Genomic DNA, 57671 nt, shown 5'->3' on the forward strand with positions numbered 1-57671 from the left:
CAAAATTATTTTTGCAAAGTGAAACTTTATAACTTGATTTTTTTATAAAGTAATTTCCAAATGTTAATAATGCTCTCTGCATAATACTATTAGGATGAGAAAGTATATCAAAATAGAATAATGGTGCCATTTTTTGATATAAAATTTCAAAATCTAAAATATTATTTTTTGCCAATTCAATTAAAAATCGAATTTGCCCATAAAAATAGGGGTGATGTTCAGCTAGAATAAATTTTTCTTCCCAATCCTTATTATCATTGATTAGCTGGCATTTTAAAATTTCTTCATTTTTTTGATAAATGACAAAATTTGTTTTAGAAATCAATTCGTATTGAGTATATATCGAATCTTCAGTTCTTAAAGTGACAACAAGCTGTGAAATTGAATTTAAGTAATTCTTGAAATCATCTGGAGAATCTACACTAGCGTTAAAAATTAAATTAGAGATTACACGATTATAATTTTTAAGATTTATTTTGTCATTTTCAGCAAAGTCGGTGATTTTTTTATTTACTTTTAAGACATAACGTTGTATTGCAAAGAAATATAGCTTCTGCCACCACGTTGATTTAAATTGCCTGTCGGAAAAATAAAATGTACTGAAACTTAGTTTTTCATTTTCTGAAAAATAGTATTCAAAAGTTTGATTCAAAATTTCATCTAAAACTTCAATATTAGAATCTCCGTTAGACTCCACTTGACATAGTTTTAAAAAACTAAAATAGACTCCTAAATTGTTTTTGAAATCATCATTGGTAAAGAATTTTTCAAAATCAAAATCAGTTGTATCTGATATTAGAATTTCTATAATTTCAGTGTTTTTGAAATTTTCATTTATGTTCTTTAATAATCTTGAATCTTCTTTGATCTCAATATTAACAATAAAATCACCAAGAAAGCTTAGCTTGAAATAATTTAAATAAACATCATCAATCTCAAAAGTGGTAGTATTTTTAGCATTCCAAAAAATATCGTTCCATTCAATATCAAACTTTAAGACATCTTGTTCCCAAAGATCTTTATCATACCAATTTTTATTTTCAATTTTGCTGAATAACCATGCTTTAAAGTTTTCAAAATCTGTTAATTGTTTTCCTCTAGCATTCATTTTAACATATAAATCATCAGATAAATTGAAATCTTTCAAATTAAGAAAGTCAAAATAAATGATTTCTTCTTCTGTCAGTCTTTCGTTAATTAAAACAAAATCACTTTCAGTATAATGTTTGCAGAATGAATGAATTTCTTGTAGGACATTTAGCATTGACACAACTGTTGCATCATCTAGCCAGGTATTAGAGAAATTTTCTAGATTTATGATTTCTTCTTTTAAGTCATCCTTAAATTGAATTTTATTTGTATTACATAAAATTTGAATAAAATTCTCTGAACTCTTTCTAGTTTTGTATCTAAAACGTAAAAGTTTTTTAAGTTCATCTCTCATTTTTAATTGTGAGAATATGTACCAATGTATTAAAAACAAAGTGGTAAGTCTTTGTTGACCATCAAGAGGAATAAGATAAGTAATGGCTCCCTGATCATTATTCTTAGCTTCAATTTTAAAGTCACTTATAGATAGGTCTATACTTCCAGCATAGCTTTTAATACTTCCTAATAATCCTTCAATGGCACTTTTATTGCGAGCAAATTCTTCTTCATTTCTTAGTCCGAAAATTTTACCATAAATAAAATCCAGACCTAAAGGTTCCCTAGTTGTTAGTGCAGTAAAAATTGAAGAAATAAATTTAGTTCGTATAGAAGGTATTTTTCCAGTCGTTCTTCCCTGAGCATAATCGCGTTGAATAGGCGGAATTTCGATACCTTGATTTTCGATAAGATTCCAAAAAGTATTATTATCCTTCATTGATTACAGCTGTTTTAGTGTTGTTTTTTGGTAAAAAATCTATTAGTCTTTCATATATAGCATTTTTGTAATCTTCACCATCTTGTGCAGTCCAATGTTTATATTGTACTTCAGTGCTAAATGTTTTATTAAAAGCATTTAAGGTTTCTACAGGAATAAAAACAGCTTTATTTGTATCAGATTGACCATTTCTGTCAAAGAGTAATATTTTTTCTCTTTTTTTTGTAAAACTTTCATTCTGTAAGGAACTGTTCGTGTTGCTATCCAACAGTAATAAATTATTAATTGAATGCGTTGTATCGTCAAAAGAGTCAATTAATTCATTTATTTTTTCTTTTAAGTCTTTATCTAACTCTAAATCAACAAAGGAGTTTAATTTTTTTAAACTCTTAATTATATTTGTATGGTTTTCGTTGATTGATTTTTTAGCATCATTTCGATATTCCGCTTGTTCTGTAAACCATTCTTTATAAAGTTCAAAATCAGTTATTGCTTTAGGATTTTGAGGTATAATATGTTCAATACTCCATTTTTCTTTGTTATAAAGTTCAAAGGGAAATTTGTGATTAGACATTGTTTTTACATAATACATTATATTATGAAGCAATAATACCTTTTTTGTTTCTTGATAATATTTGGTAAAACTCAAATTATCAAGATCATAAATATTAATAACGTCACCATCTTCAACTTTAGTTTTACTGAAATGATCAATAATCTTCTCGTTTAATTCAGCATTGATTTCCGGTTTGCTTTTTCCTTTTGCTAATTCAATAATAGATAGAATATTTAGAATATTTCCGTTAACAAGAAACCCAATGTAATGATACAATTCAGAATCATTGTACCAATCTATTAGTTTGTTAAACAACTGAATAACCTTATTCCATTCAGTATCAAAGTTATTGTCTGATTCATTAAATCTCGATTCATAATATCGATAAGCAAACAGTTCGTCCTGTTTTTTATCTTTCTGTAAAATTAAGTCAAACAAATAATCTATTCTCGTACCATCTTTGTAAAGACTGTCATTTGGCTGGATAAAATACCATAGGGAATCATCTTGTAGCTTTTTTTCAATTGTATCCCATTCTAAGGCAAAACGGTTGGTATGTAATTCTGCCAGTTCTTTTATTTCAGTATTTTTTATTTTTAGAATAAACAACGCCTTTATTAACTCCGAAGTTGTCAGTTTAATTTTTCCTTTATTGTTATTCAGAAACACATCGATAACTTTATCGTTTTGCAAAGCGTTGTCTAGCGAATACCAAATTATTTTTACATGATTTAACAGTTTAAGAATAAAAGCCTCCGCTTTGCTCGGATCTGTTAAAGAGTATGAAACCCATTTTTTAATATAGCAGTTTACTTGAAAAAAATGATACACATCTACATTGTCAAATTCTTTATGTTCTTTTATAAAATCTGCCCATAAAGTATTAACGGCTTCAATTTGATTATAGTCTTTGTTTACAAGTTCTTCGTTTGAAATACTATTAACATCAACTTCGAATAAAAAACTTAATTTATCATTTAAAAATTGGCCACTTCTTATCCTTGTAGTAAACGAAATAGTATAAATATCAAGATCTGTAATTTTAAAATGATATTGTAAATACGATAAAAGCAAGAATAGGGTAGTAGTACGTTGCTGTCCATCGATTACTTCATTATGAATAAAAATAGAATATTTATTTTCCTCAATTTTGATGTTTTCTTTTTCAGAACCTTCAAGTGGTTTTAGAATAATAGGCTGTAAACAATAAAGGCCAGTGTTACTATCATATTCATTAATGTCATTGAGAAGTTCCAGGATTTCTTTTTTACCCCATTTGTAACCTCTTTGATAATTGCCAATTACAAATAGTTTGTTTCTTAATTGGATTATTGATAGTAATAAAATACTGTTTTTAGTTGCAATAGTGGTTTTGTCCATGATTTAACGTTCTATAAAATTATGTCCACAGCATCATCCTTCAATTTTATTTTCTTTAGTTCAATTCTCCTTTAAATGCCTTTTGCAGTAAACTTTGAAATAAAGCCTCACTTTTTTCTAAAGCTTCTTGTGCTTGTTTCTTTTGAGTTTCTATAAGTTGTACTCGTTCTGCAAATTTGTTTTGAAAATTAACAGGCGGAGTAGGAATATTAAGATTTTTAATACTTCCTATATTAAAATGTTTTTGAATCCCTCCAACTTCATGACCAGATACTATATTTTTACCCCTTTCTGAGTTAAAGAAATAGACTAAGTATAAAGGATTAATTATAGACTTGTTTGGTCTTGTTATTATCAAATCAATACAATTGCAATTGTCTAGTTCTTTTGGAATTATTGCAGCTGTTCCAGTCGAACCAGTTCTAACTATAACAACATCATCTGTTTTTAATTGAGATTTTGCTAAAGTTGTTTCACTGTTTATTTTTGAAAAATAAACTAAATCTTTTAGATCTATTCTATTAGGTTTTATGTTAAGAGATCTTAGAGCAATTACACCTTTGTCTACATAATATGAAGCTGGTCTAATAACAACGCCAACAGAGATTTTCTCACAGTATTCATTACCATTTTTTACTTCCCATCCTTTTTCATTATTAACAGGATCCCCAAACATATCAAAAAACAAACTTTGTGTCAAGGCATCATATTTTTCTACAAGTTGTTTGTTGTATTGTCTTAATTCATCAGCTTTGTCTAGAATGTTTGCAATTTTTTGTTGGGTTGGAAGATTAGGAAATGGTATTAAAAGATCATCTAAATGTTCATTTTTGATATTATTAATGTTTGCACCATTTATTACATTTTGAATTGTCTTTCTATAATAATTTGATTGAAAAAAATGTTTTAAATATCCCGGATTAATCGATTCTAAAGGTCTAACAACTTTGCAAAATGCTCCAAATGAACCTATGTAATCTTCTTGTACAGCACCATTTTTCCCAATAACTTTAATGCTACCTGTAGATGCGGTGATTACTAAATCCCCTTTTTTTAATAATTGGTAAGTTTTAACTAGATTAATCGGAACATATACTAGGTTTTCAAAATTTAAACTTCCTTCATTTATATTGTTTGATCTTAATATGGGCAGATAACCTTCTTGAGGATTATTTATGCTATCATTACCGCCATAAGAAATACCTCTTATTTGCTTTATATGCTTTTTTATTTTTACGATTTCTATCATTTAGTATTCTTATAAATCTAAATTTAATTATTTTATATTTGTTTGTAATTTATAATTGTTTTAGAAACAATGAAAAAACTAAATTGTTGTTTTGAGGCTCGAAACGTTCTGTGATTACAATCTATTTTTTTAAAAGGTTCCAGGTTTGAATCCAGTCGAGGTCATAATTTTTTAAGCCTTGAGTTTGTTAAGCTTAAACATTTTTATGGGTTTGCGGTTCAAACCCCTTCGGGGTCACAAAAATTTTTTAAAGAGCACAGGATTCATAACCCTGAGATTTTATTCTCGAATCCCTTCCTCTCTGTAAATGTCATAATATTCTTTGGGGTTCGAATCCGGTATTCTCCACTAACTTAACATTTTTTCCAGATCCTTCATTGCTTCCAGACGTTTTTTATCTATTTCTTTAATTGCTTCTATAATAGTTTGTGGCTTTTCGTAGACAACCTCATCATAAACAATTTCTTTGTATCGGTTAATACTCAAGTCATAATCATTTGTTACAATGTCTGCTTTTGATACTAAGAATGATTTTTGAGTTCTGTCTTGCCCATCGGTTGTGTTTGGTTTTAGATTTTGGTATTTTTTCCAATCTAAAAGAATATTTGGAATATCACATTTACCATTCATTTCATCTAGAATACTTTCAGGATTAGTAAAACATTTTTCAAATAATTCTTCAGTAAGTTGAGGATTACGTTTGTCATCTAAGCTAAAACCATCAGCTTGCATATCATAAAACCAAACATTATCTGTTCCTCCAGAATTTGTTTTGGTAAAAAATAAAATTGCTGTGCTAACTCCAGCATATGGTTTGAAAACACCGCTGGGCATAGAAATGACAGCTTGTAGTTGCTGCTTTTCGATCAATTCTTTTCGAATGTTTTTATGCGCACCAGAGCTGCCAAATAATACACCATCAGGAATAATTACTGCAGCACGACCACCTAATTTTAACATACGTAAAATCAATGCTAAAAAGAGTAATTCGGTTTTTTTGGTTTTGGTAACATTTAATAAACTGCTTTCTACCTCGTCATAATCTAAAGCTCCTTTAAATGGAGGATTTGCCAGAATTAAAGAATATTCACTGCTAATATCATTACTTTCACTCAACGCAGAATTCCCAATAAGAGTTGGGTTTTCTATGCCATGCAATTGCAAGTTCATTGCAGAGATTCTCATCATGGAAGGATCGATCTCAATTCCGTTAAACATTTCTTTATTGTAATGATTTCTGAATTCCTGATCCATGAACCATGCTTCGTGTTTTTCATGTATAAATTGAGACGCACCAACTAAAAAGCCCGCTGTTCCACAAGAAGGATCGCAAATAGTATCTTCTTTTTGAGGCTTTGTCATTTCAACCATCATGCGTATAATATGGCGAGGTGTACGAAATTGTCCATTAGTTCCTGCCTCAGCAATTTTGCCTAGCATGTACTCGTACAAATCACCTTTTGTATCTCTATTGTCCAGAGGTAATTTGTCAATTTGCTGCACTACGCGATCCAATAACTTAGCTGTTGGAATCATAAATGTAGCACCTTTGATATATTCTGTAAAGACACCGCCATCTTTACCAAGAGTTTTCATGAAATCAAAAACTGTAACATCATTTAAATGATGTTGTGGTCTTGTAAATAATTCGAACATCACTTCAGCGTCTTTGTCTCTGAAACTGCTCCAGCGTAATTCTCTTTGCTCTGGAGTGTAAATTGGTTTATCTGTAGTTACGCCCAACATATTGGCACGTTTCTCAATCAGGATTTGTTTGTCGTCTAATTGTTTTAAGAAAATAAGATAGGTAAACTGTTCAATTACCGTTAAGGGATTCGAAATTCCACCTGTCCAGAAGTCGTTCCAGATTTTATCGATTTGTGATTTTAATTCTCCGGTGATCATATTGGGATATTATGCAATGATTTGATTTAATTTTAATTTGGTTTCTGATGCTCTATTTTCGATTTTAATTTCAACTTCAATCGGTTTGTTGCTGACTAACGAATAATTGGTTACTAAATGAGGTGAAATAAAATATTTTCCCTGCATTTGGTTTAAGAAATCCAGCCTCTAAAAGATCATCGATACTGTATTTTCTTTCCAAAGTTTTGAAAGTATTTATCTAATATATTATATCTTATTCTCAACTAGAGTTGTGAGTTCAATCAGCTTGTAAAACTAAATATTTTACCCATTAAAACCTACAGTAATATAGCTAACATTGCATATTGGATTGCTATGATGTATTTAGTTTGGTTAATTCTTCAGTTATTACGTGGATGTGTAAACAAATATTTGTGGACAAAGTTGAAGGGGAGTTGACATGCTTATCTTTTTCAAGTTTAAATACAAGTATTTTAAAACAGAAAAAGTAAGTAAAGTTTATAGGATTTTAAAGAAAGTAAAAGCACATAATAAAAGGAATTGTTCCTTGTTATTTCATCCTTTTTATCTACAGTCAATGTCTCTACAACAGTATCGATAAAATGAAGCTGATTATCCAGTTAAATGGTTTCTTACAGAGACGAAAAAACACGTTTGATGGCAGGAATCTCTGTGATATGCAGTATCATTAAGTAAAACTTTTCTGCCTTTTGTATAATTGTTTTGCTATATTTGAAATGCATAAAATGGGCTTTTCTCATAGACTAACGTTGGGTGGCATTATACTAAATAGACCATAAATAAACACACAATATGAAATTTTCAGAATTTTACTCTAACAAAACAATTGAAATATTAAATAATCAATGTAAAGGAAAGGCAAACCAAATATTTGTACTTCTTGGACAAACAGAGCTAATTGACAAATCTAAACTTATAGATCAAATAACAGACATTGAGACTTTTCATTTGAATGGTAATGAGGAACTTTTTGACAAAAATTGGTTTACAAGTGTTTTTACAAAACTCAATTCTGAAAAACAAATTCATTTACTTTCTTATGCTCAATTTAGTTATTTAATAAACTATATTGATAGTTTATTCTTTAAAGACAGAATAACAATAATTCGAGATAATTTAAGGCAGCTATTTCCAATAAATAAAAATGAGTATTTGGAAGAAAGTAGTGATGAAAATATAGAAACAAGACCTGAAAAGATCCCTATTTATCAAGCAGAACAATTACAAATAAGCGATTACTATTTTTATTCTGTAAAGACACTGAATGATGATTTTTCTTCAATTGATCTTTTTGGTGAAAAAACAGAACTCATTGAATCCGACAATTCCGATTTTGAAAATATTGATATTAGTTCGGATCAAACTGCTTTAGATTTCTTTTTAAACTCTTGTATCTTAGAAGACAATCTTGAAAAAAATGCAATTGTAAAAATTTATCCTAAACAGCCTATTAATAGTTCAATAATCAAAAATGTTGAAAAGGTAAATTATCTTTTAAATCTTTTTGGAGGTTCGCTATTTCTTTTAAAAGAAGAAATAATAAAAGAAGACTATCAAGTAAATCAATCTACAACTGATTTACTTTTAAAATATTGGGGAGAAAAAGCAGAATTCAGAGGTTTAAAAGTTTATCGAAATCCCGATATAGGTAATCAAGTATCTGAAATTTCACAGGGCTTAATTGTTGAAACAATAATTAAAGAATACGAAAATTCAAAAAGAAATGAAAAAACTAGAGATTTGTTTTTAACCGCACCTACTGGTGCAGGAAAATCTCTCCTTTTTCAATTGCCTGCATTTTACGTTTCACAAAGTGGCGACATTACAATTGTCATATCTCCATTAATTGCTTTAATGAAAGATCAGGTTAATGCAATTATTACAGATCGTAATTTTGATAAAGTTGCTTATTTGAATAGTGAATTAAGTTTAATTGATCGTGAAAGAGTTACAGAACATTGCCAAAGTGGAGAAATTGACATTTTATATATGTCGCCTGAACTTTTTATGTCTTATGACATTAAACATTTTATTGGAGAAAGAAAACTTGGTTTGCTCGTAATTGACGAAGCTCACTTAATTACAACTTGGGGAAGAGATTTTCGTGTTGATTATTGGTTTTTAGGTAATCACGTTAGAAAAGTAAGGAAATTTCATAATTTGAGTTTTCCAATGGTTGCTGTAACTGCAACTGCAATTTATGGAGGTGCAAACGATATGGTATTTGATAGTATTGATAGTTTAGTAATGCACAATCCACATGTTTTTATTGGAGAAGTAAAAAGAAACGACATTACATTTGCGGTAAATAACCACGATCGTTTTTCAGCAAATTACGAAAGTAACAAACTTGCTCAAACGGTTGAATTTATAAAGCAAATAAATGAAATTGGTTTAAAAACTTTAGTTTATACACCTTACACAAAACATATCCGTCAAATAATTGACAAGTTAAATAATGACAACCTTGAAATTGCTACAGGATATTATGGAGGAATGCAAGCTGAACAAAAGGAATTTTCATTTAGACAATTTAAAAGTAGTCAGAAAAAAATAATGATTTCTACCAAAGCATTCGGCATGGGTGTTGATATTTCTGATATTGAATTAGTTTATCATCATGCACCTTCGGGATTATTACCTGATTATGTCCAAGAAATTGGTAGAGTTGCACGAAAGCCTGAAATAAAAGGTTTTGCAACTTTGAATTATTCTTCACAGGATCAAAGATTTACAAAAGCACTCCACGGAATGTCTGCTTTGAGGCAGTACCAAATAAAAGAAGTTCTCAAAAAAATATACAAATCCTACATTAAAAACAATAAAAGTAGAAATCTACTTTTATCAGTAGATGACTTTGGACACATCTTTGAAAACGCAATTGATCTTGACCAAAAAGTCTTAACAGCTTTAATGATGATCGAAAAAGATTATTTGGCAAAAACTCGCTTTAACGTAATTATTGCAAGACCAAAAAAATTATTTGTTCGTGTCTTTGCAAGGATTTCCGACCAACATTTGTCCATATATAAAACAAAGTACTTCGATACATTTACACATATCAGCTCATTGGATAATGGAAACAATATTATAGAAATTGATTTAGATAAATTGTGGTATAAGAATTTTAACGATAAAAGTTTTCCAATAGTAAAACGTGATTTCTACACAGGTTATTTATTCCGAAATGATGGGATTGAAGTAATTCCACAACTAAAAATATCTTTGGAAAGGATTGACACATTCAATAATTTGTATCAAAATCTACAGTCCTTATTTGTAAATATTCAAACAGTTTTTTCAAATTTTGGAGGCTCTTTTTTCAATCAAAAAGACTTAGAAATTGAATTGAATAAATTTTTAAATGACGAAGTAAAAGCAGAAAAAATCAGCAAATTCATTCTTTCTTCATATTCAGGTAGATTAATTCAACCAGGTGTAATAGAAGCAAATGCTTTTTTACAACAACGTAAAGAAATTGATGGTTACAAATACAGAATATTCAATAATCAATATTTAGCAAGTTTTACTTCACTTACAAATAGATTAAGCAATTTGTTTGGAAATACAGACGAGTATATAATAAATAGATATGTAACAAATAAAGAATCCAATTCAGTAAACTATATAAGACTTGGATACTTTTTAGAAATGCTTGAACTTGGAACTTTTGAAATTAAAGGTGGAGAAAACCCAATGGTTTTCATACGTTTAAATGATCCATTGAGAATTGAAAGAGATTCAAACAACAATAGTTACAATAATACTCTATTGTCAAAAACTTTAGAAAAACATCATTTGAGCAATCAGATTTTTGATCATTTCTTTTTACGAAGTTTTTCTAACGATGAACGTTGGGATTTTATAGAAGATTTTTTTCTTGGATCGGATGTTGATATTTTATTGGACAAACATAAAGGCGGTGAAGCAAATAATTTAAATATCATTGAATTTTTAAACAGTAATTTTACGCCAATTAAAGCGGATGCAACAGAATTAGATGCAAAGAGCAACATTCATATTTTTCATCCAAATTCAGAATTGTTTTATGGTAGTACAACTTTATTGACGATCGAAAATGAGAAAGGCATAAAAACAATGAAAATTTCCGAATGGTTAATTGAAGATCCTGTTTCCTTTCATACAATCTTTCACAAGCACAAATTGAAAATCGACAGAAAAATATTTGAAATATTGGTTTCGAAATTGAAAGCAAACCATTTTGAACATTTTCGAGATAGTCTTGAACTAAATATGAAAATTGATTTTAAAGGTTATGACAGACCAGTAAAAGCACGTGTTCCTTATACAGACAATCCTGTGGAGTTTTATAAATGGTGGTGCGACAACAAAGATCAAGTAACGATGAAATTTCAGGAAAAACTAATTCTATTTGACAAAGTATTTGTGCAAAAACCAAACATATTAAAGGCCGAACATCGAAAAATAATAAATAAGTAAAATAATAATCGCCCAAAAGCAGTTTGAGAAAGTTGTGGTTTAAGTGTGAAAACTAACGTCAGTTTTTCAAATAAACTTCAGTGCTAAACCAAAAGTTAGTTCCTTAAAAACCTCCACTTAGCCAAACGGCAAAACCTTAGAGGATATTTTAAAACACATGTCACGGAATGTAGAACAACAATAAAAAACATAAATTCGATTGGACTGGATGTGTTTACCAAAATTGGAAACATAGTTTTAAATTCCTTTGTAAAGCCTTTTTTTCTTCTTCTGTTTAAATTGTTTTGAAACATATTCATTTACTTTTTCACCACGAAGTAAAATATCTGCCAGATTTTCTTTCACATACTCTTTTAATTCAAGATCTTTCACGTTCTCTGAATTTGTTGAAATTGAGTTTTGATGCTTTCTTTCAAGTGCAAGAATGTTCATGGCGCAGCTTTCTTGAATTCCTTTTGCACTGAATTCTTTTCCCAGACTGCTTCCATTGATAACCGACTGTGTTTTAAAGTCGATAAAAGTAATTCCATAAAGTTTTCCCTCACTGCTTTTTCTTAAAATAGTATGAATGGCATCATCTTTGAGCCTTTGGGATAATCTCTCGATAGAAGTCATTCTTTCATCAAAAAAAGCCTGTCTCAAAGCATTTCTAACGTGGCTTTTACAGTAATGCTTCTTTGCTTCATTTACCCTGAATTTTTCCTCCAGAAATTTTAAGGTAGGTCTGCTGTAGAATTCGCTCGCTTTTATTGGCACTCCGACTGGTTTTAAATCTTTATCAAGTATTTTATAAAGCAGTCCGTTGTTTTTAAAAACTCTCGATTCCTCGCTTCCTCTGTCAGCATGAACATTATAGAGGTTTAAAACTGCGTTTAGTTCAGGCAGACTTGAATATTTGTAATCAAATAAAACCTTGTTTAAAACTGAATTGATCGACTTTCTGGACTCTGCTTTTCCGTATTGGACTCTGCCGACATCTATCGGATTTAACGAGAATTGTTCTTTCTGTTTTCTTCCTTCGGCTTTGACAAGTCCGAACATTTCTTCGATTTCTCTTCGGGCAGGTTCTGATTTTCTGATCCCTAATAAGTGCAGATCGATTCTTTTACCGTCTCTCTGAATGTTGTTTGTCACTATATGGCAGTGTGGATGCCCCGCATCATAATGCTGATATACCAGATAAGGCTGTCTGCCGAATCCCAGTTTTTCCATATAAGTGTCTGCAATTTCTGCCAGTTTTTCTTTCGAATGATTCTCCGAAGGATCAAAGTTGAGAGAGATATGCACCGCATTTCGCTTCGTATTGGTATTGAGCTCTGCCAGTTTTAGAAAGCGGTTTAATTTTGAAGTGAAACTCAGTTTTTCCAGTTCCAGCGGATAATTTACAGCACTGATGCATTCAGCCACTCCTTCCTTAACTTTATTTTCGTTATAGTTTAGAATGCTGTTTATTGAACGACTGGTTTTTATCACTGCAACCATTTTTCTGCTATTTTCTGGGTGTGGCCTGAGACCTCTTCCATTTTATCAAAAAGTCTTTTTCTCTGGATTTCGAACAAATAAAGATGCCCTTTGAAATCGGGAACCGTTTTGAGCGTATTTATCTTTCTGGCAATCTGATTTATATTATTCCCGATTACTCTAAGCTCAGAAGACAATACAACAGTCTCTTCCATTAATTCGTCTAAAGACTGGTTTCTGTAAGTAGCTACAATAGGTTTGTTGAATAAGTGGCTTCTGATGTGGTCGCTTAATTTTCGGCAGGTGCTTGCTCTGAATCTTTTTTCCAGTTCGGCATACTCCAAAGGAGTGAATCGCAGTCCCACGATTCGTGTTCTGTTTGAATTTTCTCTTTTCATCATCTTTCATTTTCATTATTATCAAACTCTTATCTTTTAAGTTTCTCCACCGCCGAGTTCCGAGGCAATGGGTGGCAAGATAGGCGGTTGTTAAACAACCGTTCATCTTGCTGATGTCAGGAACGTGGACATCTTTGGAGATTTTTTAAAAGCCAGGAACTAATTTAATGAGAATCTTCGAAATCATGATAAGTAAAATTTACCTATGATGACTTTAGGCAGTTAGAATGAATAAATACTTAAAAAAGAAAAAGGAAAAAAAGAAAGCAGTCTGTAATTGGACAATCAGACAGTTTAAGTGCTATAAGTCCCGAAGGGTGGCTTTTTGGAGGAACGAGAAAAAGGCATTATGCGCACTTCTCTGACTGTGTCCAATATTTTGCTTTGATTTTTTTCTGATTTAGATTTTATTGGTTAAAAAATGATTAGAGATTCATTTTATTAAATGATTGGTTATCATTTCAAAACTTTAACTCAAAAAGCCTGTTTTGGAAAAATTTTGGCCTGTTTTGGATAACAAGCAGGTCAAAAGGGTAGTGTAATTTTGCTTATTAAAATAAACAACTTTAAAAAATTAAAAATTAGGCGTTCAATATCAGTGTTTTACGCGAAATAAATAATTAATAAGAAAAATATTTCTTTATCTATGAAAAAAGCCTGTTTTTCAAAGATTTTGGCTTGATTTTCATAACAAGCGTTCAAATCAACAGCGGTAAATTTGTATCAACAGAAATCTTAGATACATAATCTTACCAAATTTGGATCACTTTTTTAATAGTCTATAGCATTTAATATAATATAATAATGTTTAAAATGAAATTGGTATGTTTTTGATGTTTTTTGGTTTGTTTTTGATATTTCTTTCCTAATTAGGCTATTGTAATTTTGGCCTATGCTTTTAATCTGGAAATCAATGCAGTTAAAAAAATAATCAAATTTTTGATAAACGATTCCAATTTGTGCTCCAAGCGGGGAAATTATAAATATTTCGAAAATCCAGATAAACAGAAAATTATTAAATCATTAACTAAAAATGAGAAATCATGAAATTTAGTGCAGCAATAAAAAGCATCATTCTTGACATGATTTGTTTATCATATGCAGTTCTATTTACATATGCTGCAGTAAGCAAATTATTGGATTTTGAGAATTTTCGCGTGCAATTGGGGCAATCCCCTTTATTAAGTGCTTTTGCTGGATCAATTGTTTGGATGGTACCGATGATTGAATTACTAATAGCATTATTTATTGTCTTAAAAAGATGGAGATTAATCAGTCTTTTTGCATCTTTTAGCTTGATGGTCATGTTTACATCGTACATCTATATTATATTAAATTACAGCTCTTTTATTCCTTGTTCTTGTGGAGGTATCTTAGAAAAAATGGGATGGAAGGAACATTTCTTTTTTAATTTGGTTTTCATAATGCTGGCGGCAGCGGGTATCCTGATATCGGCCGGTAGGATGTCTAAGGCATCTTTTATTTCAAAACCCGCTGTTCTTGCCAGTTCTTTCGCATTTTCAATTTTTTTTAGTGTTGGCCTGGTGACTGTTTTATTTATTTCATCTGAAAATATAATACATCATCGGAATAATTTTATACGCCGTTTTCCCCATCATCAGGCCGTAAAAAGGAGTGAAGCTGATCTGCTTTATAATTCCTATTATTTTGCCGGAGCAGCAAATGGAAATTTATATTTAGGAAATAATACTGCGCCGTTACATCTCGTGTCGTTCGATAGTATTTTGCAAAAAAAAACATCATTAAAAATAGAGATGGACAAGAGTGATTTTAAATTTAAAGCTGTCAAAATTAATATTTCAGCACCTTACTTTTTTGTCACGGATGGAAATGTCCCTTGTCTGTTTAGAGGAAAAATATCAGATTGGAAAGCGTCATTATTTATGAAGCAAAAAGCATTTTTTTCTTTAATTACACCAATCGATTCTCTGAATGTTGCCTTTCGAGGGCAGGCGGTAAAGAATAATGAAAATATAATTGGATCCATTTTTCTGGGAAAGAATCAAAAAGTAAAATTAAATCCAAAACTGCTGCAAAAACAAATCGATGGAATTTTTGATACAGACGGCATGCTGCATTACAGTCCAAAGATAAAACGTATCGTTTATGTTTATTTATATAGGAATGAATTTGTAGTAGCTAATGATTCTCTTGACTTAAAATATATAGGAAAAACTATAGATACTACAAGCCAGGCAAAAATTAAAATTTCCAATATCTCAAGTAGGAATCAAAAGAAAATGTCGGCGCCGCCGATTATCGTCAACAAAGCCAGTGCAGTCTATAAAAACCTTCTTTTTATTTACTCGCCAGTTCATGGATTATATGAGTCGAAAGATTTATGGAGCCAGGCAAGTACTGTTGATGTTTATGATTTGAATGATGCTTCTTATGTTTCGAGCTTTTATGTTTACAATATTGGGAACGAAAAAATAAGAAATATCATTGTTCATGAGAATTACCTCTATGCCCTTATTGGCAATTACATAGTTTGTTATCAACTTAGTAATTCACTTTTACAGTATTACAAAAGTGAATTATGATTATCATATACTTAGCGCTCAGTATCAGGAATGTAATCGAACACCTGTAAAAAAAGTAGATATTTTTTTAATTTAATTTTTATTATCATGGAAACATTAAATGTTAAAAAGCTTTTGCCTGTGGCAGCCTTTGCTCTTGCAATTGCAGGTGCTTTTGCCTCAAATCCAAATGGCAAAGCAGCTAATGTAAGTGCGCCTGAACAAGGATATATCAATAATCCGAATCCTTGTTCTGAATCAATTGATTGTAACAATCAAGGGAGTGAAATCTGTACTATTGAGGACACAAATCAACAAGTTTTTGGTTTAAATGCCAGTGGTACTACTTGTAACAAAGTCTTATACAAATTAAACTAATCTTTAAAGGGCTTGACTAGAATGTTAGGTTCATTTACAATGCAGTTCTATTTTTATAAAGAACTGCATTGTTTTTATTTATAGCTAACCCAAGAGGGAAGGCTTTTATTCTGCAGATAATAATCAAACCACTGTTTAATATGACTGCTGAGATCTTCCTGATCCTTTGGATTCATTATAACATGCTTTTCCTGAGGATATACTAATAAAATATGCTCTTTTTGCAGCCTTCGCAATGCTAAGTAAAATTCTATGCTTTGATACCAATGCACTTGCCGATCCTGCTTACCAGTCCAAGAGAGTAGTGGAGTTTGAATGTTTTGTACAAACTCCAATGGAGAGTTACGGCTGTATGCCTGCTTATCTTCAAAAAGTGATTTTCCCATACGCCATTGCTGATTTTCAAAACGCCATATCTCTGGTGTACCGGTATTCCATCCCATTGTTAAATACCAGCTTGTTAAATCTGCTACACCGGCTCCAGATACAGCAGCTGCAAATAAATTGGTTTGAGTTATTATAAAATTGGTTTCATAACCTCCAAAAGAGTGGCCTATCAAACCTATCTTATCTTTTTGGATAATACCTTTGTCGATTACACACTGAGTTGCTGAAAGAACACAATCTACGGCAGAAATGCCGGGATTCCCGATTTCATATTTAATATCAGGATATAAAACGAAATAGCCTTGAGCGGTATAATTCGTTACATTAAATCCCGTATCAGAATACACAGTGGGATTAACATATTGATACAATTCATGAGATTTTAATTCATAGATGCTGACTATTAAGGGATATTTCTTAGAGGGATTATAATTAGCAGGATAAAAAAGTGCGCCTGTTAAAGATGTTCCATTTTTGTTAGAATAATGAATTTTTTCAGCCTTACCCCAATAAAAATCTTTCTGCTGTCTGTTGCTTTGAACAATTAGCTCGGCTTTGCTTTTTTTATTTTTTTTAAACCAGATTGATGGAGCATTTTCATAGTTCTGCTGCTGAAAAATATATCTTTCTCCTTTTGAAGATTTCATCAGATAGCTATTTTTCATTTCATTAAAAACCAGAGGCTTTTCTGCATCAATTTTATTCCAAATAAAGTAACCGCTTTTTTCATTGTTTTTTGCCAGAAGAATTAATTCATGGTCTAGATCAATTTCTAAAGCATAGAAACCATTGTAGTTTTCCGTTTTAAAGTTTTCATACTGCTGTTTTGCTATCCTGAATTGTATGTTTTTTTCTCTGCCGTGTGTTAATCTTTTAGCTGTTGTGCCATCAGGAGTAACTTCCCAGATGTCAAATTGATCATGCAGCAATAGTGAAGAGTCATTTTTTGTCCAGCCTAAAATCCCGTATGCAGGAACTTCACCTGCTGAATTATAATTCTGATCAAAGAGAGGCGGGCTGATATTGCCTGAGCAGTTGCGGTGAATCTTTTTCAATATATCATATACCCACCACTTCTGATCTTTAAAATATGTTATGAAATTACCTGTTGGAGATATAATGGTGTGATTTTTATTTCCAGAGTGTTTGGTTAATATTCTGCTTGAATCCCCTGATATTAGATTTATTAAGCTGAGGTCGATATCTCCCTGCTGTTTGTATTGCGGTTCATACTGCCACGGATTAAATGTGATGGCAAACTTTTGGTTTCCAGCCAGGATTACTTTAGGAAGTTGATTGCTCGTTATTTGTTTAAATTTATTTTCATAAGGAAACCAAACGCTTAGCTTGGCTACTTTATTCCATTGTCCAATTTCTTCTCGCTGCGAATACAATAACTTATCGGAGGCATTCCATATTTGTACTTGTGTTGAATCAATTGCGGAATAATTATATTCCCGTTTTTTTATTCCAAAGAAAACACGCTGTCCATCATTAGATATTGTCAATTTAGTCGTCACTGTAGGACTAATTATGAAATCATCTTTAAAGTTTAAAAGCTTTTCGGAATCGAATTCAAAAAGCTTATTGTTTTTAAGGTTAAAGAAAAATAAGTTGTTTTCACTGAGATCATCTTTTTTTTGTAAAAAGGCAACAGCATTTCCGTTGTTTTGCCACGTTAAATTAAAAAATGGATTTTCGGATTTTTCAATAATTGTAGTCTTTTGCACTTTGTCAGTTAAAGCTATAAATCCGATGCGATGGCCATCAGAAAATATAACAGCATTTTCTTGTGGAGCGATTTTATATTCGCGAACATTATCAATTTTCATTATCGTTAATCCGGAGGATTTTTTTATTTCCAGAGAATTATTTCCTGTTTTGCTGTATGCAATAATGTATTTTTTATTTTTTGTGTATTTGTATTGGGTTATTCCGGCATAAGTATGCGATTTGCCGGTTTTTAAATTAAGTATTTGCAGTCCTGCTATTGGAGTAATGCAAGCGAAGCTTTCTTCCATATTGAAACTTCCATTAAATGCATTTGGAAAAATATACTGTATGTTGAGTTTTGTATTCCTAACAAAAAGAGTGTCTTTGCCATTTGGATAAACAAGTCTGTAGCTTATCCAGTTTCCATTTTCAGAAATATTTTCAGATTGCAGTGTGTTCCACAGATGATAGTCGGATTCCTGAAGCATCTTTTTTTGTTTTACCTGCCCCGATAAAGGGCAGGCTACTAAAACAAAAAATAAAAATGTAATACGGGATAAAAATGACTCAACCTGTACTAGTCTTTTGTTATTGATTTTCATTGGAATGTTTTTAATATCCGTCATTTTGAGGAAGCAGATTTGGATTTACCCTCAACTCAGAGTCAGGGATTGGAAAGAGTCTGTCAGTAGTATTCCATCCAGGTTTTGTTCCAGAGAGAAAATTATCCAGATTTGCTGTTCTTTTAAGATCGAAAAATCGATGTCCGAGCTCAGTAAATAACTCAAGCTTTCTTTCGTTGAGAATAGCCTGCAGAAGATTTTCAGTTGTCGCTGCAGTTGTATTTTGAAGACCTGCGCGATTTCTAATCTTATTTAAATCTCCTTTTGCTTCTTCCAATTCATTGAGATGTACTCTTGCTTCCGCACGAATAAAGTATTGTTCTTCTAAACGCATTACAATTGAATATTCAACGGAGGTTCCAGTTGGACTTTTTTGTTTGTATTTATTAGAGTGGTACCAGGTTGATGTTCCGTTTGTGACTGCTTTTATCCAATGGGTTTTTCTTAAATCATCAGAACTAAAGGCTGTAAATAGTTCATTATTTAAGGCAACAAGTGTCGGCGGTCCACTGGTAAATACAAAAAGATTTCCTTCATCTGTATTTTTGCCAGCTGTTGAGGGCATCAGCTGCCAAATAGTTGAAGTGCTTTCTTTTAAAAATACTTTATCAATATTGCTTTCCCATGGGTACAGATTTGTGTTATTAATTAGCAGAGAAGCGGTTTGTTCAGCCAATTTCCATTTGCTATCGTACAAATAAACTCTTGCTATTAAAGCTTGTGCTGCTGATTTATTTGGACGAACACGACCTGAAGAAATATAATTAGAGGGTAATAACAAAATTGCTTTTTGTAAATCATTTATAACCTCAGGATATATCTCAGAGACAGGTTTCTTAGAAACGACAGCATTTGTTTGGTAAGAAGTGGTTGTAATGTATGGTATGCTGCCATAAATATTAGTCAGATAAAAATGAAGCAGTGCTCTGATAAAAAGAGCCTCGCCTAATAATTGATTTTTGTCGGATTCTGCAAGTTTTATATTATTAGATACTCCTTCAATTACAGCATTTGCAGCATATATTTGTTTGTATGTATTATTCCACCATCCTGCGACAGTAGTATTTGATGCTATGATAGTATTATTATAGAAATCTTTAGCAGCATTGCTGTCTGTTCCATAAAACGTTAATTCATCCGAGTAGTTTCCTAAAAGATTAGAAATTCCTGTCGGTTTTCCCGTAATTAATCCGTTGTCTCTTATCTGAGCGTAAACATTTACCAAAGCAGCATTGGCAGTATTTTTATTTTCAAATACTGTATTTCCTGTTAATTGAGAAGTCGGAAGATCCACATCTACAAAACTGTCACAGGAATAAAGTAAAGAGCAAAGTATCGGTATCCAGGCGAAATAAAATGATAATTTTATTTTATTACCAGTAAAGAAAATTAGCTGTTTCTGTTGTATATAATTTTTCATAGTCGTTCGTGTTAGAAAATAAGCTGTAATCCCAATGCATATATTTTAAGAGGAGGTAAAAATCCAGATACTATAAACTCAGGATCGGCTCCTTTATATGAGGTGAAGGTTAGTATATTCTGGCCTTGAAGAGAAATACGGCATTTTAAATTTTTCAGGCTGTTTTCAGGTAGATTATAGGATATTGAAATGTTTTTAAGCCTTAAATATGACGCATCGGTTATAGCTGCATTACTGTTGGCGTACAGGTTGTTTGCAGCTGTTGCCAGTGAATTTGTTCCTGAACTGTACATCTGGTAGGGACCAGTATCTCCAGGATTCTGCCAGCGGTTTAATACTTCTGTAGTTTTATTAGACATACCCCCAGGCAGGCCTAACATGCTTATTGAATTCCAGTTTTCTTGTTTAACGTATTGAAACAGAAAATCAAGCTGCCATCTTTTTAAGTTGAACTGATTTTGCAGACCGCCATAAAACTTTGGACTGAAATCTTTAACCGTTTGTCTATCATCTGGGGATGAAATTTTTCCGTCCTTATTGACATCTTCAAATTGATAAATTCCCGTTTGGGTATTCAGGCCTATGTAATTGTAAACCTTTTGAATGTTGATGGATTTTCCAATTACATACTGGTTAGCATAGGTAGAGTTTTCCAATTGAGGGAAGGCTATTAAATTATTTTTTGGAACAGTCAAATTCAGATTTGTTATCCATTTGAAATTTTGCTTCTCAATATTAACTGTTCGAATACTCTGTTCTAGTCCTGTATTTTCAACCGTCGCATTTAGGTTTGCTAATATTGAATTGAATCCTGTAGTTCCGGGAAGTGGAATTCCAACTAATTGATTTGATGAGCGATTGCGGTAATAGGCAGTCGTTAAAAAAATGCGATCTTGAATAAAACCTAGATCTAAGGCTATTTCCATTTTTTTGTTGGTTTCCCATCCAAAATTTGGATTATATAAACGATTGGGCTGCAGGCCGACTGTTCCTTGATAATTATTGCCTGCAGAACTATAGGTGTCTAAGAAGTTATAATCTCCGATTTGGTCATTGCCAGTAGTTCCGTAACTGGCTCTCAATTTTCCAAAGCTTAAGATTTTATTTTCTAGCAATGGTTCTTTTGAAAATAACCAAGCTGCTCCAATCGCGCCAAAATTGGCAAATTGATTGCCCGGACCAAAGCGGCTTGAACCATCTCTTCTTCCTGTAAGATTAACAATATAACGATCTTTCCAATTAAAATTTGCCCTACCAAAGAATGCTTGATATTTATATTGTGTCTGCTGATTTGTAAATACATAGAGATATGTGGCTGACGCTAAGTCATAAATTAAGCTGTTGCTTGCAAATCCGTCTGCTTCTTGTACAAGCTGTGCGGTTTTTTGCTGTTGAAAAGTAGCACCAGCCAAAAGTTCTATTTTACCATGCCCAATTTTTTTATTCCAATTCAATTGAGGTTCAATAATCCACGATTCTCTAGTGCTGTTATTGACAAATAATGATGAAGATTCGCTTCCCAGGCCAAGTGAGGGATTGTATATCGTTGATGGTGAAGTTCTGGTTTCATCATAACGGAGATCACTAAATCCTACGCTTGTTTTAATTTCCAGCTCTGGGATTATCTGGTATGATAAAATTGCATTTGCAATAAGATTAGCTGTATTGGCTTTGTATACCGCTTCGAGATTACGTAAGGGATTATTAAACGTTCCGTTCTCCCAGTTTAGATTTCCAAAAGCATCATATAGAGCGGGAGAATTTGGAGACAGCGATCTTGCCTCTCTTGTAAAATCAGTCGCAGGTAAATTGTTATTTTGTGAAGAATATGAGGAAGACAAATTTATCTTAAACTTATTATCTGCTGATTGATGATTTAGATTAAAGTTCGCTCCGCCTCTTTTATACTTATAATCACCAGGAAAAACGGTAGTTTCATTATGGTAATTACCACTTAGAAGAAATTGCGTCTGAGCAGATCCGCTATTTATTGATATCTGGCCATCATTTATTTGAGCCGTGCCTCCAATAAGTTCTTTCTGCCAGTCAGTATAGCGACTTTGATCCCAAGTGCCGTTTACATCATAGGCAGCTGCTGGATATTTTACAATTCCATCATTTGCAAATGCTTCTTTTCGCATTTCCAAGTATTGATCCGTATGCATTAAATTCATGTAGCGAGTCACATTTCCTACGGCTGTGTTTGTATTGATTGTGAATCTGGTTTTTCCTTCCTTGCCCTTTTTTGTATTTATTAATATAACTCCATTAGCACCACGGGATCCGTAAATTGCAGTGGCATCTGCATCTTTTAGAACTTCAATGCTTTCTATGTCTGAAGGATTAATTGAACTTAGGGGACTCACATTAGAACTTGGAATAATAATCGACGAGATATTATTATTTGATATATAATTTGACGCATAAGGAACTCCGTCGATTATGTAAAGAGGCTGATTTCCATCAGCACGTAAACTACTAGTTCCCCTTATCTGCACATCAAATCCACCTCCCGGTGTTCCTGTGGTTTGGGTAATTGTAACTCCTGCCATGCGGCCTTGCATTGCAGAAAGTATGTTGGTAACCGGCTGTTTATCGATGTCCTTTGCGGTGATTTTTGCTATACTGCCAGTACGTTCGCTTTCTCTCACAGAATAATAGCCAGCATTAATTTTTATTTCCTGAAGAGCTGTTGTATTTTCTTGCATCTGCACATTTAGCTCTGAGTGCTTAGCTACAGGGATTTCGACTGTTTTATAGCCGATATATGTAAAAATAAGAATGTCATTTGTGGACACTGTTATTACAAATTTGCCGTCAAAGTCTGTTATTACAGTATTTTTCTGGTTTTTCACCGAGATACTGACTCCTGAAAGAGGAAGAGTACCATCGGTAACAATACCAGAGATCTGCTTTTGTTGTTGTGTAAGGGGAGAGTGCAAGATATTCCTTGCTAAGGCTGGCGTGCAAAAGAGATAGAATCCGAAAATAAACGGATACCAAAGCGTTGCCAACCCTTTTTTCAATGAATAAGTTTTCATAATTTTGGGTTAGTTAATTTGAAACGAAAGTTTTTATTAATTCAGCTCTCTATACTTGTTTGATCGCGGGTTAGAGGGCTTTTTTTATAGTATTAGAAATGAGAAGGTAGATCTATACTATATTTAGTTCTGCTTTTTTTATTTCATAAGCATGTAGGTTTATTTGTTAGACAATAAATCTAAAAGCGAGACAATAAAAATAAAAGCAATGCTAAGAATTTAGGTTAAGTAGAATGAATCTCTAAAAAATAAAAGAGGCGCGGAACTCAACATATTCGCTTCCGAGGTACTGCTAAGAACCTTTTCACACGAATAAGAGAGCCCACGCCAATTATTAGAGGCGTGAGCATTTACACTTAGTCATCTCGTGTGATTAAAAATTAGCAGTTTTCGGAAACGAGACTCCAAGCGAATGCTTCATATTTTTTTAATGAAGAATCGCAAATATATTAATTCAGTGACAAATATAACAAAATAATCTATAATTCGGATTTTAATCCGAATTATTTTGAGTTTTAAAAAGTTACTTTGTTAATTATGAAGGACAAGAATCGTATAATAGTTGACTACATAGCACTTGAGTGGGTATCAAAAGCCAAATCTCAAAGCTCATTTGCTAGGGAACATAATATCGATGAAAAAACTGTTCGAGAAATAAAATATAATAAAGATTACGCCATAAGTCTAAATACTTTAATTAGAATTTGTGAAGCAAAAGAAATGAAGTTGTGTGATTTTTTTAAATTATTAGACATTTAAATTTATCCGAAATACGATCTACTTTTAATCTTCGATATCAGCAACTATTCAAATTTCTTTAAATTACGATTTAAACTCTGCGTGCTTGGATGTTTTTAAATCCCTTTGATTTTCTTTTTGTCATATTTATATTAAACTCCTTTTTTTTGTCTTTTCTTCAATGTTTTCAATCTTAGTTTTATTGTAATCTATCTTTAAATGAAGGGGTACAACTTGGGTACAACAAAAGTTGTACTTGTGGATAAATTTGATTAATTGTTACTTTGATTTTCGTTGAAATTAAAGAGAAGTAATATGGATTATTCAAAACCTTTATCAGATTTTTTTCTGGCTATTGAAAGAGATTTTCGAATCAATACTACTCATATTGCAATATTTGCAACACTTATTCAATTTCGAAAAAATAGTGGTTCAATAAACCCTATACAAGCATACAGCTTTGAAATTCAGAAAATAGCTAAAATTACTTCACCCAAGACTTATTATAAATGTATGGGAGAATTGCATGCATACGGTTACTTAACTTATGTTCCAACTAAAAATAAGCAAAAACGTAGTATAATATATTTTCATTTATAATAGACGAGTAAAAATGAAAAAAGTTAAAACATATGATATTATAGATAATTTTTTTAAACTCGATACGAGATTAAAAAATATAGAAACTCTAGTACAAACAAATGGATTTGGGAATGTTCAGAGTCAAGCCTTCTCCTCTTGTAATAAATGCAGAAGTTCTTATAATAAAATCGAGCTTGCAAATCTTTTTTATATTTTAATGGATGAGGGAATTTTATATTTTGATTCAAATGATACGAAAAAAAACCGAGCCAATTTTCAGAAATTTATGAGTGAAAATTTCACTTATAATGACAATGAGGATAACCAGAAAATAATAAGTACAATAAGTAGGCAATTTTCCGAATGCAAAGGCTACACCTATAAAGGGAAGCAGATTAGATTTTTAGATGAATTTATTTCAGTAATGCAGGAACGTAAGAAAAGGCTAGAGAGCTGGTAAAATGGATTAGAGAGAAGATTAATAATATGTAAAAGACTCAATGATGATGAAGAAGGAAAAATGGTTGTCCTATATGATGGAAATGAAGGAGTTGATAGGGCCTGTAGTGGCAAAACTGGAAAGGATTGATTCAAAAATCAGCCAGGGAAAAGTCTTGAGACCTGAATATTACCGTAATGAAGATTTAAAAAAGATATTCGGGCTGTCCAATAATACTATAATAAAATACAGGCAAACCGGAATTCTTCCGTATACTAGGCTGGGAGATATTTTTCTGTATGACAGTGGCAAAATCGATAAGATACTGAGAAGCAACGAATCATAATATTTCAACTATTTGGTTACCATAGCTTTAAAAAAACAGTCCCTATTTAGGACAAAGTTCGATACCGTTCTAAATGAAAAAGCCTTTAAACGTCAGTGTTTAAAGGCTTTTTATTTTTAAAAGTCGCTTTTGGGACTTTGTCTGGCGGAGGAAGAGGGATTCGAACCCCCGGACCTGTTACAGTCAACAGTTTTCAAGACTGCCGCATTCGACCGCTCTGCCATTCCTCCATTATAACGCAATAATCTTCCCATTGCGGGTGCAAAGATAAAATGTTTTTTTGATTGCAAAAATTTTTTTGATACTATTTATGCAGAAAATAATATCAAGTCATATATTAAACTCAAGCATAAGAAAAGTTTAAGAGTATTAGATAAGGTAAATAGTAGAAAAATGAAATATCATAATTCAATTTAATGGAACCTAAACAATTTATTAATATGAAATAGATTATTTCTTTTAATAATTCTGGTTGTTGATGCTAATTAAAATTGGTGTAAGTGGATGCGGGTTGTAATTTACTGATCGTTCAGATTTAGTTTCAGGTGTTGTAAAATTAAATTAAATGCAGTTATAACCACTAGTCCACTAAGAACAAAAATCTAATCATTGGAACTCTTATCTATGTGGTGACAGGCATGAAAAAAAAGTTTCTTGATATCGATTTTCCAGATTCTTTGATAATGAGAGTCAGATAGTAACAAAAAAAAGAGCGCAGCTGGACTTGCATGAAAATAGAGGGTAAATGGATGATTAAGTAGTAAGCTTTAACCTGTTTCCGCATCTTACGGCATTAAACCAGAGAATTTCAGTTTGAAGTGCGCTTACTTCCACTGCTGAAAAATCTTCATAATCGATATAGCTGTCAATTTTTAAATCGGAAACGAACAAGGGATAATGCGTCGTTTTATTTTTAAATTTATAAGAGATGTAGAGCGCCAGCACACCGTTACTATATAGATAGTCTTGGGCACTAAGATCAGCATCGTTTCCCTTGCGGGATTCACTTTTAAGATAGGTGCATAGATATACCCGGGCTACATTCTTATCATAAAATTCGAAGGAAGCATCATGAAGCAGAGCCATTAGGCAGAGTAGAATTTCAGGGAGTTTATCTTCGATTATATTTAGATAATTTAGATCTAAATCGAACTTTTTCAGAACGTTTGAAAAGTTGGTGTGAAAGTCATCCGATATCATTTCTGAACTAAAAACTGACTCAAAGCGAATTGCTCCCCTTAGCACACTGCAGAGACGGTTCATATTTTCGCGTGTTTTCCTGATTGCTTCCCGTCCTTTTCGGACAGTTTCTTCTATCTCGACGTAACCTTCTCCGTCTGTTTTTGGAAAGGAATCGTAAAACGTCATTAATTTTTCGGATTTCAATACATTGAGAAGGTAGTGCCCCTGCTCTTTTGTGTAGCTCTGCCTTAAGAACTGTTCAGCGAGCTTCTTGTTAAATCCCGTATACTGCAACAGATGCTCTTCCGACAGGTCATCAAGACCGTCTTTGTAAAGGACCTCAAAGAGACGAGTCTCGATTTTATCTATGTTTACTCCACCCAGCAAAAAATCAGAAAGATCCTCTTCAGTTTTTAAATCTGAAAGCTGTACCGATTCGCCTAGTTTTAGCATCTGTTCCTCTGCTAATTTTAGCTTGGCATACCTTGTGTTTACTTTTCTGTGAAAAATACCCTGATTCCTCTGCGGATGCGCAATAAAATGGGCCAGTTCCTTTATCAGACCGTTATAATTCAGATATTCCCTTGCCGTAATGAGTAAAGTTCTTATTGTATCTTCGTCAAACTGGTCATTTTTAATCTTATCCAATGAGGTAAGCAGAGTGTTCTTTATTTTTATGGACATTTTCGCCTTGTTTTTTTGTTCGAAATAATTTTCTGGCCCTTAAGAGCAGCAGTGTCCCGTTTGTAAATCCGGATATAAAGCTCCTGTCGTAGCGATATAAACTTAAAAATAACTTAAATTATTTCGAACTAAAAATAATTTTCATTTAATCTTTTCTTCAAGAGATACTGTCAATATTGATTGGTAATTTTTAGGCATCTTATATAGAATCCTTCAATTCTGTACTCGCTGCTTACCCGTATGCTCGGATCGTTAATTTTTAGCTGGACTGCTTCTGATGTTTTGCCAGGAGCAGGAAGTTCAGGCTGGCCAGGAATGGTGTCGGAGGTCCAATAAAATACAGAGTTGCCGAAACCTTCAAAACCTCCAGCTCTGAAGCCATACAATTGTGCATTGAAACCAGTGCGATGCTGAAGCATTTCGGAGGCAGCAGCCAGCCCGCCAAAATTTTGCGAGAGCAGATTCCAGTCTTCAACCGACGGAATTTTCCATCCTGCAGGACAGATGTTTTCCATTGCATTAACTGCAAACCAATTATAAAGTCTGCCATAAGCTATATTCTGATTTTGGTTTTCAAATAATGTCTGGCAAGGAAAATGGGAGTTCTGCCACTGAAGACTGTCCTGAACCAGAGTAATGGGACTTCCATCAGAAAATGTTTTAACTCTTAAATTTTCCGCCATCCAAGTCTGGCTGCCTATTTTGATGGTCCTGTATTCGTTGCCCTCTATATCTTTGATTATTTCGTCCATTAAAAAGTATGTTTCTAGTATATGTTTTACTGTTTTATCTAATAAGTTTTAATAATTGCTTCGTTTGCTGAAGGGGTTAGTTCGATGGTGGTAAACTTCAGAATCTCCGCAATGACATCTTCCTTGCTGTCAAAGATTGATAAGATTAGATTTTTGTATTTTCCTTTTTCGGACATTTCTTTTAGTAGCGGATAAATCGGACGGTCTTCTGTCCAATACTCCTGGTTGAGAAATACCATCGGACTCGCATAGCCAAAACTTAAATAATGGTTCTGTACCGCATCCTGGAAGATTTCCTGAATTGTTCCTGCACTTCCTGGAGCAAAAATGACTCCTCCTTTTGCAATGGCAAGAAGACCTTCCTCACGTACGCTGTTGTCAAAATATTTTGCAATTCTCGAAGCGAAAGGGGTGGGTGGTTCATGCCCATACAGCCAGGTTGGAATGCCGAGACTGTCAAATGAGCTTTCTGAATACTTATCCAGGACTTGGAATGCTTTATCCAGCCATAAGCTATCTTTGAAGCTTGGAGCCAGGGATAATGTCTCTAAAGCGGCGCTCAGGTCTTTGTCATCACGTCCTGCAAACCATGCTCCGAGATGCGAAGCTTCCATGGCTCCTGGGCCTCCTCCCGATATGATCAGGTATCCCAATTCAGTCAGTTTCTTACTGATTTTTGCCACATCGAAATAACTTGGATTATTACGAGGAAGATCATGTCCGCCCATAACGGCAACGATTTTTTTTTCATCATATTTGGCCAGAAAGTCATACAGGGCGTCGGTTATGGAGTGGTCGTGAAGTCGGCGGGAAAGCGTTTCCTTGATGTCCTGGGCTTCTTTTCCTGTCGCTATATAGTGGTTGTAAACAATTTTATCTAAAGTACTTTCGTAGCTCTCCGGGCTTCCCAGCACATAGTTCCCTAACAGGGAAGACTTGGTGTAAAGTGAGTTTACATAGCTGTTGTATGGCGCATTAATCTGCGGGAAGATAAGATTGTCGGCAAGCAGATGCTGGCCGAAAGTTTCTGGCAGCCTGCAGCCTAAGAACAGACAGTCTGAAAATTGCTTGTTTTCAAGTGTAGCGTCTGTAAAATTAAAATTAAGATTTTGAAAAGCCATCTGGCTGATTTGATTTGAACCTGTAAGAAGGATTCTTAAATCTTGCTCATTTTCTATTTCCCTGTATTTCATAAAGCAAAGTTTAGTTTTATTTGAATTGGTAAAGGATGCTGAAAAAGTAATTCTATTTCTGTTGCAAAGCATTGCGTATCAAAAATATGCTTTTTAAGCCTATAAACGAATGCGTATTTATACGGTTTTTTTAATTTTAAATATGCTGGAAATCAGTTTAATAAAACTTTCGATAGTACGCTTTTGATTCTGTGCTTTTGACTTGAGTCTTCAAAATCTTATTTTAGCTGTTCATTATCTATCAAGTAAAATATGGAAGAGGATCAATTTGGTGCAGACCAGGGAAAACCAGAAATAACGGATGCTGTGCAGCTCTGGCGATTACTGAAAACAAAGGCAGGACTGGATCTGCAATATTATGATAAGCAGATGTTGGATTCTGAAGATCCTGATCTTAATCTTTATTCCTTGCTGGGAATAAAATGCGATAAACCGTCAGTGGAAGAGAATATGCAGGTAGCAGGTGTTACACTGGAGCATCTTCTTCAAGTGCTGCTTAATGCTTTTCATCCCTACAGCATGATGATCAATGAGATCTGTCGGTTTTTTACCAAGTATGAAATCAAATATGCCGATCAAAATATTAGAATGGAATTTGATTTTGAATCCCTTACGGAAGATATGCAGTTTGATCTTGAAAATTTTCGTGAGATTGCGCGCAATTATCACAGTATTGAGGTCCAGAGTTCCGCTTATGAGATCAGGCTTCTTCAGATTAACCAGCTTAATGACATATTTCCCGTAAAAGCTACTGGTGTAATTGGCAATGAATCTGCAAACCGCTGGATTGAATCGTATGAGGGGGCAGGTAATGACGCTGTTTTTACGTCCCCGAATGTTGAAACGCCGGAGACGGGCCATCCAGACCTTGACCGTAATCTTGCCATTATCCTGAATATATGGCGATCTTTTGTAAGGAGGTGCATGGCATACGGTGGCACCCTTACGGATTTAGAAGAAGCTGCCAACTGGCCTAAGGACAGAGTATCTATAGAAAGCGATGTGAATGTTCTTGACGATGTAAAGTTTTTATGCCATGCTTCGTTGAACCATTGGGCAAAGTTTTTTTTAATCAGATTTTTTGGCACCATTGAAGAAATAGATGAGCTTGGCGAACAGGAGCGAAACTTTCGTTTCAATGAATTGTCCGACCAATTGGGGCATTTTGTTTCGAGCTTGAACCGGGTCGCCGTCACTGTATCGGAAGAGGTGTTGGCCGAACAGCTTCAGGATATTCTGAATCTGCCCGTGTGGAAATTCCGATATGAACTTTATGCAGCCTGGGTGCTGGCTAAAATTGATCAGGCTTTTGATGGTCACAATGTGATGCTGCATCATGCAAATGGCAAGCTTTCCCTTCCCTTTAAAGGTACCAAGATTGCTACGATGGAAAGCAAACAGGGAGATTTTGAGCTCTGGTCGGAACTCAAAAGCCCGCTAGAAAATCCAAGCAGCAAAAAGAGAAAAGCCGCCATTCAGCCTGATTACCGGATCTTTTTCAGTGAAGATGAAGATGTTCCTGCTAACCATTTCGCAGCCGTGGAGGTAAAGCAGTATAGGAAGTCCAACAAAAGGAATTTCACCGAAGCGATGGATGATTATGCGAGAGGGCTTCCCAAGGCAGATATTTTTTTAGTCAATTACGGCCCAGTAAAGGATAATATTGTTTTGCAGTTTCCAAAGAGATGCACCTATATGGGACAGATCAGACCGGATAATGAAGGAGGGGGCAAATTTGTCAAGAATCTGCAAAAAGTCCTGCCGTCACCGAAAGATCCGCCTCCTAGGCTCGAAGAGTATCTTAAACCTGCCCTGCATTACCTTTTCTTAGACTGTCCTTTTGACGAAATATATGTAGATGTATCAGGGTCTCTCAATAAGGAGCATTATAAAAGATTTTTGAGAGCGGCAGTTAGCCCACTGCTTGCTGGCGGAAGAATCAAAAAATTAGTAGCAGTGGACCATAGCCTGAAATATGGGTGGGAATATCCAGTTGAAACTGCGCTTGATGAACTTACTGCAATGCAATTTACGGGTGGCACAGGTTTCTGGGATTCTATTAAAGGTTTAGGCTGCATCAAACTGGTTATTACCGATAAATACGGTTACAATGACTGTGTAAGGGGAAACAATCTGATAGGAGGATGTCTGGTCTACGATAAGCATAAGGTTGATTTCATTCCCATAATACAGGATGTGTGGCATTATTATAATACGACAGAAAGCCGTACCGATTAATTGGTGAACGTTAGCTACATAAAGCCTCTAATGGTTCGCCACCAGTCATAATTTTGCGAATCTGGCGCGATGTCGAAAAAATGGTCCAGCTTTCTGTCAAATAATCTAAGCACTTAATTTGGGTTAAACTAAACCTCAGGTATGCCGAGATCAATGAGAATTTCAAGATGGCTAATTATTAATCAGAATTATTGTTGTTATGGAAGATGCGCTGGAGAAAAATTGTATTACGGGACTTCAGACTCCGCAACATAAGGATGGTCTGATGAATTCCAATTTATTTATTCTATTTTTCCAACAGATTGTTTCTATTGTTGAAGATTTTTTATTTCGGTTTTGGCCGGTGATAATCATATTGGCGGGATTGGGAAGGGATCTTCATTTTTATTTTGACCGGTGATGGTAAGGCTGTTTGAAAAGTTGTAGTTTATTTTGTAGGGAAAATCATTTAGCTTTCTTAAAGTATAGTGTATTAATATTTATTAGGTTATAATTTTGAGCAGTCTATTTTAAATTTATAGTATTTCTGCACCCAGGATAATTTGTGCATCCTAAAAAGTCTCCATATATTCCTGTTCTCTTAATCATAAAGCCACTTTCGCAGCTGGAGCATAAGAATTTATCATCTAAAATTTCTAAGTTCTTATAGGTCTGATTGCAGTTGGGATAATGGGAACATCCCAAAAATTGGGTGGCATTATTTGGATTTTGCCTTATGACCAGTCTGCCTGTTCTGCAGTATGGACAGTTAGTAGCGTGCAGATTTCCGTCTTTTTTCACCAATAAATAATTATGGTCTGTCAGCAGTTCTTCTGTAAAGAGAGAAGCATCCGTTGGAATTAGTAGTACCACTTCATTTTTGGTTCTCGTTAAGGCTACATAAAACAGTCTGCGTTCTTCCGCAAATCTGTATTCTTCTTCATCACTAAGCAAAAGAGATAAAATAGGATCATCAGTCATTTTGTTGGGGAATCCAAGCAGATGGTTTCGAAGATTCAAAATAATAACATTATCAGCCTCTGTTCCTTTAGACTTGTGCACCGTGAGGTATTTGATTTTTATTTCTTCAAATCCTTTGACATGCAAAGCATCATTTCTTTCAATGTATTTTATCCTGCTGTCCGGTTTTAATCTGATCAGATCATTGATGTCAAAACTATGCCTTCCCAAGACCAGGATGGATTTGTTACCATATCTGATGACTAAGTTTTGGATCTGATTTATGAAAACATCTTCTATTTCATCTGGTTTGTAATACACGAAATTTAAAGGTTCTTGCAGAGGTTCTTTATTGGAGATGGGTCTTTTTGAAATCTGTTTTGGATTTTTTTGGATGTATTTTGAACTGATGTCGATTAGAGACTGGGAATTTCTATAAGTACGCTCTATCAATAACTGTTCGTATTTGCCTACATGCTTCTCAAAGTTGCTGAACAGTGAAACATCGCTGCCTGCAAAACGGTAGATGGACTGCCAGTCATCTCCCACGCAGATCAGTCTTGCGCCTGAAAGATCGCGAATTTCTTTAATCAGATTAAATCGGGAAAAAGAAATGTCCTGGTATTCATCAATGATTATATATTTGTATGGATACTCTGGGCTGCTGCTTTTTACAGCGTCGGCTGCCTTATTGATCATATCATTGAAATCAATTTCAATTCTGTCTGTTAATTTCTGTTCATACTTTTCAAGAATCGGAAAGGTAAACTGCAGAAACATTCCCTGACGTTCAATCATGAAGGAATTCTGTGATTTTTTTTTCTCCAACAACAGCTCCATTAATGAATTATGGTTTAACTGTCTGGATTTGATAAGATTGATAAAGGTTTCAATAAGGCTGTTGATTTCTTTTCCGAAGTTTTTTTCATCATCGGACACTTTTTTATAGATATCCTTAGTGTTTTTAGGTTTAAAAGATACATGTTCTGCTTTCAGCATCTCTTTAAGTTTTTCCAGCAGGATATTGTCTCTGTTGTAATACGAATACGTTTCCAGCAGTTTGGTTTTATGCTCTATATGCGTATTTCTTTTCAGTTCCATTTCCTCCACATATTTCAGCTCATTGAAAGGAGTGAGCCATTTTGCCTGATTGTGCTCATCAACGCCGAAATGTTCCAGATAGAGGTTGTAATCTGTTAGGAAGAAGTCGGGACGGTACATGCCATCTCCATAAGGATAAGGCTTTTCATATTCGTATTCAATGCCATTGAGATACAGGAAATTAGCGATCATTAACTCCTCGACGCTTTTTACTTTTTCTCCTTTCAGTGTATCGAGATTCGCTTTTGCTTCAATATTTAAGGGTTCGCATTTTGATTTCAGTGTTTGAAAGTCAATTCCTTTTTCGGTGTCCAGTTTTTCTCCCAATGAACCATAGCTGTCGTTCTCTTCCGGAATATTCATGTAGCAGGCCACATATTGGATATACGACTGCAGGGCCATATCATCATCCAGAATGCCGGTTTCGAGATATTCCCTGATAACGCCGCTTAAAGTATTTTCATTGGTTACTGCGGGAATATCATTATGAAATTTTTTAATGGTGTCATAGCCGAGCTTGTGAAAGGTGGTTGCCTGCACGCCGAGATTGAGCTTTTGGAGCCTCTCATTCAATTCGGCGACAGTTTTTTGCGTAAAGGATAGGAGAAGGATTTCATCGGGCTTGATGTTTTTCTGCTCTATCAGGTATTGGACTTTTCCAAGAATGGTAAGCGTTTTTCCTGAACCGGCACCAGCAATGATGAGGTTTGAATACTCGTCTGTAATTACGGCAGTGCGCTGCTGGTCATCCAATTTTTTTTCTTCAATGTTGTCAAAAAACAATTTCAGCTTTTCTTTTTGGGCGCTGACATAATTTTTATTATACTGGACAATGTAATTGTCAAAATCTTGGAAAATTTCATTGAACTTTTTTACGGTTTCCTCTTTTTTATAAAAATTGGTTCTGTTTTTAAAGAACTGTCCTACTGATGCATACTTAGATTTTATGCGGTCGCGTTCCACCCAAGTAATGTAGTCATTAAATTGCCGGATATGTGCAATAAAATTTTTAGCCTGTTCTAGATTGATTAAGTACTTTTCTTGGAGATACTTTTTTCTTTGTAAATAATGCCGGTAGGTAGTAACAAGAAATACGATCGTAATAAAAACAAGAATAATTGTTGGAACCATGTTTATTATCTGTTTTTGGGGTTAACTCACTGTTTTTAAACAGTTTTCAGGTGCGTTTTCAAAAATACGAATTATAGACATTTTGTTACACGTATAAATACCTGTTATAAGCTATATCTATAATTTTAGTTAGTTAGTTAGTTAGTTAGTTAGTTAGTTAGTTAGTTAGTTAGTTAGTTAGTTAGTTAGTTAGTTAGTTAGTTAGTTAGTTAGTTAGTTAGTTAGTTAGTTAGTTAGTTAGTTAGTTAGTTTTGATTTTTGACGACAGAGGGGCTGGATAAAAAGGTTTTTCATTAAGAAGGGAAGATATTTAATTCAGTCATAATTGTTTTTTAACTGCGCAAAATTACTGCGTACTTCTTAAGTATCTTTGATCTTGTTAAGTAAACATATCTAAATTTGATACCGTAATTATTAATGCTTCTTGTGAGGCTTTAAAATAATAACATAATGAAAGAAATAAATTATTTAGAACCTGATGAAATCTGGGAAATATTTAATGTAAAATCTGAACATGATTTTAGAGAAAAGTATTTATTAAAAGGGAAATTCCATTCTTTAGTTCCTGAGGCGATAATTAATGATTACAAAGTAGTTGAAAGACTTATGTATTACAGCTATTTTAATTATCCATTAATAGATGAAGCATTTTCAAAATCGACACGAATTTTTGAAGCAAGTGTTACTTTAAAACTCGAAATTTTAGGTTTAAAAAGAGATGGCTTTGAATCATTATATTCAAAACTTACACGATTAAAAATATTAGCTTCGAATGATTTATTTGAAGAATGGAAAATAGCAAAAAAGTTCAGAAATGATTTTGCGCATCGTGAAGCGGGCGCTCTAATGGGGATTATTCTGATGAATGCCTTTAAACATAATTTGAATCTAATAAACTCAATTTTTCTTGAATCTTCAACTATTTTAAATAAAGAAAACAATCTTAAATATATGCTTCAACAGAGCGAGCATTTAGTAAAAGGCTTATTTATTTTAGATTACAAAAACACAAAAATATTACTATCTGGAGCAAGACCTTTTTCAATTGGAATTATAAATAATCTGGGTAAATCTCTATGGGTTTTTATTCCTATTACAGGTAGTAAGATTATACAAAAGGTAAATGATTTTCCTTCTTCATTAATTTTAAAATTAGAAAATGTAGAGATTCATGAGAAAGGGTTAAAGGCGATAGATGCTGAAACGAAAGAAGTAATTCAGCTTACAATAACGGAGAATGCGGAAAATGTTGAAAAATTCAATCTGCACAATAAGCGAATTGCAGAAATCGAAAAGATTTCACCGGATATTAGTTTAGAGTATATGTCAATGTTAAGACATAAAACAGCGAAAGAAATTGCAGATTTTCTATATAAAGATTGGTAAATACATTACAGCTAACAGCTTATACAATGGATTTAGTCGATTGAATTAATTGAAAATAGTAGAAACTTAAATTGTAGCCAGTTCAATTATGTCCGCGGTGCGGACACAATTGGAAATGTTTAGAAAGAATAGATTTATTCAATTTGTAAATTGCTGTTGAACAATTCATGTATTTTTTGCTGGAGTATATTTTTATCTGGTAGGTGCGTTTTATATTCGGCTACCATAGTAGGAGAAAGAGTTCGACTTAAAGCATATTCTACAACTTCACTATCTTTGTCTTTACAAAGTAAAATTCCGATACTTGAATTTTCTTTCTCTTTTTTTACATCTCTGTCTAGGGCTTCTAGATAAAAATTAATCTGTCCTAAATGTTCTGGCTTAAACTTATCTGCTTTCAATTCAAAAGCAACAAGGCAATGCAGTACTCTGTGGTAAAATAATAAATCAATATAGAAGTCACTGCTTCCGACTTGAACTTTATATTCTTCGCCTACATACAGAAAGTCTTTACCCAGCTCAAGAATAAAATCTTTCATCTGTTTGATAAGCCCTTTCTTGAGATCTTTTTCATTGTGGGGTTCAGAGAGATTTAAAAAATCAAAAATGTAGCTGTCTTTGAGTGAATTGATTATTTTAGGGTGTATTTCTCTCAACGCTGTTGAGAGTTTTGCATTTCCGAGCATGGTACGTTCAAAAAGACCGGAGGAAATTTGCCTCTCAAGTTCTCTAAAACTGTAGTTTTCCTCTTTAGTAATTTTAAGGTAGAACTCCTTTTCTTCTATACTTTTACATCTGGAAAAAATAGCAAGATTGTGTGACCAACTGATTTCTCTCAACAGTGTTGAGAGATTTGGATAATCCTTATATTGCTGATAGAATTGTTTCATCCTCCAAATATTTTTATTTGAAAATCCTTTTAACGTCGGTTCATTTATAAGCAGATAATTTGATAATTCATCGACAACAGAAAGACCCCACTCTTCAGATTCTAATCTTTGACTGATGTATTCTCCAACGTTCCAATAAAGGTCTATTAATTCTGTATTGACTGCTTTTAAAGCTTTGAATCTTGATTTCTTAATAAGATTTAAGATATCTATAAATTGGTTTTGAAGCATAGCTTGAAATTTAAAGTTACTACCTAAATTTAGATTTCAGTTTCTCCATATCTTCCATTATATTCACATCCAAAACTTTTGCATAATGCTGTGTCTGTTTAGTATTGGTATGCCCCATCATTGCTGATACATTTTCCAGTCTCACGCCATTTCCTAAAGTTACTGTGGTAGCGAAAGTATGTCTGGCAACATACCAAGTAAGATGTTTGTCTATGCTGCAGGCATCAGCTATTTCCTTAAGATAAGCATTCATTTTCTGGTTAGATATTTTCGGGATAAGACCCTTCTGCTGGTTTTTATATTTAGAAATAATTTTCTCAATAGTAGGCAGTACTGGAACATTGGCTCTAGTAGCAGTTTTGGCCCTGCTGGTCATAATCCATAAGTTTCCATTTGAATCTTCGGATAAGTTTCTTTGGGTCAGATCCATGGCATCAATGGGCGCATATCCTGTATAGCAACTGAAAAGAAATATATCCTTAACCTTTTCCAAACGGGGCGTTGAAAATATTTTATTCTCGATTGTATTAAGTTCTTGTTGTGTCAGGAAAACAGCATCTTTTACACTCAGCCTTCCGTCATAAACGTTGAATGGGTTCTTTATGATCAAATCCATTTTAATGGCATAATTGCAGGCAGTTTTATACATTTTCATATACTTTACCACCGAATTGTTTTTGATGCCTGTCTGGTCTTTAAAACTGCTCTCGTATTTAAGGAACTGTTCCAGTTTAAACACAAATGAGCTTGATATTTCAGATGCAGGCATATCTTCCTTTTTGTAGGCGCTGGTGATGAAATCCAAAAGTAAATCCTTTGCTCTTTTGTACTTCTGCAGTGAAGCCGCAGCGCGTTCTCCGGAATTGACTCTTTTGGTGAAGAATATATTGTATGTTTCCATAATTGAAATTATGGAAGGCCCTTGAGGCTGGCCGATTTTGGCTTTTCCTGTAAGTTCAGCTTTTAGCAATTCCAGATCAACCTCAGGATCAATTCGGAAGAGTTCTGTAAACTTCTTTTCGGCATTCAGCTGAATGAGATCAAGAGAACTTTTGATTACCTTTTCTTTTTCTACCTTCAGTGTATTTTTCAGATGGTTTGTCTGAATCCATCTTTCTTTCGAGATGAATTTTCCCGAGGAGATTGTAATCCTTTTGTTTTTATAGGAAAGTCTTAGAATAATAGAGGATTCTCCGTCTCGGTTAACCCTCTCGGATTTTAGCAAGAAAATTGTTTTTAACATGTTATCTAGTTTTAAAATTAATAATCAAATTGAATTAAAAATTTTAAGAGAGCCCATTGATACCAGGGAATTCCCGGGGAATTCTTTTTATTTTGGTCACCAATTTTGTAAAAGTGACTCCAAAAAAAAGTGGGTACTCATTGGGTGACTACTTTTTGATAAAACATGTGCTTTTTGAAAAGTATGTAAAAACGAAAAAGCCTTTAAACACTAGTGTTTAAAGGCTTTTGATTTTTAAAGTTTCTTCTGAAACTCTATTTGGCGGAGAAAGAGGGATAACAACTGTTAACTGATCCCCCTTGTATATTGCATTTCTTATTATTTTTTTGGTAGTGCGCCACGATTCTGCCATGAACTTATTCTGCGTATTTATGCATATTGAAAAGTTACAGATCGGTTAGCATCTTATTTAAATCATCAAAATAATTCGTGATTGATTTAAAGACAAATATATGCTTTTTAAGACAAATAATGACAAAGACTTTTTATTGAAATTATTCATGGAAGAAATTAGGAGTTACTTTATTGAGCTTTATCGCAACTGACAGAATAGTTTCAAATATGAAAAAATAAGAAAGTAGGTTTAAAAAAATCAGTTAACAACATTTGATCGTGTTGCGTATATTGTTCCAATAGAGTCTTGTTTTTGAAAAGCATAAAAGCGTATGAAGCATTCCTATCATTATGGCTCCTGGCAAAAGATTGATGGCAACTGTATGGAATAATACATAATTCTGATATTCAGTTATGCTGGGCATGATAATTATGCCATCATTTCCGTATTTTAATTTCAGTGATAATACCACTGCTATGGATGCAAAGTGAAACCCGTTTACAAAAAGATGCAGGATGTATTCCCATCGAGGAAGCCCTCCCATAAATTTCCTGCTGTCTTTTTCAATGTACGCATCAATGCCTAGCACTAAAAGATCAGCAGTGAAAACAACTAAACCGATTATGAAGCTGATCTGGCAGTCCTGCTTTAGGAATAAGAAATATAAGATTGCAGGAAAGAAAACTGCTCTTAAGGTGTGAGTAAGATGTTCTGTTCTGCTCTCGGGGTGATCCTGAAGTCTGTATTTGAAGATATGAAGGTAGAACCCGTCATATACTGCAAGGATAGAGAAAAGGATTAGTAAAACGGTGGTAATGATAATTGCTGTTTCCATTTGTCTTGAATTTAATAGAAAGCAAAAATAGGATGGCAGCCGGAGTACTTGAAAGGACAAATGTCCTCGAATTTACTGGTTGATTTCTTTTCGTATGCGGCTTAATGTCCTGCGTGTTATTCCAAGATAGCTTGCAATGTCATTTACTGAAGCCTTGTTTATAACTGCAGGCTGTTCCTCGAGCATGCGCATGTATTTTTCCTTTGCACTTTCATTGCACAAAACACTGGCATACTGTTCCATCACCATATACTGCCGCTCGGCAATTGTCCTACCTATATTCTGCCAAAGAAGGCTCTTTTGGTAGAGGATCTGCAGGTCATTGTAACTGATTGTAATAAGTTCCGTATCTTCTACGGCCTGAATGCAAAGTTCCGACGGCTGCTGGGAGATAAAGCTTTTATATGAAGCTGTGAGATTATTTTCAGTGCAGAAGCAGGAAGTCACTTCTTCAGATTTTTCATTTATGTAATATGTCCTGAGAAGCCCTTTTTTTATAAAAGCGGCTTCATGGGAGGTTTTGCCGATCTCTGCAAAATAGCTGTTTCGGGCTAATGTCCTTATTTTGAAATACGGACTGTAATTTTCAAACTCCTGATCGGTGAGAGGCACGATGTTTTTTAAAAATAATTTAAAACTTTCCATAGCAGGTTTATTTTCAATACTTTAATATGCTTTTCTAAGCATAAACGCGTAAACTTCCGGAAGAGGACTTTCTTCAATAGCGCGGGCTGCTTTTTCAATATCATAAGGAACTCTTATGAATTCCACTTTTATGCCGTCTTTTTTGGAAAGATTGCTGCTTTTTTCAATGGTTACCACTGCATAGCAGCAGTCCGGATTTCTATCTTTTGGCTTTCCAACCGAGCCTGCATTAATGGCATGAAAATAACTGCCCTTTTTATTGGGATTTTCCAGTATTCGGTGATACGGCAGATGAGAATGTCCGCAGATAAGAATGTCTGTGTTGGAATCAAGAAAGATATCAGCGAAATCTTTCTCATTTTTGTCCTCAAGCAGATATTCCCTGTTGCTGTTAGGACTGCCATGAACCATCAGAATCTTTATAAGTCTGCTGGTCGTCTGGTATTCAAGTTTAATAAGGGCAGGAAGAGCAGAAAGATATTTGATCTGCTCTTTGCCCACAATCTGGTATGCGTAGCTTTCTGTGTCCGTTGAACCGTCATTATGTATTTCGACAGCTTTGACATCATGATTTCCCGCTAGCGTTGGAATGTGTCTTTTGCGGATTTCGTTGATCACAGCATTGGGGCATACATTATAGCCGACCAAATCTCCTAAGCAGTAAACGGCATCAATATTCTGCTCTTCAATACTTTTTAAAGTCTGTTCCAATGCGGGGAAGTTTGCATGTATATCCGATATGATTGCAATTCTCATGATTCTTCTAAGCGGTTTCTGCTGGCAGCTGTTTTGTGAAATATTTCTTTCTGAACCAGAATGCAAGGTTAACCAATGCTATAAGAGCAGGGACTTCTACCAAAGGACCTATAACACCAGCAAAAGCCTGTCCGCTGTTTATTCCAAACACGCCGATTGCCACTGCAATGGCAAGCTCGAAATTATTCCCTGTTGCTGTAAAGGCTATAGAGGTCGCTTTTGAATAGTCTGCCCCAAAATATTTACCGGTGAAAAAGCTGATGACAAACATCAAAGTAAAGTATATGACAAGCGGTATTGCAATACGCACAACGTCCATAGGAATCTGAACAATAAGTTCCCCTTTAAGGCTGAACATTACAATGATTGTAAAGAGCAATGAAATAAGAGTAATCGGCGAGATAAAAGGCACATACTTAGTTTCGAACCATTCAGAACCTTTTAAAGCTATCAAGGCATAACGGCTTATGATTCCAAGAGCAAAAGGAATACCTAGATAGATGCCGACACTCTCGGCAATCTGTGCAATGCTGATATTGACTTCAAAACCGTCATATCCAAAATAGGGAGGAAGGATGGTGATAAAGATATAAGCGTATACACTGTAAAGCAGCACCTGAAAAATACTGTTAAGGGCAATAAGCCCTGCTGCGTATTCACGGTTTCCGTCTGCCAGATCGTTCCATACCACAACCATGGCAATACAGCGTGCCAGACCGATCAGGATCACCCCAATCATGTATTCAGGATATCCGTTCAAAAACAGGAGTGCCAACAAAAACATTAAGACAGGGCCTACAATCCAGTTCAGGAATAAAGAGGCACCCAAGACTTTAGTGTTTTTGAAAACCTGCCCCATCTGCTCATATTTTACTTTTGCCAGTGGTGGGTACATCATCAGAATAAGTCCTATTGCCAATGGAATGTTTGTTGTTCCGCTGGAGAAAGAATTGATGAAATCTCCGCTTGAAGGAATATAGTACCCTATTGCTACGCCTATTGCCATAGCAAGGAAAATCCAAAGGGTCAAGAAGCGGTCAAGGAAGCTTAACTTTTTGCGTCCGACCACTGGTGCACAGTTATTTGCTGACATTTTATTTTTTTATTTGTGAGAATACGTAAAACATTTCAGTTCCTATCTGAAGGCTGCGCTCCAGATAAGTTTCCTTCTGCTGAGGCGTTCCGTCAGAAATTTTTGGATCTTCAAAGGTAATCGGGATTCTTTTCTCAGCTCCTGCTATAAACGGGCATCCGCCGTCAGCCTGCGAGCAGGTCATTATTGCGGCGAATCCGCTTTCAGGATTGAAGTCATCATCATAGGTTTTGGAAAAACCGATAACAGGAAGTTCGTCAGCTGAATATTTTATGGAATAAACAGGGTTTGATCCCTCTGAAAGAGTTTTGATCTTAAATCCTGAATCCTTCAAAGTCTCAGCTGCCATGGGGAAAAGGGCAGTAGCCTCGGTTCCTCCTGAATAGCATGAAACGTTTTTTATGTCATAATAGGCAGCGGCAGTCTGCGCCCAAACCTGCGACAAATGGCTTCTTCTGGAATTGTGTGTGCAGATTAAATTTAGTCTGGTTTCCAGATTGCTGTCCGCTTTAGTCTGAATGAAGTCGATTAATGGCTGCAGGACTGCTTTGCGATCTTCGGAGATCTGCTTAAAATCAAATGATTTAACGGTATTCTCAATTTCTGAATATAACATAGTTTTTTGGCTGTAAAGGTTTATTGATTATCTGTTTAATGATTAGCAGCATCCTCCGCCCGGAGTGCATGAAGAAGCATTATCTGCATTTAGCTGAGATAATTTTACCTTAGGCTTATCAGATGGAATACCGCACTGCTCCTGAGCAAGACAGGCTGTCTGTTTATTTACTAAAGTGAAGTTTTTACCGTTAAAATCCAAATCGTATTTACCGATAGTGGTGTTCTGGTACTCCACTTCAATTTCATTGTCTTCAATTCCCAATACTTTTTCTGAAAGCTCAATGATGTGGATCAGTTTCTGCGGTTTAAGCCTGTGCTCGTAGTCGTTGGCATCCCAAAGCTGGAAATTTACGACTGTTTCTTTTCTTACTGTTCCTCCGCAGTCGATGAAGTTTTTGGTAACCAGACCTACTTCAGTTACGTGAAAATATTCCGGTACAAATGTGCCGTCCGGCAGTTCAAAATTTACAGCTTCCACTGTTTTAAGCACTTCTTTAATTTCTGAAAGTTTCATAATTTTTTATATTTAGTTAAACTATATTTTTTATTAATTAATAACGGAGCTTCTTCTTTCAAGAAGCGCAGTATCTCTCCAGATACCATTTTGTTTTCCGATCTTCTCCCTTGTTCCAAGTAATCTGAAACCTGCTTTTTCATGGATGCGGAGGCTTGCCGTGTTCTCAGGAAAGATTCCTGCCTGAAGCGTCCAGATTCCTTCTGCTTCGCTCTGACGGACAAGTTCATTTAAAAGGGTAAGTCCGATTCCTTTTCCTGAATGTGCAGGATCCACATATACGCTCACCTCTGCTACCCCTGCATAAACGCAGCGGGAAGAAACAGGTGTAAGGGCAGCCCATCCAATCACTTTTCCATCTTCCTGCATCACAACTCGGCAGGACTTAAGATGTGACTGATCCCAGTCTTCCCATGAAGGAGCACTGGTCTGGAAAGTGGCATTGCCGGTATCTATCCCTTTTTGGTAGATTAATTTTACCTGATCCCAGTGTTTGTCCGAAAGTTTTCTGATTTCCATATTTTTATAGATTAGCAGCATTCGCTTCTCTTTTTTGCCAAATGATCTGATATGTGCTGAAAGAAGCCTTTTATCTTTTCCAGTCCAGGTTCATTGATGCAGTAGCATATAGAATTTCCTTCGATGCTTCCTTTAATCAGCCCTGCATTTTTCAATTCCTTCAAATGCTGTGAAACGGTCGGCTGTGAAAGGGGAAGTTCGTTTACAATATCTCCGCAGATGCAGGCATCCACTTTCAATAAATATTCCATAATAGCAATACGCGCAGGATGGCCTAATGCTTTGGCTAAAACAGCCAGCTCATTCTGGCTTTCCGTAAAGTGATCTGTTTTTGTTGCTCCCATCGTTTTATATTTATATTGCAATATTACGATATAAAATTTAAATTAAAAAAAAATGCACTGAAAAATTTTCTTAAAATCAGGGTATCTGTTTTTTAGCTTGTTGATTTTTAATGTTTTTTAAAATAAAAAAGACCGCGAAATACTATTCCGCGGTCCTAAAAAAATTATATTTTGGAGGCAATGCAATTATCTGAAGAATTTCATGCTTCTTTATTTTTTTAAATTTTTATTTTGATTCCTGCATTAACTACAAATCCGTCAAGTGGTGCATAGATATCTTTGAAAACAGGATTTGAAATAGTTCCTGTGTATATGCTTCCAAATTTGGTCTGTCTGGTGTCTGTAAAGTTTTCGAAATTAGCATAAACTGAAAAATTCTCCCAAAGTTTTTCGACCATAAAACCGAAAATCCAATAATCTCTTCCTGTTGTATTGTCGCTTAGTTTTTGTGGACTGTAGTAATAAGCTTCTAAGCCGGCTTTCCATTTATCTTCAACTTCATACATCAAAACGTTATTCAGTCTGTGTTTCGCGGTTAAGGGGTTTTGAGATTTTGTTCCATTCGTATCTATCGAGGCATCTGTATAGGTATAACCTAGAAATAGCTTAAAATCTTTATAGCCTAATTTCACATTTGTTTCAGTTCCTTTTGTGTCCAGATAACCATTGACATTTACAAACTGATAAACGTCATTTGGAATAGAATTTAAGATCAAAGGATTGTCAACATTGGTGTAGAAGAACAACTGATTCCATGATAAGGAAAGATCTTCTGTAATTTTAGTTTTGTAATTTACATCAAAGTTAAAACCGTAACTTCTTTCCAGTTTATTAAAATCGCTGTTAATCGGCAGAACATTTCGATACTGGATGCGCTCGCTTTCTTCTGTAAAAATAGTTGGTGTTTTGTAACCTAAACCGCCTCCGATTCTAGAAGTAAATTTAGAATTGATTTTAAACAAAGCCGAAACCCTTGGCAGTAAAGAAAATCCATAATCAACTACATAATCGCCTCTAAGGCCTGTTTCTATTTCCAGCCATTCTTTTGCTTTAACAGTGTTTTGAATAAAAGCTCCATAAGTAATCTGGTTATAATTTCTTAACGGAAAAGCGGTCTGGCTGTTTTCGGTAAAACTGTCGGTATATAAATTTCCACCGGCAACCCATTCTGCAATTTCACCTTTTTTAGAATAGCTTATTTCAGAAAAAGTACTGTTCTGCAGACCGTCAAAAACATAATCTGGAATTGTGATGACACGGCTGAAATTATTAAAACTGTTTTTAATGGTCAAAGATTCTCTCTCATTAAATTTATGAGTTAAAGCAAACTGAGTGCTTATTCTCTGGGTTTTATTTCTTTCGAAATAACTGTCGGGATATTTATTTTCATCTTTAATATAATCGATGTTCCCGCCTATACGATTTTCAAAAACGGTATTGACACCAAAGTTAAGTTTTGTGTTTTCGTTAAAATTGACAAATAATTTTGGATTAAAATTAAAACGTTCAAATTTAGGAATAGCGGTTAATTGTATATCTGCCGGATCATAAGGAGCATTTCGATCATGAGAAGCAAAAACAGTCAATCCAATTTTGTTAAACTGCTGCGAATAAAATCCATTAATATCCAAACCAAGGGCAGAAGTTCCATTGATCAAAAATCGCAATTCTCTTTCTTCGGTTGGAGTTTTAGAAACAAGATTCACTAGGCCAGCAATTGCGCCGCCTCCATAAAGAGTTGAAGCCGAACCTTTAATTATTTCTACCTGTTTTAAATCTAATGGAGGGGTCTGCAATAATCCCAGCCCGCTTGAAGCGCCGGAATAAACGGGAAAACCGTCCTTTAAGATCTGCGTATATCTGCCGTCCAATCCCTGAATTCTGATGGAGGAATTACCAGAAGTTGCGGAAGTCTGCTGAGTCTGGATTCCGGTGCTTTCGTTAAGCATCATGCGGATATCTCCAGGTTTCATATTGGCTTTTTCTTCCAGTTCTTCGCCGGCAATAAATTCTACTCTGGTCGGAATATTACTGATTGTTCGGGTTCCTCTGGTTGAAGTAACGACTATTTCTTCCATTTCTTCAGCCTCTTCTTCTTTTCTCTGCAATGCAATTTCTATAAAATTTGAGATGGAAGGCACTTTAAAAACTGTTTTATTTAGAGCATAGCCTTCAAGTGAAATTGATAAGGTATAATTTCCATCTTTTAGATTTTCGATAGTGATATTTCCATCATTATCTGATTTGAAAACCGAGTTTGTTTCTTCAATTTTTGCAGATGCTCCTTTTAGAGGTTCGTTAGTTTCGGTATTTTTAAGATGAAATTTTACAGTATTCTGTGCTTGTGCAGTGCCAATAAATGCAACTGCCGCAATCAATAAAATATATTTAAACATTTATGATTTCTTAATATTAATAATAAATAATAACCCCGCACTATGAAATTAATGCAGGGGATAAACTTTTATATTAAGAAATTTTAGGAGGCTGCCAGATTTTGCAGATAAAAGAAGAATCTACAAATTTGTTGTATGATGGAGTATGTGATACTTCATCCATCGTAAATTCTAATTTTTCGTTGATAATTACAGAATTAAAATTTATCGTAAATCCGATACAGGTTCCGCAGGAATAAAAAGGGGAACATTTTCCGCTGCATTCATTGCCGCAGTCATGTGAGTCATCATCGCAGTTTTTTTCCGTGCCGCATTCAGAATGATTTGCAAACGCGGAGCATGGCACAGTTGAAAGAAGCAGCACGATGCACGATAATATTGTTACCCATGTTTTCACGGGTTAAATTTACAAATAAATTAGCTAATTAATTTATCACTATTTTTTTTAGTTTATTAAAAGACAGTTTTGAAGTTTTAAAAAACAGCATTTACATAATAATAAACAGAAAAGTTATTTTTGATGTAAGAGCGAATCTTAATTTATTGATATGGAAAAAGGTTTAAATTTTTAAAGTTAGAGTCTTATTCTTATTAATTATGATACATATTGCCCTTTTGCATTTAATAGTAGTATCTAATCTTCCCATATAATGCTCAGCGCAGAACCTTTATGTGTAATGCAATGCTCATAAAACTTTTTATTTGAATCTTCATTTCTGAGATAGTCAAAGCAGTCAACTGCCCATATTTGCGAGGTTTTTGAAATTTCACTGAGATTAACATTGCTAAAATATTCTCCCATTACAAATGAAGATGGTATTTTCGGTCTGTTTATAATATATTTATGTGGAAAATCATCGCTGGAGTAACTCCATTTAATCAGGCCGTTTTCTCCATAAATTATCATTATGGGATGGGTTCCGATTTGAGCAAAACGAAAAGCAAAAGCAGTGATGCTGACTGCATACTGAGTGCTTAACGAGCTAATCAATTCAAAATCAAATTTTTTCCTGAAAATGTCTTTTTTGAAGCGTTCTTCCGGCATTAATAGACAGGAAGCAAAATAATCTGCCTCTCGTTCTATTTCGGAAAATTGTGCTTTATTAGTTTTCGAGGCGTGGGCTTCAAGCAATCCCTGCATCAGACCAATTCGATGGGAGTCAATTATGTAATGCCCTAATTCATGGGCCAGAGTAAACCTTCCTCGTGGAGAATCAATTCTATTGCCGCAGTCTGTATTGATATGAATGTAAAATTGACCATCATCATAAAAGGTCATTCCGTCAAAAGTTCCTTTCCCATAGCTATCGTAAAAGACTTCCAGGCCCTCTTCCTTTAAAATGTTTTCTAAAGGAGTAATTTTATGGTCATACTGCAGAGCTATGGATTCTGCAATTCTTTTTATTTTATTTTTCGAAGTGTTATTTATCATCTGAGCCGCGATGTTTTTTTCTCATCTTATCAATGATATGCTGCGGCAGGCCGCTTTGCCCTTTTCTGGCAACCATTTTCAAATTCTCAATTTCTGCTTTTACATCTGAACCTATATCTAAACTGATTATTTTAGATTTATTGCGTAAACTTCCATTTAAAATTGAGCTGATGTCAATCACAGAGTCTTTGAGCTTAAAATCATAATCATCATATAATTTGTTAAACCTGTCAAGCTGCTGCTCATTCATTGGATATAAAAATCCTGTAGAATGAAGCCAGTCATCTAAGTTCTCCTCAGAGATTTTGCCTATATATTTTTTATCGATTGCCATTTAAACTATTCAAATAATTGTTAATATGGTCAGTTGCTTCTTTTTTGTAAACTTGAATGGAACTTTGAGCCAGGTTTAAAGTATCACGTAATTTTTTAGCGACTTGTCTTGGGATATTTTTCCCATTATTATGATAGGCCTTATAAGTAAGGTAAATTATTTTATGCTTCTCGGAAAGTCCCAGCATTGCTTTTTCAATTATTTCCAATCTGAGTTTTAAATCTCTTTTTTTGTCAAGATCTTCACCTACAGTCACATTAATTAAATCACTTATGTTTTCTACAATAGAAAGGTCTTCCTCCTCTGGTTCGGCGCAGGTGTCGCTTACACCGTATTTCATAAGTTCATTAAATACTATTGCATACAGCCAAATTTTAATGGCTTTGTCCATGTCTTTGGATTTTGCTTTTTCCTTATTAAAGGAATGGTATTTCCAGACTTTTGCAAAAGTACAGTTCGCAATATCTAATGCAGTAACGCCGCTATGTCCATACTTAGCAGAATAAATTTCAGCTTTCTCGATAACGTCATTCTGAAATCTGCTGCAGAAAACTATAAATGCATTTTCAGCTTCATTTGGAAACTCATTTTTAAAAGAGATGTACTCAATGAGTTCATCACTGGATAAATTTTCAAAGTCAATCTCTGTAGTTTTTAATTCAACTTTCATCTATATATCAAAAGCGTTACTAATGGAATTAGTATATGAGTAGGACTACTAATTTTTTCAAAGTTAAAAAAAAGTTCCTAATGGAATTAGTATATAAATGAAATACTTACAAATAAAGGCAAATCCTTTATGCCTTAATGTCAAAGGAATATGTTTAATCAATTAATTGTATCAAGATGGCAACGAATCCACCGAAAGACAATGCTAGAAAAGGAGCTGTTAAAGAGCGTTCCCAGACTTACAACCCAAAGACTGACCATTGGGTAAAACGTGACACCAATACGGGTAGGTTTATGGATGTAAAAACATCTGACAACAGTCCTTTTAAAGTAGTAACAAAAGAAAAGTAAGATGCTTTTCAAAATCTTATCTCGCGTGTTTTCAATAAAATGAAGAGAATTGAAAAAATAGAATAATTTTTAAAAGAATGATTGCCTTCAGGCAGATAGCCAATAGATAATTATTCCTTTAGCTTAGAATTCTTTTTTCAAAATTCCTGAGAATATGAATAACGATGAGATTGTTTATTTGAAAGAGGGAGAATTTCCCTCTTTCAATAATATTTAAATGACAGAGATACATGGCAGATTTATTTACAGCATTATTGAAACCTATATTTATTAAAGGGGCGGCAATAGCTTGGGAGAACAGAAAACATTTAAGTGTTTTTTTTAGAACCAAATTTGGTTCATATAAGAATAAGGATATTCGATTTTCAATCAGTTACCTTTTTAAGATTCAAATACCAGATGCGAATAAATATCTGCTGGTGCTGAACCGAAGGATTGAGAACCAGCTTCAGCCAGTTGGAGGCGTATATAAAAGATATGGTGATGATTCTCTTTTTAACAAATGGGAGTATAAGCCCGATAACAAAAGAAATGGGTTGGATACTGATAAAAAAAGTTCTTCGGATCTTCGATTTATGGTTAGGGGAAAGTACGTCATTGAGGTAATGAACTGGTTTGAAAGCATGCAGGAGAGAGAAACAGATCCAAACAGGGAATTTAAAGAAGAACTTTTAGATACAAGTATCCTGAATTCTGTTGTTTTTCAGAATCTCACTTATAAGCATATAAGAAGATATTCTGACAGTCTAAGCTGGAGTAAATACTTTAAATGCTATGAGGTAAAAATCTATGATGTTTTTGAGCTTATTCCAAATGAGCAGCAGAAGAGAAGTCTTATTGATTTAGCTCAGGAGGATTTAGATTTGGCAAGAGGTTTTGCAATAGCAGATTGTGATGATATTGAACATCTTCGGCTTGTAGTAGACGGGAAACAGATAGCACGAATTGGAGAACACACAAAACTCATTATAAATAAAACTTTGAAAGAATGATAGATATATTTAAAAACTATGCATTGCAGAGAGATGAACTGCTAGCTAGAATTGCGCAGGAACTACAGCTTGATAAAACCCGTCTAGAGCGAATGGAAAGTGCATATAATGCCGTAGCGGACCTTCTGAAAAAAGACGAGGACTTTTTTAAAGATGTAGAAATCGAGGTTTATGCTCAGGGTTCTAAGCGAATAGGAACCAGCATTAAACCTATTAATAATGAGGATTTTGATTTGGATACAGTCCTTCATATTTATGATGTCTATCATAAATATTCACCTGATGAAATCTATAATGCATTAGTTAAGGCTTTGGAGAAGGACAGCTACTACAAATCCATAATGGAAAAAAAGAAAAGATGCGTCCGTTTGAATTATAAAAGCGATTTTCATATGGATATTCTCCCCGCATGCATGCCTTCCCATTTTGAAAAACAAAAGATTGCAATTCCAGAGAAAACGATGAGAAGCTGGTCCTCAGGAAATCCAAAGGGCTTTTCGGAATGGTTTTTAAGAATTGCCGATTCAGTTAAGAATCCTGTATTGATAACGCATATGCGCGCTTTGATGGAGGCGAAGGTGGAATCAGAACCTCTGCCTGTGGAGCTATACCAGAAAACACCGCTTCAAAGGGGTGTTCAATTGATAAAACGATGCAGGGACTTATATTACGCCGACAAAAAGTACAGAGTGTCAAGCATTGTTATTACAACACTGGCTGCTCATTTTTACAATGGAGAAAATTCAATTTTTGATACAATTGACAATGTACTGGAAAAGATAAAAGGAAGCTATCTTGACGCTGTAAAATCAAAGGCAAAATTTAAAGTTTTAAATCCAGTTAATCCTCAGGAAGATTTTACTGACAGCTGGACTGATGAGCATTTTAAGAGTTTTTATGGTTTTATTTCAGATTTATATATTCAGTGGCAGAATCTTAAAACTTCTTTCGAAACAGGTAAAGACGATTACATTAAGCTCTTTGGAGAAGGTGTTTATAAAAAATCTTTAAATGAGCAGATAGTAACTTTTTCAAAGAATACAGATGATGATTTTACAAATGCAAGCGGTCTGATTATCGGCGGAAAGGCCTATACAAATACTCAAGGCCAAATAAATTCAAATACAGGAATTAAAAATGAATCTCATCACAACTTTGGAAGCTGATCTGAAGGCGCGCAACAGGAAGAATTGGCATGTTTTTTTAATTATCCAAAAAGCATTAGTTGAGCAGCATTTTAAATGGTTGAAAATGGAGGTTAAAAGTGAAACAAAATCTTTATACGGAAGAGGAAACTTAATTGTAAACGGAAAAAATTACGACATTGAGCTGTATTATTCACCATTTTTCGATATTAGATTTGACAGAATCTATATTAGAGACAAATCGATACAATACAGCAGTAAAATTCATTTGTACAGTGATATGTCATTGTGCTTGTATCATCCTGTAATTGATAAGCCCATAATGCAGATTATTCCCTTGTTTAAGATGATACCGTGGATAACGGAATGGATTGTTTTTTATAATCAATGGAAGAAATATGGCGTATGGCTGAGTAAAGAGATAAAACACTAATTAGTAAAAATCATAGTTGCAAAACAAAGGCATTCACTATTTTATAGAAAGATTGCGTTTCTGAAATTCTTCTATTGTCAAATTTCCCAGAGCGGAATGCCTCCTGTGTTTGTTATAAAAGTTTTCTATGTAGCCCGAAATGGATTCCTTTGCTTTTTCTTTTGTGGCATAGGTGTTATGGTAGACCAGTTCGGTCTTCAGCGTTTTAAAAAAGCTCTCTGCCACCGCATTGTCATAGCAGTTTCCCCTGCCGCTCATGCTGCGGATTATCTGGCCGGTGCCTTCCAGCATTGAAGCAAACCACAGGCAGGCGTACTGGGTGCCCTTATCTGAGTGGAAAAGCAGCTTTCGGCCGTCCTCCAAAGGACGGTTCGCTATCGCATTCTTAAAAGCCCTGATGCTGGTTTCTTTTGCTTTGAGCGTTTCGCTCAGCGACCATCCGATAACCTTGCGGTCAAAAAGGTCAATTACCACCGTAAGGTAGAGCCAGCCCTCATTGGTCTGGATATAGGTGATGTCCGAAACCCATACCTGATTGCGGCGGGATGTGCTGAATTCCTGTTCCAGTATGTTTTGGGCGGTCAGATATTTATGGGAGGAGTCTGTGGTTTTTCTGAATTTCGTTTTCAAAATGCTGCGCAGGTGGTTTTCCATCATAATTTTAGCGACAAAGGCTCTGGAGGCCTTAATGCCTGTAGCTGAGAGCTCTTTGGCAATTCTGGGGCTTCCGTATCTGCACTGGCTCCAGTGGTAGATCCTGGTAATCTCTGAGGTTACAAAAGCTTTATGAGCGGCCCTGCCGGTGGAAAGCCTTCTGAGCCATTTGTAATAGCAGCTGGGAGTCGCCTGAAAAACAGCGCACATCTTCCCGACGGGAAATCTGTCTGTATTTTTCCGTATGAACTGGTATACGGAGCGCTTGTCCCGGTGCAGGATTCCGGCGCCTTCTTTCAAGATGTCCCGCTCCAGTGTGATATTTTTGAGTTCCTTCTGTAGTTTGGCTGTTTCCTTTCTGTCCGGATCCGGGCTGCTTCTTTCCTGCAGGGTGAGCTTTCCTTCGCGGAAGAGATTTTTCCAGTGCTGCAGGCTGTTTCTGTTGATCCTCAGCTTGGCGGCGGCCAGCCGCACGCTTTTATGCTCGATGCAGGTCTTGACGGCCCAGATTTTAAATTCGGCGCTGTATTTTTTTCTGCTGCTTTTCATGCCTTCAAAAGTTAGGTGCGTTATTCCGTCCTGTGGTATCAAGAATCATAACGCAGATTTATCCTGCTTTTAAACCGCTTCAACAGAATTCGCCTTAGCTTTTTGTGGCACTTTTGGAGGGAACTCCAAGATTCGACCAAAGAATTGAAGAAAATAAAAAATTAACTTTTGTGGTAAAATTGGAGGCAGCTCCATTTGCAATTTTTTTATTACTTTATTTTAAAACTTCTTTTGATTGTCAAATCTCCTTTTGAAAATTGAGAGATATAGGTCTGCTAATTTTTGGAATAGTTATTATTGTTTTTTCTCTAATAAAGAATCATCAATTACCTTTTCACGATGCTGTTTGCCCCATTTATGCATGGCAATAATCACTTCATTAAGCGTTTCACTGTAAGGCGTAAGTGCATATTCAACCGATACAGGTCTTGTATTGCAGACGGTTCTGCTTACAAGACCGTTCATTTCAAGTTCCTGTAATTCCTTAGATAATATTCTAGGTGATATACCGGCCTCACGTGTAAGTTCCCGAAATCTCATCTTACCATCCCTTAAAATAGAGATAAGGATGAGTTTCCACTTGCCTCCAACTACGTCAAGTGTGTCCTGAATTGTCAATCGTGCTTTTGAGCATTCGTCATCTCCTAAAATGCAGTTGTGTCTTTTTGCCATGGTATTCTTTTTGTAACTGGTATCCTTTGTGTAATAGATAACAAAAGTATAACATTTCCGATTTAAATTTGATGTTATCAAAGTTAATTAAATAAACAGATATGAAATTATTAGAGAAAACTCCATTAGGAAAATTAGAGTTGAAAAATAAGATAGCAATGGCACCGATGACAAGGAGCAGAGCAAGTAATGACGGGTTAGTAGGCGATACAGCAGTAGTATATTATAAGCAGAGATCGACTGCTGGACTTATTATATCCGAAGGGATTAATATTTCCCAGCAGGCTAAAGGAAGTCCTTTTACACCTGGCTTGTTTACTCAGGAACAGATAAAAGCTTGGAAAAAAGTAACCGATGCCGTGCATGAGCAGGGCAGTGTAATTTATGCACAGTTATGGCATACCGGGAGGGTTGGGCATTCTGTTGTGAGAAATGGGGAGCTGCCTGTTGCGCCATCGGCGATCGCTATTGAAGGGCAGCAGCATTTTACCCAGGAAGGATTAAAAGACTATGAGGTGCCGAGAGCCTTAACTACAGAGGAAGTGAAACAGACTATACAAGATTACAAACAGGCAGCTGTAAACGCTATTGAGGCTGGTTTTGATGGTGTTGAACTTCATGCTGCTTTTGGTTATCTGCCCAATGAGTTCCTCGCAGAGAGTGCTAATAAAAGAACGGATGAGTATGGCGGCAGTATTGAAAATCGTAACCGCTATGTTTTAGAAGTGATGCAGGAATTAGTTGCTGCAGTAGGCTCGGATAAAGTGGGGATTAAACTCTCACCAACGATACCTTACAACAGTATTATCCACAACGATCCTAAGACTCAGTTTACAGAGCTAATCAAAGCATTAGATACTATGCCTTTAGCATATATCCAGTTAATGAATTCACTTTTTCCGCTGGATCAGCTGCCACATTATCCTCAGGATGTTTTGGAAACTTTTGGAAAATTAACTAAACATACCATTATTGCAAATGGAGGATATACAGGGGAAACAGGTGAGCAGGAATTGGAAAAGGGCATAGCCAAAATTATATCTTACGGAGCATTGTATATTGGTAATCCAGATCTTCCTAAGCGTTTTGAACTTGGTGCAGAATTAAATGTACCGGACAGGGACACCATGTTTGGCGGAGGCGATAATGGGTATATAGACTATCCTTTTTTAGATCAAAATTAAAATTTATTTAAACCTCCTGAATACCACAGGAGGTTTTCTTTATTAAGTGTTCATTGTAATTTAAGAAAAAGTATTTTGGCTCGTTTTTATAATTATTTTTGCTTTAGATCATTTTAGTATACGACCCTTTAAGCCACTTTAAATAGCAGATGAATAATATTATTACATACTCTTTAGACAAGCATCGCAATATGTTTGCCTACCCGGAAGATCTAAGGGATTATTTTTATGCGGAAGTTAATGATCATCCATATGTTGAAGAACCTTACAGGGCAGAAAGCTATGCTGTTGGGTATCTAAAGAAAGGCAGCATAAAGATGCGCAGCGGTTTGGTGGAAAAAGTCGTTCACGCGCCTTCACTCATTACAATAGGTCCTTCAGCGATTAGAAGTTTTTCCGAAGACAGCAAAGAAATGCAGATGGATATTATATTTTTTAAATCTGATTTTTTTCTTGAAAATCAGGCGAATGTTTTTTTTCTGATTCAGTTTGATTTTTTTGAAAATAGTGACAAGCACGATTTTCAGCTCACAGCAGAATCAGAGGAGACTTTCAAGCAGATTTTTAAACTGATCAGAACAGTTTTAAATATTAGTAACAAACATGAGCGGTCTATACTAAGGAGCTATTTATATATTCTCATTTATGAAATTGATGCTGTAAAAGCATTAATCACAAGCGATCCAGCCGTAAACCCTTTGTTTGAAAAATTCAGAAATGCCCTTATGAAACATTTTCTGAGACAGCGATCTGTCGGTTTTTATGCCGACCAGCTTAATGTGAGCCGCAAATATCTTTCCGAAGTTATCAAAAAACACTCTGGAAGAACAGCTGGAGAGTGGATTGATGAAGCCGTAATTCTTGAAGCTAAAGTACTGCTGAAAAACAAGTCGCTTACTATAAACCAGATCAGTGATATGCTTAATTTTTCAAGCCAGTCTGTTTTTGGTAAATTTTTTAAGACCTGCACAGGGAGTTCGCCACTGGATTACCGTAAAAATAATTAAGATTTAAAAGACGTAAACTTATATAAAATAAAAGGGCTTTTATCCTGATAGAATCTCGGCAAATATTAATGCTTCCCTTCCTTTCTCTGTTGCTATTGCCCTTATATTATAGGCAATTATTTTCTCTGGATACTGGCTGAACCCATAATCTGATTTTAAATTATCTACAGAAGCAGTCAAAAGCATAAAGGTAAGCTTAGCGCAAAATTTGGCATCAAGATCAGAAAGATAAAAGCCCATCACAATTCCTTTTTCAATATTCTGCCCTAAATAATCAATAAGTTTTGGATGCTGTTTAATAATTTCCTTGAAATAGGTTTCAGGATAATATTTCATCAGTTCAAAACGGGATGCAGGTGGGATATATTTGTAAATGCCAATTATAAGTTTTTGTATTTCAAGATTTTCTCTCACAGGATCATAATTCCAGGCTAAAATGTCTTTTATCTTTATAAAGAGATCATCTTTTACAGAGCAGGCTGCTTCTTCAACCAGTTTTTCCTTGCTGCGGTAAGATTTGTACAACGTTTTTTTAGATATGCACATTTGATTTGCAATATCGTCCATTGTTACGCTTTTGTAACCAAACTTTACAAATAGCTTTACGGCTGTGCTTATAATTAGATCTCTCATTAATTTTGTAGTGTTAAGTATGTTTTTACCTCTGTTCTTAATTATATAAAAAGTAAAACTCTTATTTTCTCGGCAATACAAACATTCTCTTGTTCCAATGGAGTATTGTCTTATTAAGGGATGGCAGCAAAAAAATCAGTATTAGAACTGCTGCTATAGATTCAGCTGCAAAAAAGAATACTGATCGAATTGTCAATAGCTGGCTCTGTATTATTATTGTTCTGTTCAAAGCAGACTGGCCATAGCTGTTGAGCCGTTCCATTACCATAACATTTTCAGCGATAATTCCGCTCAGCAGACTCTCTTTATGAGATTGATTGTAGTACAGCTGCAGGGTATAAAAACCGGCGACAGAATTTAAGGTTGAGGTAAAACGGGTATATGCTGCGACAACGACTCCAGTTGTTCCAGTGTAAGATGGGGCAGATGATAAAGTAAAAACAATAATGGGAACCATTAGACTTCCTGATGCCGCACCCTGAAAAAATACCGGCATAATTAAGTCAGTAAAAGAAAGATCAGGTGTCAGTATTTCAAGAATTATAATATGATAAATCAGCATAAAGCCGAATCCCGCTAAGAAAAAATAGGTGATATGATGCCTGTATTTCAGCAGTAGCTGTGCCGTCAGCGCCATTGCAATTACCAGTCCGGCAACATTAATCATAGCAAGAAGCAATGTGTCGTTAGTTTCCCATCTCAGCACCACAGCGGTGTAGCTGTAAATAAGATTAATGCTGTCTTTTACACCGTAATAGAAAGCCAGCAGTACAAGCCCTAGAATAAAATTTCTATTTTTGAAAACATCCAGATTAACCAGAGGTCTTTTAGCCGTTAAAAGCCTCATTACAAAACAGGAAATAGTTATTAGAGAAACCAGTGCAGATGTTATAATCCCTTCGTCCTCAAACCAGTAGTACTTTGGGCCGTAAATCATGGTGTATGCTATTGTTAATCCAGCCGTTATAAACAGGATGCATCCAATCCAGTCAATCTGGTACAATGGATAGCGCTTGTGGCCGGCATGCGCTTTAAATATCAGGATACTTAAGATAAGGGTAAGAACCTGATAGATCATAAAGTAGGTATAGATTCTGTTCCAGTC

48 protein-coding genes and 1 tRNA gene (2 of these 49 cut by a window edge) are annotated in these 57671 nt (G+C 34.6%); 15 read left to right on the forward strand and 34 right to left on the reverse strand.

Going from position 1 to position 57671, the window contains the following annotated elements:
* The 5 genes from ABTV69_RS10560 to ABTV69_RS10580 all read right to left on the reverse strand — a co-directional run.
* Positions 1–1864 carry the 5' portion of a DUF262 domain-containing protein gene (locus ABTV69_RS10560; RefSeq protein ID WP_433836135.1) on the reverse strand. Its footprint begins 551 nt before the window's first position, so 1864 of the gene's 2415 nt are visible here — the first part of the coding sequence; its start codon is at positions 1862–1864; its stop codon lies off the left edge, out of view.
* Positions 1854–3800 (reverse strand): DUF262 domain-containing protein, encoded by a 1947-nt coding sequence (locus ABTV69_RS10565; protein WP_433836137.1) that lies wholly within the window; start codon positions 3798–3800, stop codon positions 1854–1856. Before ABTV69_RS10565 ends, ABTV69_RS10560 begins: the two co-directional genes overlap by 11 nt.
* Before the next feature lie 55 nt (positions 3801–3855).
* Positions 3856–5049 carry a restriction endonuclease subunit S gene (locus tag ABTV69_RS10570; protein WP_433836139.1) on the reverse strand — a complete coding sequence of 398 codons (1194 nt, stop codon included), beginning with the start codon at positions 5047–5049 and terminating at the stop codon, positions 3856–3858.
* A gap of 348 nt (positions 5050–5397) precedes the next feature.
* Entirely contained in the window at positions 5398–6954 is a 1557-nt protein-coding gene (locus ABTV69_RS10575; RefSeq protein WP_433836141.1) for an N-6 DNA methylase, read from the reverse strand.
* A gap of 9 nt (positions 6955–6963) precedes the next feature.
* Positions 6964–7101, reverse strand: coding sequence for a hypothetical protein (locus ABTV69_RS10580; RefSeq protein ID WP_433836143.1), 138 nt, complete (start codon positions 7099–7101; stop codon positions 6964–6966).
* A 648-nt stretch (positions 7102–7749) separates the two neighbouring features.
* On the opposite strand from ABTV69_RS10580, the gene ABTV69_RS10585 reads away from it, so the two are divergent.
* Positions 7750–11418: a DEAD/DEAH box helicase gene (locus tag ABTV69_RS10585; protein ID WP_433836145.1), complete on the forward strand. Its 3669-nt coding sequence runs from the start codon at positions 7750–7752 to the stop codon at positions 11416–11418.
* A 237-nt stretch (positions 11419–11655) separates the two neighbouring features.
* Here the strand turns inward: ABTV69_RS10585 and ABTV69_RS10590 are convergent, their stop codons facing one another.
* Both ABTV69_RS10590 and ABTV69_RS10595 read right to left on the reverse strand, forming a co-directional pair.
* Positions 11656–12900 carry a relaxase/mobilization nuclease domain-containing protein gene (locus tag ABTV69_RS10590; RefSeq protein WP_433836147.1) on the reverse strand — a complete coding sequence of 415 codons (1245 nt, stop codon included), beginning with the start codon at positions 12898–12900 and terminating at the stop codon, positions 11656–11658.
* Positions 12888–13280, reverse strand: a complete 393-nt coding sequence (locus ABTV69_RS10595; protein ID WP_433836149.1) for a plasmid mobilization protein — start codon at positions 13278–13280, stop codon at positions 12888–12890. The genes ABTV69_RS10590 and ABTV69_RS10595 overlap by 13 nt, the downstream gene beginning before the upstream one ends.
* Before the next feature lie 1040 nt (positions 13281–14320).
* Here ABTV69_RS10595 and ABTV69_RS10600 point away from each other — a divergent pair.
* Complete coding sequence (locus ABTV69_RS10600) at positions 14321–15841, forward strand: MauE/DoxX family redox-associated membrane protein (protein ID WP_433836151.1); 1521 nt, start codon at positions 14321–14323, stop codon at positions 15839–15841.
* An 87-nt stretch (positions 15842–15928) separates the two neighbouring features.
* A complete protein-coding gene (locus tag ABTV69_RS10605) occupies positions 15929–16198 on the forward strand; it encodes a DUF6520 family protein (RefSeq protein ID WP_129053975.1) in 270 nt (89 codons plus the stop codon).
* Between the two features lie 74 nt (positions 16199–16272).
* Here the strand turns inward: ABTV69_RS10605 and ABTV69_RS10610 are convergent, their stop codons facing one another.
* The 3 genes from ABTV69_RS10610 to ABTV69_RS10620 are packed head-to-tail and all read right to left on the reverse strand — an operon-like array spanning position 16273 to position 23382.
* Entirely contained in the window at positions 16273–18900 is a 2628-nt protein-coding gene (locus tag ABTV69_RS10610; RefSeq protein WP_433836154.1) for a prolyl oligopeptidase family serine peptidase, read from the reverse strand.
* Between the two features lie 10 nt (positions 18901–18910).
* Positions 18911–20341, reverse strand: coding sequence for a RagB/SusD family nutrient uptake outer membrane protein (locus ABTV69_RS10615; protein ID WP_433836156.1), 1431 nt, complete (start codon positions 20339–20341; stop codon positions 18911–18913).
* Between the two features lie 11 nt (positions 20342–20352).
* Positions 20353–23382, reverse strand: a complete 3030-nt coding sequence (locus ABTV69_RS10620) for a SusC/RagA family TonB-linked outer membrane protein (protein ID WP_433836158.1) — start codon at positions 23380–23382, stop codon at positions 20353–20355.
* A 537-nt stretch (positions 23383–23919) separates the two neighbouring features.
* Between ABTV69_RS10620 and ABTV69_RS10625 the strand changes: the two genes are divergently transcribed.
* The 4 genes from ABTV69_RS10625 (at position 23920) to ABTV69_RS10640 (ending at position 25487) form a co-directional block, all read left to right on the forward strand.
* On the forward strand, positions 23920–24141 hold the full coding sequence (locus tag ABTV69_RS10625) for a helix-turn-helix domain-containing protein (RefSeq protein ID WP_129053979.1): 222 nt from the start codon (positions 23920–23922) through the stop codon (positions 24139–24141).
* Between the two features lie 294 nt (positions 24142–24435).
* On the forward strand, positions 24436–24720 hold the full coding sequence (locus ABTV69_RS10630) for a hypothetical protein (protein ID WP_433836160.1): 285 nt from the start codon (positions 24436–24438) through the stop codon (positions 24718–24720).
* Between the two features lie 13 nt (positions 24721–24733).
* Complete coding sequence (locus ABTV69_RS10635; protein ID WP_433836162.1) at positions 24734–25162, forward strand: hypothetical protein; 429 nt, start codon at positions 24734–24736, stop codon at positions 25160–25162.
* A gap of 43 nt (positions 25163–25205) precedes the next feature.
* Entirely contained in the window at positions 25206–25487 is a 282-nt protein-coding gene (locus ABTV69_RS10640; protein WP_433836164.1) for a helix-turn-helix domain-containing protein, read from the forward strand.
* A gap of 142 nt (positions 25488–25629) precedes the next feature.
* Here ABTV69_RS10640 and ABTV69_RS10645 read toward each other — a convergent pair.
* The 4 genes from ABTV69_RS10645 to ABTV69_RS10660 form a co-directional block, all read right to left on the reverse strand.
* A tRNA-Ser gene (locus tag ABTV69_RS10645) sits at positions 25630–25717 on the reverse strand.
* A 523-nt stretch (positions 25718–26240) separates the two neighbouring features.
* Positions 26241–27353, reverse strand: coding sequence for a hypothetical protein (locus ABTV69_RS10650; RefSeq protein ID WP_433836166.1), 1113 nt, complete (start codon positions 27351–27353; stop codon positions 26241–26243).
* Between the two features lie 170 nt (positions 27354–27523).
* A complete protein-coding gene (locus ABTV69_RS10655; protein ID WP_433836168.1) occupies positions 27524–28105 on the reverse strand; it encodes a fibrobacter succinogenes major paralogous domain-containing protein in 582 nt (193 codons plus the stop codon).
* Between the two features lie 38 nt (positions 28106–28143).
* Positions 28144–29298: an LOG family protein gene (locus ABTV69_RS10660; protein WP_433836170.1), complete on the reverse strand. Its 1155-nt coding sequence runs from the start codon at positions 29296–29298 to the stop codon at positions 28144–28146.
* Positions 29299–29550: 252 nt separating this feature from the next.
* Between ABTV69_RS10660 and ABTV69_RS10665 the strand changes: the two genes are divergently transcribed.
* Positions 29551–31536, forward strand: coding sequence for a hypothetical protein (locus tag ABTV69_RS10665; RefSeq protein ID WP_433836172.1), 1986 nt, complete (start codon positions 29551–29553; stop codon positions 31534–31536).
* Between the two features lie 504 nt (positions 31537–32040).
* On the opposite strand, the gene ABTV69_RS10670 is transcribed toward ABTV69_RS10665, so the two are convergent.
* The gene (locus ABTV69_RS10670; RefSeq protein ID WP_433836174.1) at positions 32041–34707 is read right to left on the reverse strand and encodes a UvrD-helicase domain-containing protein; all 2667 of its coding nucleotides are present in this window, start codon (positions 34705–34707) and stop codon (positions 32041–32043) included.
* Positions 34708–35157: 450 nt separating this feature from the next.
* On the opposite strand from ABTV69_RS10670, the gene ABTV69_RS10675 reads away from it, so the two are divergent.
* Entirely contained in the window at positions 35158–36093 is a 936-nt protein-coding gene (locus ABTV69_RS10675) for a hypothetical protein (protein WP_294965791.1), read from the forward strand.
* Between the two features lie 134 nt (positions 36094–36227).
* Here the strand turns inward: ABTV69_RS10675 and ABTV69_RS10680 are convergent, their stop codons facing one another.
* The 15 genes from ABTV69_RS10680 to ABTV69_RS10750 all read right to left on the reverse strand — a co-directional run bounded on the left by ABTV69_RS10680 (position 36228) and on the right by ABTV69_RS10750 (position 48947).
* Complete coding sequence (locus tag ABTV69_RS10680; protein WP_294965794.1) at positions 36228–37214, reverse strand: PDDEXK nuclease domain-containing protein; 987 nt, start codon at positions 37212–37214, stop codon at positions 36228–36230.
* Between the two features lie 19 nt (positions 37215–37233).
* Positions 37234–38457, reverse strand: coding sequence for a site-specific integrase (locus ABTV69_RS10685; RefSeq protein WP_294965796.1), 1224 nt, complete (start codon positions 38455–38457; stop codon positions 37234–37236).
* Between the two features lie 596 nt (positions 38458–39053).
* Positions 39054–39626, reverse strand: a complete 573-nt coding sequence (locus ABTV69_RS10690; protein ID WP_433836177.1) for a hypothetical protein — start codon at positions 39624–39626, stop codon at positions 39054–39056.
* 72 nt (positions 39627–39698) lie between these two features.
* Entirely contained in the window at positions 39699–40271 is a 573-nt protein-coding gene (locus tag ABTV69_RS10695; protein WP_433836179.1) for a Crp/Fnr family transcriptional regulator, read from the reverse strand.
* Positions 40272–40292: 21 nt separating this feature from the next.
* Complete coding sequence (locus ABTV69_RS10700; RefSeq protein ID WP_433836181.1) at positions 40293–41027, reverse strand: metallophosphoesterase family protein; 735 nt, start codon at positions 41025–41027, stop codon at positions 40293–40295.
* 7 nt (positions 41028–41034) lie between these two features.
* Entirely contained in the window at positions 41035–42120 is a 1086-nt protein-coding gene (gene arsB, locus ABTV69_RS10705; protein WP_433836183.1) for an ACR3 family arsenite efflux transporter, read from the reverse strand.
* 1 nt (position 42121) lies between these two features.
* Complete coding sequence (locus tag ABTV69_RS10710; RefSeq protein WP_433836185.1) at positions 42122–42736, reverse strand: low molecular weight phosphatase family protein; 615 nt, start codon at positions 42734–42736, stop codon at positions 42122–42124.
* A 42-nt stretch (positions 42737–42778) separates the two neighbouring features.
* Positions 42779–43252, reverse strand: a complete 474-nt coding sequence (locus ABTV69_RS10715) for a DUF6428 family protein (RefSeq protein ID WP_433836187.1) — start codon at positions 43250–43252, stop codon at positions 42779–42781.
* Positions 43253–43285: 33 nt separating this feature from the next.
* On the reverse strand, positions 43286–43792 hold the full coding sequence (locus ABTV69_RS10720) for an N-acetyltransferase family protein (protein ID WP_433836189.1): 507 nt from the start codon (positions 43790–43792) through the stop codon (positions 43286–43288).
* Complete coding sequence (locus ABTV69_RS10725) at positions 43783–44115, reverse strand: ArsR/SmtB family transcription factor (RefSeq protein ID WP_008463735.1); 333 nt, start codon at positions 44113–44115, stop codon at positions 43783–43785. Before ABTV69_RS10725 ends, ABTV69_RS10720 begins: the two co-directional genes overlap by 10 nt.
* Positions 44116–44333: 218 nt before the next feature.
* On the reverse strand, positions 44334–46511 hold the full coding sequence (locus ABTV69_RS10730; protein ID WP_433836192.1) for a TonB-dependent receptor domain-containing protein: 2178 nt from the start codon (positions 46509–46511) through the stop codon (positions 44334–44336).
* Positions 46512–46584: 73 nt separating this feature from the next.
* Positions 46585–46908 (reverse strand): DUF6660 family protein, encoded by a 324-nt coding sequence (locus tag ABTV69_RS10735; RefSeq protein WP_433836194.1) that lies wholly within the window; start codon positions 46906–46908, stop codon positions 46585–46587.
* A 237-nt stretch (positions 46909–47145) separates the two neighbouring features.
* A complete protein-coding gene (locus tag ABTV69_RS10740) occupies positions 47146–47943 on the reverse strand; it encodes an ImmA/IrrE family metallo-endopeptidase (RefSeq protein ID WP_433836196.1) in 798 nt (265 codons plus the stop codon).
* The gene (locus tag ABTV69_RS10745) at positions 47933–48277 is read right to left on the reverse strand and encodes a hypothetical protein (protein ID WP_433836198.1); all 345 of its coding nucleotides are present in this window, start codon (positions 48275–48277) and stop codon (positions 47933–47935) included. Before ABTV69_RS10745 ends, ABTV69_RS10740 begins: the two co-directional genes overlap by 11 nt.
* Positions 48264–48947 carry an RNA polymerase subunit sigma gene (locus ABTV69_RS10750; protein WP_433836200.1) on the reverse strand — a complete coding sequence of 228 codons (684 nt, stop codon included), beginning with the start codon at positions 48945–48947 and terminating at the stop codon, positions 48264–48266. The genes ABTV69_RS10745 and ABTV69_RS10750 overlap by 14 nt, the downstream gene beginning before the upstream one ends.
* Before the next feature lie 176 nt (positions 48948–49123).
* On the opposite strand from ABTV69_RS10750, the gene ABTV69_RS10755 reads away from it, so the two are divergent.
* From ABTV69_RS10755 to ABTV69_RS10770, 4 genes are all read left to right on the forward strand, one after another.
* Positions 49124–49297, forward strand: coding sequence for a hypothetical protein (locus ABTV69_RS10755; RefSeq protein WP_433836202.1), 174 nt, complete (start codon positions 49124–49126; stop codon positions 49295–49297).
* 230 nt (positions 49298–49527) lie between these two features.
* Positions 49528–50289, forward strand: a complete 762-nt coding sequence (locus ABTV69_RS10760) for a hypothetical protein (RefSeq protein ID WP_433836204.1) — start codon at positions 49528–49530, stop codon at positions 50287–50289.
* Positions 50286–51455, forward strand: coding sequence for an SMODS domain-containing nucleotidyltransferase (locus ABTV69_RS10765; protein ID WP_433836206.1), 1170 nt, complete (start codon positions 50286–50288; stop codon positions 51453–51455). The genes ABTV69_RS10760 and ABTV69_RS10765 overlap by 4 nt, the downstream gene beginning before the upstream one ends.
* Positions 51427–51867, forward strand: coding sequence for a hypothetical protein (locus ABTV69_RS10770; RefSeq protein ID WP_433836208.1), 441 nt, complete (start codon positions 51427–51429; stop codon positions 51865–51867). Before ABTV69_RS10765 ends, ABTV69_RS10770 begins: the two co-directional genes overlap by 29 nt.
* 36 nt (positions 51868–51903) lie before the next feature.
* Here the strand turns inward: ABTV69_RS10770 and ABTV69_RS10775 are convergent, their stop codons facing one another.
* Complete coding sequence (locus ABTV69_RS10775; RefSeq protein WP_433836210.1) at positions 51904–53070, reverse strand: IS3 family transposase; 1167 nt, start codon at positions 53068–53070, stop codon at positions 51904–51906.
* A gap of 294 nt (positions 53071–53364) precedes the next feature.
* On the reverse strand, positions 53365–53742 hold the full coding sequence (locus ABTV69_RS10780; RefSeq protein WP_433836212.1) for a winged helix-turn-helix transcriptional regulator: 378 nt from the start codon (positions 53740–53742) through the stop codon (positions 53365–53367).
* Positions 53743–53843: 101 nt separating this feature from the next.
* On the opposite strand from ABTV69_RS10780, the gene ABTV69_RS10785 reads away from it, so the two are divergent.
* Complete coding sequence (locus ABTV69_RS10785; RefSeq protein WP_433836214.1) at positions 53844–54926, forward strand: alkene reductase; 1083 nt, start codon at positions 53844–53846, stop codon at positions 54924–54926.
* 149 nt (positions 54927–55075) lie between these two features.
* Positions 55076–55933 carry a helix-turn-helix domain-containing protein gene (locus tag ABTV69_RS10790; protein ID WP_433836216.1) on the forward strand — a complete coding sequence of 286 codons (858 nt, stop codon included), beginning with the start codon at positions 55076–55078 and terminating at the stop codon, positions 55931–55933.
* 39 nt (positions 55934–55972) lie between these two features.
* Here ABTV69_RS10790 and ABTV69_RS10795 read toward each other — a convergent pair whose 3' ends face one another.
* Entirely contained in the window at positions 55973–56566 is a 594-nt protein-coding gene (locus ABTV69_RS10795) for a TetR/AcrR family transcriptional regulator (RefSeq protein ID WP_433836218.1), read from the reverse strand.
* A gap of 61 nt (positions 56567–56627) precedes the next feature.
* Positions 56628–57671: the 3' portion of an MFS transporter gene (locus ABTV69_RS10800; protein ID WP_433836220.1), read on the reverse strand. It continues 504 nt past the right edge of the window; 1044 of the gene's 1548 nt are visible here — the last part of the coding sequence; its start codon lies beyond the right edge, outside the window; the stop codon is at positions 56628–56630.

This window comes from Flavobacterium anhuiense, assembly GCF_050990855.1.
Classification (GTDB): domain Bacteria; phylum Bacteroidota; class Bacteroidia; order Flavobacteriales; family Flavobacteriaceae; genus Flavobacterium; species Flavobacterium anhuiense_C.

Excerpts from the sequence above, each read along its gene's own strand:
- ABTV69_RS10580 (WP_433836143.1), bottom strand. The coding sequence starts at position 7,101 with ATGCAGGGAAAATATTTTATTTCACCTCATTTAGTAACCAATTATTCG.
- ABTV69_RS10615 (WP_433836156.1), bottom strand. The coding sequence starts at position 20,341 with ATGAAAAATTATATACAACAGAAACAGCTAATTTTCTTTACTGGTAAT.
- ABTV69_RS10625 (WP_129053979.1), top strand. The coding sequence starts at position 23,920 with ATGAAGGACAAGAATCGTATAATAGTTGACTACATAGCACTTGAGTGG.
- ABTV69_RS10780 (WP_433836212.1), bottom strand. The coding sequence starts at position 53,742 with ATGGCAAAAAGACACAACTGCATTTTAGGAGATGACGAATGCTCAAAA.
- ABTV69_RS10590 (WP_433836147.1), bottom strand. The coding sequence starts at position 12,900 with ATGGTTGCAGTGATAAAAACCAGTCGTTCAATAAACAGCATTCTAAAC.
- ABTV69_RS10660 (WP_433836170.1), bottom strand. The coding sequence starts at position 29,298 with ATGAAATACAGGGAAATAGAAAATGAGCAAGATTTAAGAATCCTTCTT.
- ABTV69_RS10675 (WP_294965791.1), top strand. The coding sequence starts at position 35,158 with ATGAAAGAAATAAATTATTTAGAACCTGATGAAATCTGGGAAATATTT.
- ABTV69_RS10740 (WP_433836196.1), bottom strand. The coding sequence starts at position 47,943 with ATGATAAATAACACTTCGAAAAATAAAATAAAAAGAATTGCAGAATCC.
- ABTV69_RS10605 (WP_129053975.1), top strand. The coding sequence starts at position 15,929 with ATGGAAACATTAAATGTTAAAAAGCTTTTGCCTGTGGCAGCCTTTGCT.
- ABTV69_RS10745 (WP_433836198.1), bottom strand. The coding sequence starts at position 48,277 with ATGGCAATCGATAAAAAATATATAGGCAAAATCTCTGAGGAGAACTTA.
- ABTV69_RS10655 (WP_433836168.1), bottom strand. The coding sequence starts at position 28,105 with ATGGACGAAATAATCAAAGATATAGAGGGCAACGAATACAGGACCATC.
- ABTV69_RS10570 (WP_433836139.1), bottom strand. The coding sequence starts at position 5,049 with ATGATAGAAATCGTAAAAATAAAAAAGCATATAAAGCAAATAAGAGGT.
- ABTV69_RS10750 (WP_433836200.1), bottom strand. The coding sequence starts at position 48,947 with ATGAAAGTTGAATTAAAAACTACAGAGATTGACTTTGAAAATTTATCC.
- ABTV69_RS10600 (WP_433836151.1), top strand. The coding sequence starts at position 14,321 with ATGAAATTTAGTGCAGCAATAAAAAGCATCATTCTTGACATGATTTGT.
- ABTV69_RS10670 (WP_433836174.1), bottom strand. The coding sequence starts at position 34,707 with ATGGTTCCAACAATTATTCTTGTTTTTATTACGATCGTATTTCTTGTT.
- ABTV69_RS10770 (WP_433836208.1), top strand. The coding sequence starts at position 51,427 with ATGAATCTCATCACAACTTTGGAAGCTGATCTGAAGGCGCGCAACAGG.
- ABTV69_RS10620 (WP_433836158.1), bottom strand. The coding sequence starts at position 23,382 with ATGAAAACTTATTCATTGAAAAAAGGGTTGGCAACGCTTTGGTATCCG.
- ABTV69_RS10595 (WP_433836149.1), bottom strand. The coding sequence starts at position 13,280 with ATGATGAAAAGAGAAAATTCAAACAGAACACGAATCGTGGGACTGCGA.
- ABTV69_RS10755 (WP_433836202.1), top strand. The coding sequence starts at position 49,124 with ATGGCAACGAATCCACCGAAAGACAATGCTAGAAAAGGAGCTGTTAAA.
- arsB (WP_433836183.1), bottom strand. The coding sequence starts at position 42,120 with ATGTCAGCAAATAACTGTGCACCAGTGGTCGGACGCAAAAAGTTAAGC.
- ABTV69_RS10695 (WP_433836179.1), bottom strand. The coding sequence starts at position 40,271 with ATGGAAAGTTTTAAATTATTTTTAAAAAACATCGTGCCTCTCACCGAT.
- ABTV69_RS10610 (WP_433836154.1), bottom strand. The coding sequence starts at position 18,900 with ATGAAAATCAATAACAAAAGACTAGTACAGGTTGAGTCATTTTTATCC.
- ABTV69_RS10635 (WP_433836162.1), top strand. The coding sequence starts at position 24,734 with ATGAAAAAAGTTAAAACATATGATATTATAGATAATTTTTTTAAACTC.
- ABTV69_RS10765 (WP_433836206.1), top strand. The coding sequence starts at position 50,286 with ATGATAGATATATTTAAAAACTATGCATTGCAGAGAGATGAACTGCTA.
- ABTV69_RS10715 (WP_433836187.1), bottom strand. The coding sequence starts at position 43,252 with ATGAAACTTTCAGAAATTAAAGAAGTGCTTAAAACAGTGGAAGCTGTA.
- ABTV69_RS10790 (WP_433836216.1), top strand. The coding sequence starts at position 55,076 with ATGAATAATATTATTACATACTCTTTAGACAAGCATCGCAATATGTTT.
- ABTV69_RS10650 (WP_433836166.1), bottom strand. The coding sequence starts at position 27,353 with ATGTCCATAAAAATAAAGAACACTCTGCTTACCTCATTGGATAAGATT.
- ABTV69_RS10680 (WP_294965794.1), bottom strand. The coding sequence starts at position 37,214 with ATGCTTCAAAACCAATTTATAGATATCTTAAATCTTATTAAGAAATCA.
- ABTV69_RS10720 (WP_433836189.1), bottom strand. The coding sequence starts at position 43,792 with ATGCTGCTAATCTATAAAAATATGGAAATCAGAAAACTTTCGGACAAA.
- ABTV69_RS10795 (WP_433836218.1), bottom strand. The coding sequence starts at position 56,566 with ATGAGAGATCTAATTATAAGCACAGCCGTAAAGCTATTTGTAAAGTTT.
- ABTV69_RS10775 (WP_433836210.1), bottom strand. The coding sequence starts at position 53,070 with ATGAAAAGCAGCAGAAAAAAATACAGCGCCGAATTTAAAATCTGGGCC.
- ABTV69_RS10575 (WP_433836141.1), bottom strand. The coding sequence starts at position 6,954 with ATGATCACCGGAGAATTAAAATCACAAATCGATAAAATCTGGAACGAC.
- ABTV69_RS10725 (WP_008463735.1), bottom strand. The coding sequence starts at position 44,115 with ATGGGAGCAACAAAAACAGATCACTTTACGGAAAGCCAGAATGAGCTG.
- ABTV69_RS10710 (WP_433836185.1), bottom strand. The coding sequence starts at position 42,736 with ATGTTATATTCAGAAATTGAGAATACCGTTAAATCATTTGATTTTAAG.
- ABTV69_RS10700 (WP_433836181.1), bottom strand. The coding sequence starts at position 41,027 with ATGAGAATTGCAATCATATCGGATATACATGCAAACTTCCCCGCATTG.
- ABTV69_RS10730 (WP_433836192.1), bottom strand. The coding sequence starts at position 46,511 with ATGTTTAAATATATTTTATTGATTGCGGCAGTTGCATTTATTGGCACT.
- ABTV69_RS10665 (WP_433836172.1), top strand. The coding sequence starts at position 29,551 with ATGGAAGAGGATCAATTTGGTGCAGACCAGGGAAAACCAGAAATAACG.
- ABTV69_RS10685 (WP_294965796.1), bottom strand. The coding sequence starts at position 38,457 with ATGTTAAAAACAATTTTCTTGCTAAAATCCGAGAGGGTTAACCGAGAC.
- ABTV69_RS10585 (WP_433836145.1), top strand. The coding sequence starts at position 7,750 with ATGAAATTTTCAGAATTTTACTCTAACAAAACAATTGAAATATTAAAT.
- ABTV69_RS10565 (WP_433836137.1), bottom strand. The coding sequence starts at position 3,800 with ATGGACAAAACCACTATTGCAACTAAAAACAGTATTTTATTACTATCA.
- ABTV69_RS10640 (WP_433836164.1), top strand. The coding sequence starts at position 25,206 with ATGATGAAGAAGGAAAAATGGTTGTCCTATATGATGGAAATGAAGGAG.
- ABTV69_RS10630 (WP_433836160.1), top strand. The coding sequence starts at position 24,436 with ATGGATTATTCAAAACCTTTATCAGATTTTTTTCTGGCTATTGAAAGA.
- ABTV69_RS10785 (WP_433836214.1), top strand. The coding sequence starts at position 53,844 with ATGAAATTATTAGAGAAAACTCCATTAGGAAAATTAGAGTTGAAAAAT.
- ABTV69_RS10690 (WP_433836177.1), bottom strand. The coding sequence starts at position 39,626 with ATGGAAACAGCAATTATCATTACCACCGTTTTACTAATCCTTTTCTCT.
- ABTV69_RS10760 (WP_433836204.1), top strand. The coding sequence starts at position 49,528 with ATGGCAGATTTATTTACAGCATTATTGAAACCTATATTTATTAAAGGG.